Source organism: Pseudomonas sp. GW821-FHT01C01 (assembly GCF_059422645.1).
Genome location: NZ_JBWKXF010000008.1, coordinates 114,258 through 171,928, shown reverse-complemented (window position 1 = coordinate 171,928; position 57,671 = coordinate 114,258). Strand labels below are relative to the sequence as shown.

General features: G+C 60.5%; 48 protein-coding genes and 1 pseudogene (1 of these 49 only partly in view). 25 read left to right on the top strand and 24 right to left on the bottom strand.

Features of this window, described 5'->3' with window-relative positions:
• Positions 1-137 precede the first annotated feature (137 nt).
• Complete coding sequence (locus AC07XF_RS08440; protein ID WP_007990750.1) at positions 138-623, bottom strand: YajQ family cyclic di-GMP-binding protein; 486 nt, start codon at positions 621-623, stop codon at positions 138-140.
• A gap of 135 nt (positions 624-758) precedes the next feature.
• Here AC07XF_RS08440 and AC07XF_RS08435 point away from each other — a divergent pair, with 135 nt between their 5' ends.
• From AC07XF_RS08435 to AC07XF_RS08425, 3 genes are read left to right on the top strand one after another with little or no spacing between them, the layout of a single operon-like run.
• A complete protein-coding gene (locus tag AC07XF_RS08435; protein ID WP_495026137.1) occupies positions 759-1,676 on the top strand; it encodes a putative 2-dehydropantoate 2-reductase in 918 nt (305 codons plus the stop codon).
• Positions 1,677-1,721: 45 nt separating this feature from the next.
• A complete protein-coding gene (locus AC07XF_RS08430) occupies positions 1,722-3,758 on the top strand; it encodes a sensor histidine kinase (protein ID WP_495026136.1) in 2,037 nt (678 codons plus the stop codon).
• Positions 3,759-3,760: 2 nt separating this feature from the next.
• On the top strand, positions 3,761-4,342 hold the full coding sequence (locus tag AC07XF_RS08425) for a cob(I)yrinic acid a,c-diamide adenosyltransferase (RefSeq protein ID WP_495026135.1): 582 nt from the start codon (positions 3,761-3,763) through the stop codon (positions 4,340-4,342).
• 128 nt (positions 4,343-4,470) lie between these two features.
• On the opposite strand, the gene AC07XF_RS08420 is transcribed toward AC07XF_RS08425, so the two are convergent.
• The 4 genes from AC07XF_RS08420 to secA form a co-directional block, all read right to left on the bottom strand.
• On the bottom strand, positions 4,471-5,415 hold the full coding sequence (locus AC07XF_RS08420; RefSeq protein ID WP_495026134.1) for a Nudix family hydrolase: 945 nt from the start codon (positions 5,413-5,415) through the stop codon (positions 4,471-4,473).
• Positions 5,412-6,044, bottom strand: coding sequence for a glutathione S-transferase family protein (locus tag AC07XF_RS08415; RefSeq protein ID WP_495026133.1), 633 nt, complete (start codon positions 6,042-6,044; stop codon positions 5,412-5,414). The genes AC07XF_RS08420 and AC07XF_RS08415 overlap by 4 nt, the downstream gene beginning before the upstream one ends.
• A 137-nt stretch (positions 6,045-6,181) precedes the next feature.
• Positions 6,182-7,399: a bifunctional glutamate N-acetyltransferase/amino-acid acetyltransferase ArgJ gene (gene argJ / locus AC07XF_RS08410; RefSeq protein ID WP_495026132.1), complete on the bottom strand. Its 1,218-nt coding sequence runs from the start codon at positions 7,397-7,399 to the stop codon at positions 6,182-6,184.
• Positions 7,400-7,520: 121 nt separating this feature from the next.
• The gene (secA, locus tag AC07XF_RS08405; protein ID WP_495026131.1) at positions 7,521-10,256 is read right to left on the bottom strand and encodes a preprotein translocase subunit SecA; all 2,736 of its coding nucleotides are present in this window, start codon (positions 10,254-10,256) and stop codon (positions 7,521-7,523) included.
• A gap of 307 nt (positions 10,257-10,563) precedes the next feature.
• Between secA and AC07XF_RS08400 the strand changes: the two genes are divergently transcribed.
• Positions 10,564-11,019 (top strand): DUF721 domain-containing protein, encoded by a 456-nt coding sequence (locus tag AC07XF_RS08400; RefSeq protein ID WP_495026130.1) that lies wholly within the window; start codon positions 10,564-10,566, stop codon positions 11,017-11,019.
• Positions 11,020-11,138: 119 nt separating this feature from the next.
• Here AC07XF_RS08400 and AC07XF_RS08395 read toward each other — a convergent pair whose 3' ends face one another.
• Complete coding sequence (locus AC07XF_RS08395) at positions 11,139-12,626, bottom strand: helicase HerA-like domain-containing protein (RefSeq protein ID WP_495026129.1); 1,488 nt, start codon at positions 12,624-12,626, stop codon at positions 11,139-11,141.
• A gap of 188 nt (positions 12,627-12,814) precedes the next feature.
• Here AC07XF_RS08395 and AC07XF_RS08390 point away from each other — a divergent pair.
• The 5 genes and pseudogenes from AC07XF_RS08390 to gpgF form a co-directional block, all read left to right on the top strand.
• A pseudogene (locus AC07XF_RS08390) lies at positions 12,815-13,846 on the top strand (HAMP domain-containing protein); the annotation flags it as partial.
• A gap of 93 nt (positions 13,847-13,939) precedes the next feature.
• Entirely contained in the window at positions 13,940-14,704 is a 765-nt protein-coding gene (locus tag AC07XF_RS08385; RefSeq protein ID WP_495026152.1) for a methyl-accepting chemotaxis protein, read from the top strand.
• Positions 14,705-14,908: 204 nt separating this feature from the next.
• Entirely contained in the window at positions 14,909-16,030 is a 1,122-nt protein-coding gene (gpgS, locus tag AC07XF_RS08380; protein WP_495026128.1) for an N-acetylglucosaminyl phosphatidylglycerol synthase, read from the top strand.
• Positions 16,023-16,799 (top strand): N-acetylglucosaminyl phosphatidylglycerol deacetylase, encoded by a 777-nt coding sequence (gene gpgD, locus AC07XF_RS08375; RefSeq protein ID WP_495026127.1) that lies wholly within the window; start codon positions 16,023-16,025, stop codon positions 16,797-16,799. The genes gpgS and gpgD overlap by 8 nt, the downstream gene beginning before the upstream one ends.
• Positions 16,796-17,791 carry a glucosaminyl phosphatidylglycerol flippase gene (gene gpgF / locus AC07XF_RS08370; protein ID WP_495026126.1) on the top strand — a complete coding sequence of 332 codons (996 nt, stop codon included), beginning with the start codon at positions 16,796-16,798 and terminating at the stop codon, positions 17,789-17,791. Before gpgD ends, gpgF begins: the two co-directional genes overlap by 4 nt.
• A 521-nt stretch (positions 17,792-18,312) precedes the next feature.
• Here the strand turns inward: gpgF and purU are convergent.
• Positions 18,313-19,161, bottom strand: a complete 849-nt coding sequence (purU, locus tag AC07XF_RS08365; protein ID WP_007986152.1) for a formyltetrahydrofolate deformylase — start codon at positions 19,159-19,161, stop codon at positions 18,313-18,315.
• Positions 19,162-19,497: 336 nt separating this feature from the next.
• On the opposite strand from purU, the gene mvaT reads away from it, so the two are divergent.
• The gene (mvaT, locus tag AC07XF_RS08360) at positions 19,498-19,875 is read left to right on the top strand and encodes a histone-like nucleoid-structuring protein MvaT (protein ID WP_495026125.1); all 378 of its coding nucleotides are present in this window, start codon (positions 19,498-19,500) and stop codon (positions 19,873-19,875) included.
• Positions 19,876-19,973: 98 nt separating this feature from the next.
• Here mvaT and sbcB read toward each other — a convergent pair whose 3' ends face one another.
• A complete protein-coding gene (sbcB, locus tag AC07XF_RS08355) occupies positions 19,974-21,404 on the bottom strand; it encodes an exodeoxyribonuclease I (RefSeq protein ID WP_495026124.1) in 1,431 nt (476 codons plus the stop codon).
• 200 nt (positions 21,405-21,604) lie between these two features.
• Between sbcB and AC07XF_RS08350 the strand changes: the two genes are divergently transcribed.
• The 4 genes from AC07XF_RS08350 to AC07XF_RS08335 are packed head-to-tail and all read left to right on the top strand — an operon-like array spanning position 21,605 to position 25,995.
• Positions 21,605-22,330, top strand: coding sequence for an RDD family protein (locus AC07XF_RS08350; RefSeq protein ID WP_495026123.1), 726 nt, complete (start codon positions 21,605-21,607; stop codon positions 22,328-22,330).
• A complete protein-coding gene (locus tag AC07XF_RS08345) occupies positions 22,327-23,304 on the top strand; it encodes a stage II sporulation protein M (RefSeq protein ID WP_495026122.1) in 978 nt (325 codons plus the stop codon). Before AC07XF_RS08350 ends, AC07XF_RS08345 begins: the two co-directional genes overlap by 4 nt.
• Positions 23,291-24,835: a DUF4129 domain-containing protein gene (locus AC07XF_RS08340; RefSeq protein ID WP_495026121.1), complete on the top strand. Its 1,545-nt coding sequence runs from the start codon at positions 23,291-23,293 to the stop codon at positions 24,833-24,835. Before AC07XF_RS08345 ends, AC07XF_RS08340 begins: the two co-directional genes overlap by 14 nt.
• Positions 24,832-25,995, top strand: coding sequence for a DUF4350 domain-containing protein (locus AC07XF_RS08335; RefSeq protein ID WP_495026120.1), 1,164 nt, complete (start codon positions 24,832-24,834; stop codon positions 25,993-25,995). The genes AC07XF_RS08340 and AC07XF_RS08335 overlap by 4 nt, the downstream gene beginning before the upstream one ends.
• Before the next feature lie 231 nt (positions 25,996-26,226).
• Here AC07XF_RS08335 and AC07XF_RS08330 read toward each other — a convergent pair whose 3' ends face one another.
• On the bottom strand, positions 26,227-28,737 hold the full coding sequence (locus AC07XF_RS08330) for a putative bifunctional diguanylate cyclase/phosphodiesterase (protein WP_495026119.1): 2,511 nt from the start codon (positions 28,735-28,737) through the stop codon (positions 26,227-26,229).
• Positions 28,738-29,681: 944 nt separating this feature from the next.
• On the opposite strand from AC07XF_RS08330, the gene AC07XF_RS08325 reads away from it, so the two are divergent.
• Both AC07XF_RS08325 and AC07XF_RS08320 read left to right on the top strand, forming a co-directional pair.
• Positions 29,682-30,683 carry an AAA family ATPase gene (locus tag AC07XF_RS08325; RefSeq protein WP_495026151.1) on the top strand — a complete coding sequence of 334 codons (1,002 nt, stop codon included), beginning with the start codon at positions 29,682-29,684 and terminating at the stop codon, positions 30,681-30,683.
• A gap of 172 nt (positions 30,684-30,855) precedes the next feature.
• A complete protein-coding gene (locus AC07XF_RS08320; RefSeq protein ID WP_495026118.1) occupies positions 30,856-32,184 on the top strand; it encodes a DUF58 domain-containing protein in 1,329 nt (442 codons plus the stop codon).
• 37 nt (positions 32,185-32,221) lie between these two features.
• Here the strand turns inward: AC07XF_RS08320 and AC07XF_RS08315 are convergent, their stop codons facing one another.
• Entirely contained in the window at positions 32,222-32,581 is a 360-nt protein-coding gene (locus AC07XF_RS08315; protein ID WP_495026117.1) for a PilZ domain-containing protein, read from the bottom strand.
• 233 nt (positions 32,582-32,814) lie between these two features.
• Complete coding sequence (locus AC07XF_RS08310) at positions 32,815-33,198, bottom strand: tetratricopeptide repeat protein (RefSeq protein ID WP_495026116.1); 384 nt, start codon at positions 33,196-33,198, stop codon at positions 32,815-32,817.
• A gap of 188 nt (positions 33,199-33,386) precedes the next feature.
• Here AC07XF_RS08310 and pyk point away from each other — a divergent pair, with 188 nt between their 5' ends.
• Positions 33,387-34,838, top strand: coding sequence for a pyruvate kinase (gene pyk / locus AC07XF_RS08305; RefSeq protein WP_007986125.1), 1,452 nt, complete (start codon positions 33,387-33,389; stop codon positions 34,836-34,838).
• A gap of 181 nt (positions 34,839-35,019) precedes the next feature.
• Here the strand turns inward: pyk and AC07XF_RS08300 are convergent, their stop codons facing one another.
• The 3 genes from AC07XF_RS08300 to AC07XF_RS08290 form a co-directional block, all read right to left on the bottom strand.
• Positions 35,020-35,769 (bottom strand): enoyl-CoA hydratase-related protein, encoded by a 750-nt coding sequence (locus AC07XF_RS08300; RefSeq protein ID WP_495026115.1) that lies wholly within the window; start codon positions 35,767-35,769, stop codon positions 35,020-35,022.
• A gap of 146 nt (positions 35,770-35,915) precedes the next feature.
• Positions 35,916-36,851, bottom strand: a complete 936-nt coding sequence (locus tag AC07XF_RS08295; protein WP_495026114.1) for an iron-sulfur-binding ferredoxin reductase — start codon at positions 36,849-36,851, stop codon at positions 35,916-35,918.
• Positions 36,844-37,950 carry a GGDEF domain-containing protein gene (locus AC07XF_RS08290; RefSeq protein WP_495026113.1) on the bottom strand — a complete coding sequence of 369 codons (1,107 nt, stop codon included), beginning with the start codon at positions 37,948-37,950 and terminating at the stop codon, positions 36,844-36,846. The genes AC07XF_RS08295 and AC07XF_RS08290 overlap by 8 nt, the downstream gene beginning before the upstream one ends.
• Before the next feature lie 419 nt (positions 37,951-38,369).
• Between AC07XF_RS08290 and AC07XF_RS08285 the strand changes: the two genes are divergently transcribed.
• The 6 genes from AC07XF_RS08285 (at position 38,370) to AC07XF_RS08260 (ending at position 46,022) form a co-directional block, all read left to right on the top strand.
• Positions 38,370-39,893 (top strand): fumarate hydratase, encoded by a 1,524-nt coding sequence (locus AC07XF_RS08285; RefSeq protein ID WP_007993671.1) that lies wholly within the window; start codon positions 38,370-38,372, stop codon positions 39,891-39,893.
• A gap of 144 nt (positions 39,894-40,037) precedes the next feature.
• Positions 40,038-41,804, top strand: coding sequence for a sensor histidine kinase (locus tag AC07XF_RS08280; protein WP_495026112.1), 1,767 nt, complete (start codon positions 40,038-40,040; stop codon positions 41,802-41,804).
• Positions 41,798-43,123: a sigma-54-dependent transcriptional regulator gene (locus tag AC07XF_RS08275; RefSeq protein ID WP_495026111.1), complete on the top strand. Its 1,326-nt coding sequence runs from the start codon at positions 41,798-41,800 to the stop codon at positions 43,121-43,123. Before AC07XF_RS08280 ends, AC07XF_RS08275 begins: the two co-directional genes overlap by 7 nt.
• A 289-nt stretch (positions 43,124-43,412) precedes the next feature.
• On the top strand, positions 43,413-44,732 hold the full coding sequence (locus AC07XF_RS08270; protein WP_007986116.1) for an MFS transporter: 1,320 nt from the start codon (positions 43,413-43,415) through the stop codon (positions 44,730-44,732).
• Positions 44,733-44,956: 224 nt separating this feature from the next.
• The gene (locus tag AC07XF_RS08265) at positions 44,957-45,148 is read left to right on the top strand and encodes a hypothetical protein (RefSeq protein WP_495026110.1); all 192 of its coding nucleotides are present in this window, start codon (positions 44,957-44,959) and stop codon (positions 45,146-45,148) included.
• Positions 45,149-45,398: 250 nt separating this feature from the next.
• A complete protein-coding gene (locus tag AC07XF_RS08260) occupies positions 45,399-46,022 on the top strand; it encodes a flavin reductase family protein (protein WP_495026109.1) in 624 nt (207 codons plus the stop codon).
• A 5-nt stretch (positions 46,023-46,027) separates the two neighbouring features.
• Here AC07XF_RS08260 and AC07XF_RS08255 read toward each other — a convergent pair whose 3' ends face one another.
• Positions 46,028-46,258 carry a hypothetical protein gene (locus tag AC07XF_RS08255; RefSeq protein ID WP_495026108.1) on the bottom strand — a complete coding sequence of 77 codons (231 nt, stop codon included), beginning with the start codon at positions 46,256-46,258 and terminating at the stop codon, positions 46,028-46,030.
• Between the two features lie 41 nt (positions 46,259-46,299).
• Positions 46,300-46,653, bottom strand: a complete 354-nt coding sequence (locus AC07XF_RS08250; RefSeq protein ID WP_495026107.1) for a putative quinol monooxygenase — start codon at positions 46,651-46,653, stop codon at positions 46,300-46,302.
• 338 nt (positions 46,654-46,991) lie between these two features.
• On the opposite strand from AC07XF_RS08250, the gene AC07XF_RS08245 reads away from it, so the two are divergent.
• On the top strand, positions 46,992-47,921 hold the full coding sequence (locus tag AC07XF_RS08245; protein ID WP_495026106.1) for an AraC family transcriptional regulator: 930 nt from the start codon (positions 46,992-46,994) through the stop codon (positions 47,919-47,921).
• A 133-nt stretch (positions 47,922-48,054) separates the two neighbouring features.
• Here AC07XF_RS08245 and AC07XF_RS08240 read toward each other — a convergent pair whose 3' ends face one another.
• The 6 genes from AC07XF_RS08240 to AC07XF_RS08215 all read right to left on the bottom strand — a co-directional run bounded on the left by AC07XF_RS08240 (position 48,055) and on the right by AC07XF_RS08215 (position 55,584).
• On the bottom strand, positions 48,055-49,110 hold the full coding sequence (locus tag AC07XF_RS08240; protein ID WP_495026105.1) for an ABC transporter ATP-binding protein: 1,056 nt from the start codon (positions 49,108-49,110) through the stop codon (positions 48,055-48,057).
• An 18-nt stretch (positions 49,111-49,128) separates the two neighbouring features.
• Entirely contained in the window at positions 49,129-49,977 is an 849-nt protein-coding gene (locus AC07XF_RS08235) for an ABC transporter permease (protein ID WP_495026104.1), read from the bottom strand.
• Positions 49,974-50,882: an ABC transporter permease gene (locus AC07XF_RS08230; RefSeq protein WP_007986102.1), complete on the bottom strand. Its 909-nt coding sequence runs from the start codon at positions 50,880-50,882 to the stop codon at positions 49,974-49,976. The genes AC07XF_RS08235 and AC07XF_RS08230 overlap by 4 nt, the downstream gene beginning before the upstream one ends.
• Positions 50,883-51,077: 195 nt before the next feature.
• Positions 51,078-52,181 carry an ABC transporter substrate-binding protein gene (locus AC07XF_RS08225; protein WP_007986100.1) on the bottom strand — a complete coding sequence of 368 codons (1,104 nt, stop codon included), beginning with the start codon at positions 52,179-52,181 and terminating at the stop codon, positions 51,078-51,080.
• Positions 52,182-52,501: 320 nt separating this feature from the next.
• The gene (locus AC07XF_RS08220; protein WP_495026103.1) at positions 52,502-53,950 is read right to left on the bottom strand and encodes an aldehyde dehydrogenase family protein; all 1,449 of its coding nucleotides are present in this window, start codon (positions 53,948-53,950) and stop codon (positions 52,502-52,504) included.
• The gene (locus AC07XF_RS08215; RefSeq protein WP_495026102.1) at positions 53,947-55,584 is read right to left on the bottom strand and encodes a 5-guanidino-2-oxopentanoate decarboxylase; all 1,638 of its coding nucleotides are present in this window, start codon (positions 55,582-55,584) and stop codon (positions 53,947-53,949) included. Before AC07XF_RS08215 ends, AC07XF_RS08220 begins: the two co-directional genes overlap by 4 nt.
• Positions 55,585-55,743: 159 nt before the next feature.
• Between AC07XF_RS08215 and AC07XF_RS08210 the strand changes: the two genes are divergently transcribed.
• Positions 55,744-56,625: a LysR substrate-binding domain-containing protein gene (locus tag AC07XF_RS08210; protein ID WP_007986091.1), complete on the top strand. Its 882-nt coding sequence runs from the start codon at positions 55,744-55,746 to the stop codon at positions 56,623-56,625.
• A gap of 96 nt (positions 56,626-56,721) precedes the next feature.
• Here the strand turns inward: AC07XF_RS08210 and AC07XF_RS08205 are convergent, their stop codons facing one another.
• Together AC07XF_RS08205 and AC07XF_RS08200 are read right to left on the bottom strand one after the other, a co-directional pair.
• Entirely contained in the window at positions 56,722-57,336 is a 615-nt protein-coding gene (locus AC07XF_RS08205; RefSeq protein ID WP_495026101.1) for an NAD(P)-dependent oxidoreductase, read from the bottom strand.
• Between the two features lie 189 nt (positions 57,337-57,525).
• Positions 57,526-57,671: the 3' end of an MBL fold metallo-hydrolase gene (locus AC07XF_RS08200; protein ID WP_495026100.1), read on the bottom strand. The gene runs 739 nt beyond the window's last position; only the last 146 of its 885 coding nucleotides appear in the window; the start codon falls outside the window, past its right edge; its stop codon occupies positions 57,526-57,528.

Genomic DNA, 57,671 nt, shown 5'->3' with positions numbered 1-57,671 from the left:
CTACTTGCTCCTGTTTTCCGGCTATCCGGCACGCGTAAAAAAAGCGGCAGAAAGATCGAACCGCGACGGGCTCAATCGTTTCTGCCGATGCTTGGGCCTCCGACGTCGCAAATGCCAAGAGGTTCCCGCTTTCGAGGTCAGTCGCGGAAGTTATTGAACTGCAGTGGCATACCGAATTCCTTGGCCCGCAGCACTGCAATGGCTTCTTGCAGGTCATCACGCTTCTTGCCGGTGATGCGCACTTGCTCACCCTGGATGGCGGCCTGAACCTTGAGCTTGGCGTCTTTGACGTGAGCGACGATCTTCTTCGCCAGCTCCTTGTCGATGCCTTCCTTGAGGACGGCGTCCTGTTTCATCAGCTTGCCCGATGCAAAAGCATCCTTGACCTCAAGGCACTGCACGTCGATTTTGCGCTTGACCAGCGCCAGCTTGAGGATCTCAATCATCGCTTCGAGCTGGAAATCCGCTTCCGCGGTCAGGTTGACGGTCAGGTCTTTTTCCTTGAACTCGAAGCTGCCTTTGCCTTTCAGGTCATAACGACGATCGAGTTCCTTGACGGCGTTCTCGACCGCGTTGGTGACTTCGTGTTTGTCCAGTTCGGATACCACGTCGAACGACGGCATGTAATCTCTCCAAATATAAAGGCGCACCGATGGAGCACGCCTGGCTTGCGGTTAAAATCCGCGCTGATTATAACGGGTCTTTCCCATCATTCACTGCGAGCTGCCGATGCACGCCTTAAACAGAGCAAAAAGCTGATGTCCACCACCTGGCATATTCTAGGCGCCGGCAGCCTCGGTACTTTATGGGCGACACGCCTGGCACGGGCCGGCGCGCCGGTCAGGCTGATCCTGCGGGACACCGCGAGGCTGCAAGCGTATGAGGCGGCCGGTGGCTTGACGCTGGTAGAACACGGCGAGGCGCAACACTATGCCGTACCCGCAGAGACAGCCGACAGCACGCAACCGATCAACCGCCTGCTGGTGGCCTGCAAAGCCTACGATACCGAAAGTGCGGTGGCCCGACTGGCGCCCCGCCTGGCCCCCGGCGCCGAACTGATCCTGCTGCAAAATGGCCTGGGCAGTCAGGACGCGGTGGCGGCACAGGTTCCGCAGGCGCGCTGCATTTATGCGTCGAGCACCGAAGGCGCCTTTCGCGATGGCGATTGGCGCGTGGTGTTTGCCGGACATGGTTTCACCTGGCTGGGGGATGCGAGCCATCCGGTCGCGCCAATCTGGCTCGATGACCTGAGCGCTGCCGGCATCCCTCACGAGTGGAGCACGGAGATTTTGACCAGGCTGTGGCGCAAGCTCGCCCTCAACTGTGCGATCAATCCGCTGACGGTGCTGCACGACTGCCGCAACGGCGGCTTACAGCAACATCACTGCGAAGTCGCCACCCTGTGTGGCGAACTGGTGGAGTTGCTTGAGCGTTGCGGCCAGCCGGCAGCCGCCGAAAACCTGCAACAGGAAGTCGAACGGGTGATTCACGCCACCGCAGCCAATTACTCCTCGATGCATCAGGACGTCACGAGCCAGCGCCGCACGGAAATCAGCTACCTGTTGGGTTACGCCTGCAAAGTGGCCGGGCGCCATCAACTGAACCTGCCTCACCTCAATCAGCTTGAGTCGAGGTTGATTGCTCGCCTGCAAAGCCTTGGATTGCCCAGCGACTGAGCAGCGGCTACGCTGGCCACTTGTTCCTTTTCAGCGATGAACCCGATGCCATTGCGCCAGCGCCTTGAAAACCTGCCTGTCGGCCAGAAACTGCTGGCCGCCCTGCTGGTCCTGTTGATCACTGTCCTGCTGGTCGCCAACCTGACCTTTATCAGCGCCGCCTACTACATCTCCCAGGAAAGCATGGCGCCTCAGGCCCTGCAGACCATTGGCCGACTGGTGTCGAACCCGAGCCTGGTGTCCGAAGCCATGGAATCGCCGCAAAGCGCCGAGCGCCTACTCAACGAACTCAACAGTTATTCACCGCTGCGCGCGGCAGTCCTGTATGACGGAAAGGGCGAACAGCTGGCGCAACTGCAGCGCGGCGACAAACTGGAGCTGCCGAAACGGTTCAGGCACATCGAAGACTGGCAGGTTACCGAGTTTCGCAGCAACCAGGTCATTACCCTGCCCCGCCCCGGAACCGCACCGGGGCATTTGCTGTTGGTTGCCAGCAGTGAACTGCCGGTGGCGTTCTACACCGGAACCCTGACGGCCAGCCTGGGGATTCTGATTTTCAGTGTGCTGCTCTGGCTGGTCATTGCCCGTCAGATCAAGCGCCTGATTACCCGGCCGATCCATCAGCTCGAAGAGCTGTCCCGGCAGGTAACCCGCGAAGAGAACTATGCCCTGCGCGCCTCGCGCGGCAACCATGATGAAATCGGCAGCCTCGCCGAGGCGTTCAACACCATGCTTTCGCGGATCGAGGCCCGGGAGCAGCAACTCAAGCGGGCCAGGGACGATTCCCAGGCCGCCTACGACCAGGCTCAGGGGCTGGCCGAAGAAACCCGGCACACCAACCGTAAACTGGAGCTCGAAGTCCAGGTGCGCAGCAAGATCGAGAAAAAGCTCACCGGTTTTCAGAACTACCTCAACAGCATCATTGACTCCATGCCTTCGGCGCTGATCGCCCTCGACGAACAGCTCTACGTGACGCAATGGAACCAGGAGGCCAGCGCCCTCTCCGGCACACGCCTCGACGAAGCCCTGAACCAGCCGATCTTCCTTGCCTTTGAACCGCTCAAGCCGTTTTTGCCGCAACTCAAGCAAACGGTCGAGCAGCATACGGTGGCCAAAATCGAACGTGTCACCTGGCTCAAGGACGACGACCCACGCCACTACGCCCTGACTTTCTATCCGTTAATGGGCGGTGCCGGGCGTGGCGTGGTGATCCGGATCGACGACATCACCCAGCGCCTGTCCCTGGAAGAGATGATGGTGCAGTCGGAAAAAATGCTTTCGGTTGGTGGACTTGCCGCCGGCATGGCTCACGAGATCAACAACCCGCTGGGTGCGATCCTGCATAACGTGCAAAACATTCGTCGACGCCTGTCCCCCGACCTGCCAAAGAACCTTGAAGTGGCTGAACACGCCGGAATCGAGCTGGCGACGGTCAACCAGTACCTGCAAATCCGCGAGGTGCCACAGTTGCTGGACGGCATCCAGCAGGCCGGCGCCCGGGCCGCCAAAATTGTCACCCACATGCTCAGTTTCAGCCGGCGCAGCACCCGCCAGATGGCCCCGTGCGATTTGCCCGCGCTGATCGACCAGGCGGTGGAGATCGCCAGCAACGATTTTGACCTGGCCATCGGCTTCGACTTCAAGGGCCAGGCCATCATTCGTCAGTTCGATCCGGCGCTGGGTCCGGTACCCGGCACTGCCAACGAACTGGAGCAGGTGCTGCTCAACCTGTTGAAAAACGCCGCGCAAGCCATTCACCAACGTGAAGACGACAGCGAGCCAGGGCGGATCATCCTGCGCACCAGGCTCAATCCGCCGTGGGCGGAAATTCAGGTCGAGGACAACGGCATCGGCATGAGCGAAAGCGTGCGCAAAAGGACTTTCGAGCCGTTCTTCACCACCAAGGAAATCGGCCAGGGCACCGGTCTTGGGCTGTCGGTGTCGTATTTCATCATCACCAACAACCACAAGGGGCAGATGGAAGTGCAATCGACCCTGGGCCAAGGCACTTGCTTCACCTTGCGCCTGCCCCTGGCAAGCACGTCGCCTGTCTCACAAGAACTCAATCTGCTATCGAGGTAACCATGGGCTTTCGTTTGTCGAAGATTTACACCCGCACCGGCGACAAAGGCGAGACCGGGTTAGGCGACGGACGCCGCGTACCAAAAGATCACCCGCGCATTGAAGCAATCGGCGAGGTCGATACGCTGAACAGTCAGGTCGGAATGCTGCTGGCCGGGCTGGCGGCGCAAGCGGGCCAGTTTCCAGGCCTGAACGAAGTGATCGAGGTATTGGCTCCCTGCCAGCATCGGTTGTTTGATCTGGGGGGTGAGCTGGCAATGCCGGCCTATCAGGCGCTCAATGCAGCAGAAATCGAGCGCCTGGAAGCGGCGATTGATGTGTGGAATGAAGAATTGGGGCCGTTGGAAAATTTCATCTTGCCCGGCGGTTCAGCGTTGATTGCCCAGGCTCATGTCTGCCGTAGCGTCGCTCGCGGCGCCGAGCGGCGATGCCAGCAACTGAATGCGATTGAACCGTTAGCCGGGGTTGGACTGGCGTATATCAATCGGTTATCGGATTTGTTGTTTGTGGTGGCGCGGCTGATTGCCAGGCGTCAGGGAGTAGCGGAGATTCTTTGGCAGCCGGCTGCGAAACCTGAGGTTTAGTCAGCGCCTGTCAGGGCCCCTTCGCGGGCAAGCCCGCTCCCACATTTTGATCGAATTCCTTCAGGAAGAACTCGACCAACTGTGGGAGCGGGCTTGCTCGCGAAGACGCCAGCAGGAGCGCTACAAAATCAGGCCTCAGGCCAAAACGCCCGAATCCCCGCCACCCCTTGCGCGCCCGCAGCCCAAGCCTTCTCAACCTCCGCCGGGCCAACACCTCCGAGCAGGAACACCGGTTTGCTGAACCCTTCGATCAAGCTCGACGCTTGCTCCCAACCCAACGGCTCGGCGCCCGGGTGAGTCAGGGTCGGTTGAACCGGCGACAGGGTCACGAAATCCACCCCCATCTGTTCGGCCAGCGCCAGCTCTTCAGCGTTATGGCACGACGCCGCCAGCCAGCGCGATGCCGGTAGCGGTCGACCAGCCGCTGCGTATTTGCGTAGCTGCGCCGAAGTAATGTGCCAACCCGCGGACGGGAAATCGCCGAGCCATTCGAATGGCCCCTTGATCATCAATTGCGCCTTGCCGGCGCACAAACCCACCGCATCGACAGCCAGGTCCCGATACTTCGGATCGTAGCCGTTCGGTGCGCGCAACTGGATCAGCTTGATGCCGCCGGCAATAGCTTTCTGAATACCACGCAGCAACGCTGGCGATTCCAGATCTTCCGGTGTGATCAGGTACTGAGCGGGCAACTTCGCGGCCGCGACGATCGGCTGATTGGCCGCCGGGAACTCGTAACCCGAGAGGTCGCGGGGCGCCACCCAGGCCAGCGGTTGCCCCTCGGCGCCGTGGGGTTCGCCGGTAAACGACGAGACTTCCCAGACATCCAGCAACACCTGCTTGTCCGGGTAGTCATGCCTGATCTTGATCAGCGGGCGCGCCGCGCCCACCACGATACCTAACTCTTCATGAAGCTCGCGGGCCAGCGCAGTCTGGACCGACTCGTCGGCCTCGACCTTGCCGCCTGGAAACTCCCACAGGCCACCCTGGTGCTGTGAGTCGGCACGACGGGCAATCAGGATTTGGCCACTGCCATCGCGGATGACGGCGGCGGCGACATGGACACGTTTCACTTTTCCAACTCCTCCAGTCCGGCCTTCTGCCAGGCCTTGAAAGCCGGCCATTGGTAGAGGGTTTCAACGTAAGCTTCGTCAGTTGCAGACAACTTCACCTGATAGGTGCGCAAGCGCACGGCAATCGGTGCGAAAAACACGTCAGCCAGGGTTGCACGGCCAAACAGGTACGGCCCGGTTTCGGTCGCGGCAGCACGGCATTCGGCCCACAGCGCCGACATGCGTTCGATGTCGGCCTGAACGTCAGCCGGAACTGGCGACAACGGGGCGTCATGGCTCAGGTCAAACGGCATATTGCCGCGCATGGCAAAGAATCCGCTGTGCATCTGCGCGCACGCCGAGCGCGCCTGGGCGCGGCTGGCGATGTCTTGCGGCCAGAGGCCGGCGGCCGGGAACCGTTCTGCCAGGTATTCGGCAATCGCCAGGGAGTCGGCGATGGTGCCGTGCTCGGTTTTCAGCAGCGGGACCTTACCGGTGGGCGAATGCTTGAGCAGACGCTCGCGGGTGTCCGGCTGATTCAGTTTGATCAGCTCTTCGGTGTAGGCAGCGCCGGTCAGATCGAGAGCCAGGGCGCCGCGCAGGGACCAGGAAGAAAGCAGTTTGTCGCCGATGATCAGGTGCAGGCTCATATTCAAGCATCCTCAAGCAAGAAAGATCACAACTCTGTAGGAGCTGGCTTGCCAGCGAAGGCGAGATCAGCCTCGATAAATCCATCGCGGCTGATGACGCCTTCGCCAGCAAGCTGGCTCCTACAGGTCATGCGCTATTACGTGCGGTACTCGGCGTTGATCTTCACGTACTCGTGGGACAGGTCGGTGGTCCAGATGGTTTCGCTGCAATTGCCACGACCCAACTCGATACGGATGGTGATTTCTTCCTGCTGCATCACCGCCGCGCCCTGGGCTTCCGTGTAGGTCGCCGCGCGCGCGCCACGACTGGCAATGCACACGCCGCCGAGGAACACGTCGATCTTGCTCACGTCCAGGTTCGGCACACCGGCACGGCCAACAGCGGCCAGGATACGGCCCCAGTTCGGGTCGGATGCAAACAATGCGGTCTTGATCAGCGGCGAGTGGGCCACGGTGTAACCGACGTCCAGGCATTCCTGGTGATTACCGCCGCCGTTGACTTCAACGGTCACGAATTTGGTCGCGCCTTCGCCGTCGCGAACGATGGCCTGGGCCACATCCATGCACACTTCGAACACCGCTTGCTTCAACTTGGCGAACAACTCGCCCTCGGCGCGGGTGATTTCCGGCAGCGCAGCCTGACCGGTGGCGATCAGCATGCAGCAGTCGTTGGTCGACGTATCACCATCGATGGTGATGCGGTTGAACGACTTGTTGGCGCCATCGAGCATCAGGTTTTGCAACACGTCGCGGGAAACCTTGGCGTCGGTGGCGATGTAGCCGAGCATGGTCGCCATGTTCGGGCGAATCATGCCGGCGCCTTTGCTGATGCCGGTAACGGTGATGGTCACACCGTCGTGCTGGAACTGGCGGCTGGCGCCTTTGGGCAACGTATCGGTGGTCATGATGCCGGTGGCGGCAGCTTCCCAGTTGTGGATCGACAGATCATCGAGGGCCGCCTGTAGGGCGCCTTCGATTTTCTCAACGGGTAGCGGCTCACCAATCACACCGGTGGAGTACGGCAGCACCTGGCTGGCATCGACACCGGTCAGTTCCGCCAACCTGGCGCAGGTGCGCTCGGCGGCGGCCAGGCCAGGTTCGCCCGTGCCGGCGTTGGCATTGCCGGTATTGGTCAGCAGGTAACGCACAGGGCCTTGTACGCGCTGCTTGGCCAGGATCACCGGTGCGGCGCAAAAGGCGTTCAAGGTGAACACGCCGGCAACCGTGGAGCCTTCAACACAGCGCATGACCACAACATCCTTGCGCCCCGGGCGCTTGATGCCGGCCGAGGCGATACCGAGTTCAAAACCGGCAACCGGGTGCAACGTTGGCAAAGGACCAAGACCAACAGCCATGAATGCGCTCCTTTATAGGTGATGTCAGCACCGTTTCAGGAAAAACGGTGGTTCGAATGGTAAAACGCCGCGACGGCAGAAGCCGGTCGCGGCGCGGGTATTTCAGCGTTTGAAACGGGTTTTACTGAATCTGCCCGTGGCAATGCTTGAACTTCTTGCCCGAACCGCAATAGCACAGCTCGTTACGACCCAGCTTCTGCTCGTTGCGAACCGGCGCAGCAGCGAGGGCAACATCGACTTCTTCGCCCAACACTTCCGGATGCTCCAGGCCTGGGGCTTCTTCATGCAGGAACTGCATGCGAGCGGCCAATGCCTCGGCTTCCTGACGCAGGCGCTGCTCTTCTTCGATCGGGTCTTCGCGGCGAACCTGAACGTGGGACAGCACACGGATCGAGTCGCGCTTGATCGAATCCAGCAATTCGGAGAACAGGGTGAACGACTCGCGCTTGTATTCCTGCTTCGGGTTCTTCTGGGCATAACCACGCAGGTGGATGCCGTGACGCAGGTGGTCCATGGTCGACAGGTGGTCTTTCCACAGGTCGTCCAGTACGCGCAGGACGATTTGTTTCTCGAAGGTGCGCAGCGCTTCGGCGCCCGCCTGGTCTTCTTTCTCGTTGTACGCCGCGACGAGCTCGTTCATGAGCTTCTCGCGCAGGGTTTCTTCGTACAGGTGATCGTCTTCATCGAGCCATTGCTGGATCGGCAGCGTCACACCGAAGTCGCTCTGCAACGCCGCTTCCAGACCGGCCACGTCCCACTGCTCAGGCAGCGATTGCGGAGGAATGTGTGCGCTGACGGTGGCGCTGAGCACGTCCTGACGGAAGTCGGCGATGGTCTCACCGATGTTGTCGGCGGCCAGCAACGTGTTACGCATGTGATAGATCACTTTACGCTGTTCGTTGTTGACGTCGTCGAACTCGAGCAGTTGCTTGCGAATGTCGAAGTTGCGGCCTTCAACCTTGCGCTGGGCCTTTTCGATGGCGTTGGTCACCATGCGGTGCTCGATCGCTTCGCCAGGCTGCATGCCCAGGGCCTTCATGAAGTTCTTCACCCGGTCAGAGGCGAAGATGCGCATCAGGCTGTCTTCCAGCGACAGGTAGAAACGGCTGGAACCGGCGTCGCCCTGACGACCGGCACGACCACGCAGCTGGTTGTCGATACGGCGCGATTCGTGACGCTCGGACGCAATCACCTGCAAACCGCCCGATTCGAGCACTTGCTGGTGACGCTTCTGCCAGTCGGCCTTGATCTGGGCAATCTGCTCAGGGGTCGGGTTTTCCAGCGAGGCCACTTCCACTTCCCAGTTACCGCCCAACAGGATGTCGGTACCACGACCGGCCATGTTGGTGGCGATGGTCAGTGCGCCTGGGCGACCGGCCTGGGCAATGATCTCGGCTTCCTTTTCGTGGAACTTGGCGTTCAGAACCTTGTGTTCGATGCCTTCCTTCACGAGCAGGCTGGACATGTGCTCGGAGGTTTCGATGGTGGCTGTACCGACCAGGACCGGACGGCCTGCGGCCATGCTTTCCTTGATGTCGGCCACGATTGCCGCGTATTTCTCGTCGGCAGTCAGGAACACCAGGTCGTTGTAGTCTTTACGGGCCAGCGGCTTGTTCGGTGGAATCACCATGACCTGCAGGCCATAGATCTGGTGGAACTCGAACGCTTCGGTGTCGGCCGTACCGGTCATGCCGGACAGCTTGTTGTACAGACGGAAGTAGTTCTGGAAGGTGGTCGACGCCAGGGTCTGGCTTTCGGCCTGGATGTTCAGGTTTTCCTTGGCTTCGATGGCCTGGTGCAGGCCTTCGGACAAGCGACGGCCCGGCATGGTACGGCCGGTGTGCTCGTCGACCAGTACGACCTGACCGTCCTGCACGATGTATTCGACGTTGCGATGGAACAGCTTGTGCGCGCGCAGGCCGGCGTAGACGTGAGTCAGCAGGCTCAGGTTGTGCGCCGAGTACAGGCTCTCGCCTTCAGCCAGCAGGCCGATGCGGGTCAGCGTTTCTTCGACGTACTGGTGACCGGCTTCGTTGAGTTCGACCTGACGGGTCTTCTCGTCGATGGTGTAGTGACCGGCCTGGGTCACTTCGCCTTCGACTTCTTCAACGTGCAGCTTCAGCTGCGGGATCAGCTTGTTGACCTCGATGTACAGCTTGGAGCTGTCCTCGGCCTGACCGGAGATGATCAGCGGCGTACGGGCTTCGTCGATGAGGATGGAGTCGACTTCGTCGATCACGGCAAAGTTGAGTTCGCGCTGGAATTTTTCTTCCATGCTGAACGCCATGTTGTCGCGCAGGTAGTCGAAACCGAATTCGTTGTTGGTGCCGTAGGTGATGTCGGCGGCGTAGGCAGCGCGCTTCTCTTCCGGTGGCTGGAACGGCGTGACAACGCCGACCGTCAGACCGAGGAATTCATACAGCGGACGCATCCAGTTGGCGTCACGGCGGGCCAGGTAGTCGTTCACCGTCACAACGTGCACGCCGTTGCCGGACAGCGCGTTGAGGTAAACGCCCAGTGTTGCCACCAGGGTCTTGCCTTCACCGGTACGCATTTCCGCGATCATGCCTTCATGCAAGGTCATGCCGCCGATCAGCTGGACATCGAAGTGGCGCATGCCCATGACACGCTTGCCGGCTTCACGGGCGACCGCAAAGGCTTCTGGCAGCAGTTTGTCGAGGGATTCCCCTTTGGCGATGCGGGCCTTGAACTCGCTTGTCTTGGCACGCAATTGATCGTCCGAAAGGGCCACCATTTGCTCTTCGAAGGCATTGACGAGTTGCACCGTCTTGAGCATGCGTTTGACTTCACGCTCGTTCTTGCTTCCAAAAAGTTTCTTTAACAAAGGCGCAAACATATCGGCAGGATCTTCCACACTAAAGGGATGGAGGGCGGCCCCGTGAGTCGCCCGTGCAGCCCTCATGGCCGCATGCGAACGAGCATTCTACCCGGAAACGATGGAGAGGAAAGTGGCGATATTCCACGATGCTGGCACAGCGCTTTGACGGGGCTCACTTAAAATAAGGGCGTTTTGCTCAACTTCAAGCCGTTCAAGGCAGAAGTTAGTTGTTGATTTAATGGGTAAAGCGCCCACAAAAGCAATGGGCGGGTGCATCCGGTGCTTTCTGCTACCATGGCGGCTCTGTTACTTCAGGTGTCTGATCATGGCATTTCGCCCACTTACGGCCAAAGTACCTGCCGTTCTACTACGCGAAGCCAAGCCGCTGAAAGCCATTCTCGGCCACGCTCAACGCCTGGGTCATTTGCAACGTTTGCTCGAAAGCCAATTGCAACCCGCCGCTCGCGAGCATTGCCACGTGGCTTCATGGCGCGAAGGAAGTTTGTTGCTGATTGTCACCGACGGTCATTGGGCAACCCGCCTGCGCTACCAGCAGAAGCGCCTGCAACGGCAACTGCAAATGTTCGACGAGTTTGCCAACCTGACACGAATCCTGTTCAAGGTGCAGCCGCCTACCGTTCAGCGGGGCGCGGCCGGGCATACCATGGATCTGTCGGACGATGCGGCCGCAACCATTCAGGCCACGGCCGACGGGATCAGCGACCCGAATCTGCGGGCAGCGCTGGAGCGACTGGCGGCGCACGCCAAAAGCAAAACCTGACACAGCACTAATGTGGGAGCGGGCTTGCTCGCGAATGCGGTGTGTCAAACAACATAACGTTGACTGACATGCCCTCTTCGCGAGCAAGCCCGCTCCCACATTGACTGTGTTCGCTCAAGCTAGCGGCGTTTGCTGCCACCGAGCAACGACCCCATCAATCCGCGCACCAACTGTCGCCCAAGTTGATTGGCCGCCTGGCGCATCGCCGATTTCAACGCCTGACCGGCCGCCGTACCGAGGAACTCCCCGGCCTGCTCGGTGAAGCTCGGCTCCTCGGGTGCCGGTTTACCCGGTGCCGCTTCGTCTTGCGGCGCCAGACCTTTGCGCCCCATCAGCACCTCATAGGCCGATTCACGGTCAATCGGCTTGTCATAACGCCCCTGCAACGGCGAACCGGCAATCAGCGCCGTGCGCTCGGCGTCGGTCAACGGCCCGATCCGCGATTGCGGCGGCGCCACCAGAACCCGCTGGACCATTTCCGGCGTGCCTTTTTCCTGCAGGGTGCCGACCAGCGCCTCACCGATCCCGAGCTCGGTCAATACCGACAACGCATCGAACGCCGGATTCGGCCGGAAGCCTTCGGCCACTGCGCGCAGGGACTTCTGCTCTTTGGCGGTGAATGCACGCAAGCCATGCTGGATACGCAAGCCCAACTGCGCCAGCACATCATCCGGTAAGTCACCCGGCGATTGCGTGACGAAATACACGCCCACACCTTTCGAACGAATCAGCCTCACGACTTGTTCCAGACGATCACGCAATGCCTGGGGCGTGCCGTTGAACAACAAGTGGGCCTCGTCGAAGAACAGCGCCAGCAATGGTTTGTCGGCATCGCCACGCTCCGGCAATTGCTCGAACAGCTCGGCCAGCAGCCACAGCAGGAACGTTGCGTAGACTTTCGGTGCTTCATGCACCAGACGGCTGGCATCCAGCAAATGGATGCGCCCACGCCCCTCTGCAGTGGGCTGGAGAATATCTTCGAGTTGCAGCGCCGGCTCGCCGAACAAGGCTTCGGCGCCCTGTTGCTCCAGGGTCGCCAGACGCCGCAGCAATGCCTGGCTGGAACCGGTGGTCATCAATGCCGCATCGTCGCCCAGCAACTCGGGGTTGTCCCGCAGGTGATTGAGCAACGCCTTCAGATCCTTGAGATCGAGCAACAACAGGCCTTCGCGGTCCGCCACCTTGAACGCGGCGTACAGTGCCGACTGCTGACTGTCGGTCAATTCCAGCAGACTGCCCAGCAGCAACGGCCCCATTTCACTCAAGGTCGTGCGTAAAGGATGACCTGACTGACCGTGTACGTCCCACAACGTCACCGGATAGGCCTGAGGCTTGTGGTTGAGCCACGGCATCCCGGCAATCCGCTCGGCGATCTTGCCCTGGGGGTTGCCGGCGGCACCGAGACCGCACAGGTCACCCTTGATGTCGGCGGCGAACACCGCCACGCCGGCATCGCTGAAGGCTTCGGCCATTCGTTGCAAAGTGACGGTTTTGCCGGTGCCGGTCGCGCCCGCGATCAAACCGTGGCGGTTTGCCAGGCGCATGGCCTGGGCAATCGGTTGCCCTTTGAGATCGGCGCCGATAACGAGTTGCAATGAGTCAGGCATTTGGTCACCCATGATTAATCTTTAGTCCTGCACGGCCGATAGAGATAACGACAAAGCAGTCAGACACGATCTGGTCGGAAATTTCCCTAAGGAGAGTCGGAAAATTCACTTGCTTTCAACCTTGCCCGTTGTGCGTCCCTTTATAAAAGCACGCGCAGGACATTAAGACCTTAGCGGAACCTCAAGCCATGAACAAAAATCTGCGTTTCAGCCATAAAATCCTGCTTGCCGCCGCCCTCATTGTTATTGCCGCCTTCGCCTCATTCACGCTGTACAACGACTATTTGCAGCGCAACGCCATCCGCGAAGACCTGGAAAACTATCTGCAGGAAATGGGCGGAGTGACCGCCAACAATATCCAGACCTGGTTGAACGGGCGCAGCCTGCTGGTTGAAAACCTGGCACAAACTGTCGCGCTCAATCCCGATGCTGACAACGTTTCCAGGCTGCTTGTACAAAAAGCCGTGACCTCGACCTTCATGGGCGCCTACCTCGGTAGCAAGGATGGCTCTTTCATCATTCGCCCGGACAGCAAGATGCCCGATGGCTATGACCCGCGCGCACGCCCTTGGTACAAGAGCGCGCAAGGCAGCAGCGGTTCGGCTTTAACCGAGCCTTACATCGATCTGGCCTCCGGCCAACTGGTGATTTCCATTGTCGACAGCGTTATCAAGGACGGCCAGAACATCGGCGTGGTCGGCGGCGACCTGAGTTTGCAGGTGATCGCCGACAGCCTTGGCACGCTGGATTTCGATGGCAAGGGTTATGCCTTCCTGGTCAGCTCCGACGGCAAGATCCTGGTACATCCCGACAAAGCGCTGGCGATGAAGACGCTCAAGGATGTCTACCCGCAAGACACGCCGGCCATCAGCAGCGCACTGAGCGAAATCCAGGTCGACGGCAAAACCCGCATCGTGACCTTCACCCCGATCAAAGGTTTGTCGTCGGTCAACTGGTACATCGGTCTGTCGGTCGACAAAGAAAAAGCCTACTCAATGCTCAGCGAATTCCGCACCTCCGCGGTGATTGCGACGATCATTGCCGTGGCCATCATCATCGCCCTGCTCGGCATGTTGATTCGCCTCCTGATCCAGCCTTTGCACGTCATGACCCGCGCCATGGCTGACATCGCCGACGGCGAAGGCGATCTGACCAAGCGCCTGACCATCCAGAACAACGACGAATTCGGCACCCTGGGCACCGCGTTCAACCGCTTCGTCGAGCGCATTCACGGCTCGATCCGCGAAGTGTCCTCCGCGACCGGGCAAGTCAACGAAGTGGCGTTGCGCGTGGTGGCCGCCTCAAACTCGTCGATGTTCAACTCCGACCAGCAAGCCTCGCGCACCAGCAGCGTTGCGGCCGCGATCAATCAGCTCGGCGCCGCCGCCCAGGAAATCGCCCGCAATGCGGCACAGGCCTCGAACCAGGCCAGCGATGCCCGCAGCCTGGCCGAAGACGGCCAGCAAGTGGTGGATCGCAGTATCGTGGCGATGAATCAACTGTCGAGCATGCTGAGCGCATCGAGTTCCAATATCGAATCGCTGAACAGCAAAACCGTGAACATCGGGCAGATTCTCGAAGTGATCACCAGCATTTCCCAGCAAACCAACCTGCTGGCGCTCAACGCCGCGATTGAAGCCGCCCGCGCCGGTGAGGCCGGTCGCGGTTTTGCCGTGGTGGCGGACGAGGTGCGCAACCTGGCACACCGCACGCAGGAGTCGGCGCAACAGGTGCAAACCATGATTGAGGAGCTGCAAGTCGGCGCCCGGGAATCGGTCAGCACCATGAGCGACAGCCAGCGCCATAGCCAGGACAGCGTGGAAATCGCCAACCTTGCGGGCGAACGCCTGAACAGCGTGACACTACGAATCGGTGAAATCGACGGCATGAACCAGTCGGTGGCCACTGCGACCGAGGAACAGACTGCGGTGGTGGAGTCGATCAACGTCGACATCACCGAGATCAACACGCTGAACCAGGAAGGTGTGGAAAACCTGCAATCGACGTTGCGCGCGTGCTCGGACCTTGAGCAGCAGGCGGCGCGGTTGAAGCAGTTGGTGGGTAGCTTCAGGATCTGAGGCGCGCTCACCGACCCCTTCGCGAGCAAGCCCGCTCCCACATTTGATCTTCGTGTACGACCGAGATCCACTGTGGGAGTGGGCTTGCCCGCGAAGGCGGCCTGTCAAACGATACATATCCCCGCTGACACCCCCACCCGCACAACCCCAACCGAACATCTATCCTTCATATAGGTCAACCAAGGGAGTATCGGGACCGGAGGATTGTTCATCGTGCATATCGCTGACATCACCATGTTCTACGCCCCTGCCAGCGGTGGCGTGCGCACTTACCTGGATGCGAAGCACCGTCGTTTGGGAATCAAACCGGGCATTCGCCACAGTTTGTTGATTCCCGGATCCTCTTTCAGCGAGCAGGATGGCATCTACACGGTTCCGGCACCCGCCCTGCCCTTCGGCAAGGGCTATCGTTTCCCTCTGCGCCTCGCGCCCTGGCGCAATGTCCTGCAAGACTTGCAACCCGATCTGATCGAAGTCGGCGACCCCTATCTCACCGCATGGGCAGCGCTGGATGCGCGGCGCCAACTCGATGTACCGGTCATCGGCTTTTATCACTCGGACTTGCCGCTGCTGGTCCGCAACCGCATGGGCAATTGGGTGACCAACAACGTCGAGGCTTATGTCAGCAAGCTCTACGGCAACTTCGACCGGGTCCTGGCGCCCAGTCGGGTCATGGCCGACAAGCTCACCGGGCTTGGGGTCAGGAATGTGTTTGTGCAACCGCTCGGCGTCGACCTGCAAACCTTCAATCCCGATGCCAGAGATCCCGGGCTGCGAGCCGAGTTGGGCCTGGATGAAAACATCCACCTCTTGATCTTCGCCGGACGCGGCGCCAAGGAAAAAAACCTGCCGGTGCTGCTCGACTGCATGAAACGCCTGGGTCGCCGCTATCACCTGCTGCTGGTTGGCTCGTCGATGCCCACGTCCGTGCCGTCCAACGTGACGGTGATCGACCAGTTCTGCCCGGCCGCACAAGTTGCCCGCCTGATGGCCAGTGCCGATGCACTGCTGCACGCCGGCGATCAGGAAACCTTCGGCCTGGTGTTACTCGAAGCCATGGCCAGCGGCATTCCGGTGGTGGCTGTGGCGGCCGGGGCCTTCGAGGAAATCGTCAACGATGACTGCGGCGTGCTCTGCGCACCGAACAACCCCGCCGCGATGGCCAGCGCCGTTCGGGAACTGTTCGGGTCGGGCAGCGCAGGGCTGGGCAAACACGCTCGTTTGCATGTCGAACGGCATTACGCCTGGGACACGGTGGTCAACAGCTTGCTGCGCCACTACCACGCCGTGCTCGGCAGCCAATGGCCGCTGACCGCCAATGGTTGAGTCCATGAACAAGCCCGGTTTGATACTGGTACTGCACGACGTGGCACCGCCAACGTGGGGCGATTACCGCCCGTTTGTGCAAGCCGTCGACGCCTTGGGTGACGTGCCGATCACCTGGCTGGTGGTGCCGGACTTTCACCGACACAACGACCTGGACGCCCATCCGGAATTTCGCCGCCAGCTCTCTGCACGGGTCGCCCGGGGAGACGAACTGGCACTGCACGGTTACTTCCATTGCGACGACGGTCCGATGACCGGCAATCCACGAGACTGGTTCATGCGTCGGGTCTACACCCACGAAGGCGAGTTTTACCGTTTGTCGCAAGAAGCCGCACTCGCCCGCCTGCGTTCGGGCATCGAGATGTTCCACCGTCATGACTGGCCGCTGGAAGGGTTCGTCGCCCCGGCCTGGCTGATGAGCCCGGGCACTCGCCAGGCATTGCGCCAATTACCGTTGCGCTATACCAGCGACTCGCAGCACTTATACCGCTTGCCGGATTTCACCGCGATCGAAGCGCCGGGGCTGGTCTGGAGTGCACGCAGTGCCTTGCGCCGAGGTGTATCGAAGCTCGTCAGCGACCGCCGTGAACAACGCTGGCAGCACGCCCCGGTGATTCGCCTGGGCCTGCACCCGGTGGACATGCGCCATGAGTTTTCGCGCCGATACTGGCTACAAACCCTCGAACGTCTGCTCGACAACGGGCGAGTTCCGATGACCAAGGCCCACTGGCTGGCGCTGCAAGACGACCGCATGGGTCGTGCCGCGTGAGTCGCGGACTGCTGTTGCTCATTGGCCTGCTCGCGGCGGTGCTGATTCCGGCACTGCTGGGCGGCAGCGAGACCTGGTCACGACTGGACGGTTTTCCAATGCCGTGGCTGCTGGTCATGTTCAGCATGATCCTGCTGTGCTGGGTAGTGAATACCCTGCGTTTGCGCCTGTTGCTGGGGGATCAATGCGACCAGGTCAGCCGGCTCAGGAGCCTCGGTGTGGTGATGGCCGCCGAATTTGCCTACTGCGCCACCCCCGGCGGCAGTGGCGGGCCTCTGACGATCATGGCCTTGCTGGCGCGTCACGGCGTGCGTCCGGCCAGGGGCAGCGCAGTGTTTGCCATGGACCAACTGAGCGACCTGCTGTTTTTCCTCTGCGCCCTGAGCGGGATTCTGATTTACGCACTGTTCCAGCACCTCAGCCAGCGCATGGAATGGATGCTGATGGTCAGCACCGTCTCGCTGTTCGGCGGCCTGATCAGTTGCGTCATGGTGGCCCGGTATCACCGTTTACTGATTCGCCTGAGCGGCCGTTGGCTCGCCCGGCTCAATGTCAAAGCGGCCACGCGAATGCGCTGGGCGCGCAAGCTCCTGCATTTTCTGGCGGCGTTTACCGACACCTTGAAGTTGCCCGTTAGGACCTTGATCAAGGTATTCGCCCTGACCTGTGTGCATTGGGTCCTGCGCTACAGCGTGCTGTACCTGGCGTTGCGCGGGCTTGGCGCGGATTTGCAGTGGGCCTGGTGTTTTCTGATCCAGATGCTTGCACTGAGCGCCGGACAATTCAGTCTTTTGCCTGGCGGAGCCGGGGCGGCTGAACTGACGTCCGCTGCGTTGCTGGCGCCCATGGTCGGAAAATCCACGGCGGCAGCAGCGATTCTGATTTGGCGGGCGGTGACGTATTACTTCTATTTGCTGGTCGGCGGCCCGGTGTTCTTGCTGATGCTGGGCCGGCCGCTGCTGAAGAAATTGATCAAGAATGTCTATCCGTAGGAGCTGGCTTGCCAGCGATAGGGCCCTGGAAATCACTGCAAGCTTGGGACTCTATCGCCGGCAAGCCGGCTCCTACGTTCAATTCCTCCCACAATTGGGCGGCATCCGGAAACTCCGTACCCGTTTCCGGCCCCATGTCATCCGGGTCGTAGCGGCTCAGGCAGCCCTCGCCCAGCGTGGCGGGAGCCTTGGATGTGGCTTTGTCCAGTGGATCGGCCATGGTCATGTCCTCAGTGCAGAAACGGCGAAGGACCTGAAGCGATTGAACGCCCAGGCCCTAATGCCGATCAGTCAAGCCACAACGCAATCTGTAGCAGCTGGCGTAGCCTGCGTCCGGCTGCGCAGCAGTCGTAAAATCAGAACTCGCGGTACGTCAGAGAGATCCTGCAAGCCGGATTTACGACTGCTGCGCAGCCGGACGCAGGCTACGCCAGCTGCTACAGGAAGGCGTAGCGTCTGGGTTCGCCTAACTGATCGGCATTAGCCCAGGCCCTTCGAATTTCAACGGTGTCGCCGGTCTGTCAGAAGACGACGGTTTTGTTGCCGTGCACCAGCACCCGGTCTTCCAGGTGATAACGCAGGCCACGGGCCAGCACCATTTTCTCGACATCACGGCCGAAACGCACCATGTCTTCGATGCTGTCGCTGTGGCTGACACGTACCACGTCCTGCTCGATGATCGGGCCGGCATCCAGCTCTTCGGTCACATAGTGGCAGGTCGCGCCGATCAGCTTCACGCCACGCAGGGACGCCTGGTGATACGGCTTGGCACCGACGAACGACGGCAGGAAGCTGTGGTGAATGTTGATGACCTTGTGCGCGTATTCGCTGCACAACTCGGGCGGCAGGATTTGCATGTAGCGGGCAAGTACCACCACTTCGGCATCGTGCTGCTTGACCAGGCGCGAAACCTCGGCGAAGGCCGGCTGCTTGTCCTGCGGATTGACCGGGACGTGGTAGTACGGAATGCCATGCCACTCCACCATGCTGCGCAAGTCATCATGGTTGGAAATCACACAGGAAATTTCGCAGTCCAGCTCATCGCTGTGCCAGCGGTGCAGCAAGTCGGCCAGGCAGTGCGACTCGCGGCTGGCCATCAGGACGACGCGCTTCTTTTGTGCGGTATCGGTGATGCGCCAGTCCATCGAGAACTCTTCGGCAATCGGGGCAAAAGCTTCGCGAAACGCTTCGATACCAAATGGCAGGGAGTCGGCACGAATTTCGTGACGCATGAAGAACCAGCCACTGAGATTGTCCGAGTGATGGCTCGCTTCAGTGATCCAGCCGTTGTGTGATGCCAGAAAGTTACTGACTTTGGCAACGATGCCAACACGGTCCGGGCAAGAAATCACCAGACGAAAAGTGCGCATGAGGGGGAAACTCCAGAACTTCGCAAAGGCCGCCATTCTAGCGATTGCGCAGCAAAACTGCAGTATTGTTGACGTTTCGCCCTGCCGGAAGGTCGGTGCGGCAGGTCGGACAGCGCCAGTGCCTGTTCGCACAGATGCTCTAGCGCTGTCGGTAAATTGTTAATTTATGTATATCTGACAGACCCGGACCACACTAACAATTGCATTACCAATGTGCGCCAAAACCACAGAAACCAAATTAAATAAACTTGGCTTAAATGTTTACTTGATGAAACACCGTGACTATTATTGCCGCACTGTCACCTGCCATCCAGCGCACAACATAAGGTAGTCCACATGTCATTGATCAACGAATATCGCGCCACCGAAGAAGCTATCAAAGAGCTGCAAGCCCGTTTGAAGAACCTGTCCCAAGACGACAAACTGCAAACCGAGCTGGAATTCGAAGGCAAACTGCGCACCCTGATGGGCGAGTACTCCAAATCCCTGCGTGACATCATCGCGCTGTTGGATCCAGAATCCAAAACCAAAGCACCTCGCGGCGCCGCAGTAAAAACTGCCGGCACCAAGCGTGCTCGCAAAGTTAAACAATACAAAAACCCGCACAACGGTGAAGTCATCGAAACCAAAGGTGGCAACCACAAGACTCTGAAAGAGTGGAAAGCCAAGTGGGGCGGTGACGTGGTGGAAGGCTGGGCTACCCTGCTGGGCTAAGCCTCAGAGCTTGTCGCAGACGGATCCGTGACAAAAAATAACGCCAGCAAATGCTGGCGTTTTTTATGCTCGGTGTTTAAGCCCTGGCATGTTCGATTTCAAAGATTCATACGTTGGCGCAATCCCTGGACATAATCCTGCCACTCATTGAGCACCCCCTGCTGAAACGGAGTAGCACTAACGCTCAATTGGGCCGCGGCCTCTACAAAACTTTCAAGGGTATTTGGCGCGCCCCACTCGGGTTCTGACAAACGTTTCTGACAGAATATTTGCCAGCGATCTTGCTCTTCGGAATTCAACGTTTCGGGAAAGTTGCGTGCGCGATATCGAAACAGCAATTCAGGCAAACGTTCGTCATCGAAAGGCCACTGCTCTTGTGCCAATTGCATCGGATCAACGGTTCTGACTTGTTCACACAATCGCCGATCCCGATCACCGATAAAGCCATCGTATAACTGTTGCTCCGGATCCTGGCTCTGGGAAAAATCCTCGCGGGCATAAATCGCCAGAATTTTATCCTGCCAAACTTTCTGCGCGTCATTTAGCCGCAACACCCGCTGCTGATACAGCTCCATATCCAGATCCAGGCGTTGCTGATCTTCTTTGCGAAGTACCGACAATGGTGCCACCACCGGGCACTTGTTGATGTGAATCAGCTTCAACGGCACCGGCAACTCACCTTCGGCCAGTTCCTCGCGGCGGGTATACAAGCGCTGGCGCAAACTTTCGGCATCCAGGTCGAGCAGGCCCTGTGGATCGAGGTGCAGGTCACAGACAATCAGGGCGTTCTTGTTGCGTGGGTGCCAGGCCAGTGGCAACACCACACCCACATAGCTGCGCGCGGCCGAAAAACGCCCGGAAACATGCACCAGCGGTTGCAGCAGGCGTATCTGGTCCATGACTTTTTGTTTGCTGCGCAACTGAAACAGCCAGTCGTACAGTTTTGGCTGTTTTTCCCGTATCAGACGCGCCAGGGCGATCGTCGCGCGAACGTCCGACAGCGCTTCGTGAGCATTGCCATGATCGATACCATTGGCAGCGGTCAAGCGTTCGAGCTTGAGCGTAACCCGCCCCTCGTCGTCCGTCGGCCACGCGATGCCATCGGGGCGCAAGGCATAAGCGGCGCGCACCACATCGATCAGGTCCCAGCGGCTGTTGCCGCCCTGCCACTCCCGCGCATAAGGGTCGAAAAAGTTGCGATACAGGCTGTAGCGGGTCATCTCGTCGTCGAAACGCAAGGTGTTATACCCCGCGCCACAGGTGCCCGGCGCTGCGAGCTGGGCATGCACCCGGGTCATGAAATCGGCTTCGCTCAAGCCTTGTGCCTGCAGTTGCCCGGGGGTGATTCCCGTAATCGCGCAGGCGGCCGGATGCGGCAGGATGTCCTCACTGGGCTGGCAGTAAAGATTGACCGGTTCGTCGATTTCATTGAGATCGAAGTCAGTGCGCAGGCCGGCCATTTGCAACGGACGGTCGCAACGGGGATTGATGCCAGTGGTTTCGTAGTCGTACCAGAAGATGGAGGTCACGGGCGATTCCTGAACTGAAGATCGGCAAAGTCTAGGCGTTCAGCTCCCGTCCCGGCCAGTAGTCTTGTCATTCAAGCGCCTTGCGCGACTCACCATGCAATACATAGTTATGTCGTTTCCCCCCGCCCCCGCCCTTCGAATAGGCTGCTAGCATCGAATGGATACACAATCCCGAATAAGGCCACATCATCAGGTTGCCCATGCTCGAGACCACAGCACTGCCTGGGAATGCGCCGCTGTCACCGCCACTGGATACGCGGTATCACGTCGAAACGCCGGAGGGCATCGACCTGCCACTGCGCCCGGCCGGGTTGATGGTCCGTGCGCTGGCGTTCTCCATCGATCTTGGTTTGCGCGGCCTGGTCCTGGGCGTGCTGATCATTGCTCTGGCGATGCTCGGCAAACTGGGCGCCGGACTCGGGTCAATCCTGCTGTTCGTGGTGAGCTGGTGGTACATGGTGCTGTTCGAGGTCCTCAACCACGGCCGCTCGCCGGGCAAGCAATGGATGGGACTGCGGGTGGTACACGACGATGGCACCCCGGTCGGCTGGTCCGCGTCGCTGCTGCGCAACCTGCTGCGCGTTGTCGACCTGTTACCGTTCGGCTACTTCCTCGGGGCCATCAGTTGCCTGCAACACCCTCACCTCAAGCGCCTCGGCGATATCGCCGCCGGGACCCTGGTGATCTACCGCGAACAATCGCACACCCGCCCCGAACTCCCCGAGGCCCGGCCCCGCCGCCCGGCCTTTGCCCTGACACTCACCGAGCAACGGGCCATTCTCGGTTTTGCCGAGCGCCAGGGCGAACTCTCCCAGGCCCGGGTCGATGAACTCGCTGCGATCCTCGCCCAACCATTGCAAGTCCCGGCCCCGCAAGCGGTGGCCGAGCTCAACGGCATCGCCCGCGGCTTGTTGGGGCCGACATGAAACAAAGCCTTTTTGAAAACCGGCACAAGACCGAATGGGAACAGTTCGCTCGCCTGCTCGAGCAATTGGAGCACGACAGGAAAGCCAACGGGGCCGGCAATTTCCCGAGGGACTACCGACGTCTCTGCCAACACCTGGCACTGGCCAGGGAGCGTGGCTACAGCAGTTTTCTGATTGACTCCTTGCAGCAACAAGTGCTGCGCGGGCATCAACAGCTTTACCGTCATCGCAGCCGTTTGGGGGGCAATGTGCTGGCATTCATCCTGGCCGACTTCCCGCGGCTGGTGCGCGAACAGTGGCGTTTCGTACTCGCCGCCAGCCTGCTGTTTTTTGCCAGCCTGGCCGGTTTCGCGCTGCTGGTGTACCTGTACCCGGACCTGATTTACAACCTGATCCCCGCCGAGCAGGTCAGTGAAATGCAAAGCATGTACGACCCCGTTGCCGGTCACCTCGGGCGCACGGCGGAACGGGCAGCCAGTGAGGACTGGGCGATGTTCGGCTACTACATCATGCACAACATCGGCATTGCCTTTCAGACCTTCGCCAGCGGTTTGCTGTTTGGTTTGGGCAGTGTGTTTTTCCTGATCTTCAACGGCCTGATGATCGGTGCGGTGGCAGGGCACCTGACCTACGTTGGCTACGGGCAAACCTTTTGGTCTTTCGTGATCGGCCACGGCGCTTTCGAACTCAGCGCCATCGCCCTGGCCGGTGCCGCCGGCCTGAAGCTGGGCTGGGCGTTGATCGCCCCGGGGCGCCTGCCACGCGCCGAGGCCTTGCGATTGGCAGCGCGCAAGAGTGTGCTGCTGATTTGCGGAGTCATGCTGTTTCTGTTGATCGCGGCATTTATCGAAGCCTACTGGTCGTCAATGACTCACCCTTCGCACCAGACCAAGTACCTGGTCGGCGCGGCGCTCTGGTTGCTGGTGGTGGTTTATCTCGTGTTTGCCGGACGTCACCGCCATGCGCCTGAGTGACGCCACGGTGGTGATTCGCCCACGCCCGACCTGGGAAGCCATGGACCTCGGGGTACTCCTGAGCCAGCGCCACCGACTCCTGTTGATGACCAGTTGGGCCATTGTCACCTTGCCGGTTTTCGCGCTGCTCAGTTGGGGATTCCGGGATTCGCCCTCTCTCGCCGTGTTCATTTTCTGGTGGCTGAAGCCGGCGTTCGAGCGCCTGCCCTTGTACATCCTGTCCAAAGCCTTGTTCGGTGAAACACCCACACTGAAACAAGCGCTCTATCAATGGCTACGGTTGCTCAAACCGCAATTGCTGGCCAGCCTGACCTGGCGCCGCCTGAGCCTGCCCCGCAGTTTCCTGATGCCGGTGATGCAACTGGAAGGCCTCGACGGACACGCGCGACAACAGCGTTTGCACGTATTGCTGCAGCGAGACGGCGGCGCGGCGCGATGGCTGACGATCATCGGCGCGCATCTCGAAGGCGCGTTGTGGATCGGTTTGATGGTGCTGTTCTATCTGCTCCTGCCACAACAGGTCGCGCTCGACTGGAGCTGGCAGTCGCTGATCTCTGCGGCCAACCAGGACTGGCTCTGGCTGGAGCACCTGACCAACGCGTTTTATGCCTTGGTGCTGGTGCTCTGGGAACCGGTCTATGTCGCCTGCGGTTTCAGCCTTTACCTGAACCGGCGCACCGTTCTGGAGGCCTGGGATATCGAACTGGTGTTCCGCCGAATGCGCCAGCGTCTCGTCAGTGCCGGTGCTGTCCTGTTGATCGCCGTGATTGTGCTGATGCCGACCACACACAGCGCGTGGGCCACCGAACCCGCCATTTCACCCGACAGCCCGCGCCTGCTGGACCAGCCCCTGAGCAGCCAGGCCTCCAGGGACAACATCAAGGCAATCCTCGAACAGCCACCCTTCAAGAACCGGGAAACGGTGACACGCTACCGCTTGGGTGAAGACCAACCGGGTGCTGAGGCCCCGGACGACGGCAAGACACCGCAATGGTTGAAAGCCCTGTTGAAGCTGTTTGAAGGGCAGTACTTCGGGGCATTGGCAACACTGATTGAAATCGTGCTGTGGGGCATGGTCGTCGCAGCCCTCGGCCTGTTGATCTGGCGCTATCGCGACTGGTTGCAGGCGTTCGTCAGCCGACGACCGACACTCAACGTTAAAGCCGCGCGGCCGTTACCGCAGCAGGCGTTCGGCCTGGACCTCAAGCCCGGGTCCCTGCCCGCGGACATTGCCTCCAGCGCTGAAAGCCTCTGGCAGACTCACCCGCGCGAAGCGCTCGGCTTGCTCTATCGCGCCCTGCTCAGTCGCCTGGTGCACGATTTCAACATCGCGCTCAAAGCCGCCGACACCGAAGGGCAGGTACTTCGGCGGGTCGAGCTGTTACAGCAACCGGCCTTGCTGGCCTACAGCAAAAGCCTGACCGGGCACTGGCAAAACATGGCTTATGGTCATCGCCTGCCGCCCGATCAGGTGCAGCAGCAATTGTGTCACGGCTGGCGTGTGTTGTTCGGCCCCGGGACCGCCCGTTGAGCCGGCGCTGGGGAGCGATAGCCGCCGCGTTGATCACCGTGTCGGTGGTTGCGCTGAGCGTTTATCTGTACCTCAAGGCGACCCCTTACCAGACCGAAATCGACCACGGCCCCTCCCCCGAAGCCAGGGCCAACCCTTATCTGGCGGCGGAGCTGTTCCTGCGCAAGCAAGGCCTGAGCGTCGACCACGTCAACGGCCTCGACATCCTGCCCAGCCTCGACCCGCGTCAACGCAGCCTGCTGTTGCTCGGGGACCGCTACAACATGACCCCACGGCAGATCGACCAGGTGATGAACTGGACCCGGGCCGGCGGGCGGCTCCTGTTCGTCGCCGAGTCGCTGTGGGATGAAAAGCTCGGCCATAGCAATGACCTGCTGCTCGATCGAGTGCAACTGCACCAGTCCCTGAGCAAAGACCTCAAGGAACCGCCGCCCAATGTCGGCGATGATCCGTACCCGCAACTGACCAAGCTTTATCTGGAAAACGAAGACGCCCCGGCCTACGCCGGTTTCGATACGGCGTTCCATCTCGAAGACCCGAAAAACCTCGCCCAGGCCTGGGCCAACAGTGCCAGGGCCACGCACATGATGCAGCTCGACCACGGGCTCGGCTCGATCATCGTGGTCACCGATGCCGACTTGTGGAAAACCCCGTCCATCGACCAGTACGACAATGCCTGGCTGCTCTGGTACCTGACCGCCGACACCCGCGTGACGCTGATCTTCAATACCGATCACGACAGCCTGCCGACCTTGCTGTTGCGCTATTTTCCCCAGGCGCTGGTCGCGTTGTTCGCGTTGATCGGCCTGGGTTTCTGGCACGTTGGCATGCGGCAGGGGCCGCTGCTGGAACCGGCACCGAGAGCACGCCGGCAATTGCAGGAGCACCTGCGCGCCAGTGCCGACTTCCTGTTGCGCCGCAACGGTCAGGCCGGCCTGCTGCAAGCTTTGCAGCAAGACATCCAGCGCCGCGTGCGGCGTCGCCATCCCGGTTTTGAACAACTCGGCGTTGCCGAACAATGGCTGGTGCTCGCGCGCCTGACCGGCCAACCCACACGCGTTATCAGCCAGGCCATGAGCCCGCGACCGAAGCAACGGCTTTCCAGCGTTGAATTCAGCCGTCAGGTCGCCCACCTGCAATCCTTGAGGAACGCCCTATGACCTGACACCTTGCAAGCGTTAGATTCCCATTGTGTTAGAAGACAGCCCCTTACGAGCTCATAGCCTGAGATGTTGTTTATCGTCAACGCCATGCGAGAAGGCTCGCTCCTACTAGCTGTTCGAGGCTACCTCCGGCAGTTGCGGGTGCGAGCCACATTTGAGTCGACCTCTCATCGTCCGCATTGGGTTGAATCCACAGCCGAAAGCGGACGCTCCCAGGCTCCTGCGAAGTTATGGCGATTTAGTCTTGGTCCGTGGGAAATCAGTGCTCGCCATTAATCTTTCGTGAACATACTGCTCAAATTGTTCGGCTGGCAGTGGCGGGGAAAACAGGAAGCCCTGGTAGGTCTGGCAGCCATGCTTGACCAGAAAGGTGCGCTGAGCTTCTGTCTCCACACCTTCTGCAATCACCGAAAGCCCCAATATCTGGCTCAGGCTCACAATCGCGCAGGCAATGGCGGCGTCGTTGGGATCAACCAGCACATCTCTGATGAAGGACTGGTCGATCTTGAGTTGATCCAGCGGAAGGCTCTTCAGGTATGACAGTGACGAGTAGCCGGTTCCGAAATCATCCAGCGAAAGGCCTATGCCGATCTCTTTCAACTCGATCATTTTGGCGACAGTACCTTCCATATCCTCTATCAGCAGGCCTTCGGTCAGTTCCAGTTTCAATTTCTTCGGATCGGCCCCCGTGTATCTCAGTACTTGCAGTACCTCCTCGACGAAGTCCGGATGGTGAAACTGGCGGGCGCTGACATTCACAGCCATACCCAGTCGGGCGGTTTCCGAATGCTTTGCCCAGGCAACCAGCTGAGTGCAGGCTGCCTGCAGCGCCCAACGGCCTAACGGCAGAATCAACCCCGTTTCCTCTGCCAATGGAATGAACTCGCCTGGAAACACGACTCCGCGCTCAGGATTCTGCCATCTCATCAGTGCCTCTGCGCCAATGATACGGCCCTCACTATTCACCTGCGGCTGGTAATGAAGAAGGAATTCGTTGTCCTGCAAGCCTTGGCGCAAGTCTACTTCCAGTCTGGCGCGTGCCGTGGCAACCGCCTGCATTTCCGGATCGAAGAAGCGCATGGTATTGCGGCCCGCCGCCTTGGCGCGATACATCGCCAGGTCAGCGCGCTTCATAATATCGTCCACTGTGCTCAGCTGCCCCTGGAACAGCGCAATGCCGAGGCTGGGGGTGCTGTGGTGATCATATCCATCCAACTGGTAGGAAATGTTCAGAGCGTTGAGAATCTTTTCGCCAATAGCCTTGGCCTGGATAGCGGCTTCTGGAGGGTTCTCATTAAGGCCATCCATCAGGACGACGAATTCGTCTCCGCCCAGGCGAGCCACGGTGTCGCCCTCACGTATGCAGCCGCAAAGGCGCAGAGCAACTTGCTGCAACAACATGTCGCCTCTGTCATGCCCCAGCGTGTCGTTCAGTGCCTTGAAGTTATCCAGGTCAATGAGAATTATCGCGCTCGTATGCAGGCTACGGGAGCTGCCCGCCAGCAGATGCTGTAACCGGTCCAACATGAGCCGCCTGTTGGCCAGCCCGGTCAACTGATCGTAGAAGGCCAAACGCTGGACCTCTTGCTCAGCGGTCTTACGGTGGGTGATGTCAGTATTGATCGACAGAACGGATTGCGGCTGGCCATCATCGTCTCGCACCAGGGTTCGATGACTTTCGAGCGTGATGGTGCAGCCATCCCGGCGTCGAAGTGTAACTTCGTCCGCCCAGTCACCCGTTTCTATCAGGCTGTTAGTGGCCGCATTGAAAGCGGCGCTACCCTGGTAGATCAACTCCTGTGCCGATTTGCCGAGAGCCTCTTCCTTTGACAAACCGTAGAGACGCTCGGCACTTTTGTTCCAGTACAGGATGCGGTTATCCATCCCGTGAACGACAATGGCGTCCTGGGCCTTGTCCAGCAGCGATGCTTGCTGGCGGGCCTGCTTCTCGCTTTCGCGCAGCACTGCCAGATAACCTTCCCTTTCAGCTGCTTGCGACTCCATTTCGCGCCTGATCTTGCCCCCGTAGATAACGGCCGCACTGACCATCAGTAGCACGAACAGCATGATCGCGTATTCGACCCGGCGCAGTTCTTCGACCGACTCAAGCTCCTCCTCCAGGAGCTTGCTTTGAATCAGGCCAACGCGATCCCGCACGGTACTGAGTGAGGCGAGCAACAGGGCAAACTTCCTGTCCATCGTTGCCATGCGCTTGCCGGCATTATCCGACTGCCCCTCCCTGAAGTAGGAAAAGATCAGCAAGGCCTCGTTCACCATTTCGACCATCGCGACATCAATTGCACCCACCTCATCCTTCAATGCAAGGGTAAAGGCTTGTATATCTGCACTGTGTTCAGCCTCATTGGCGATCCGTACTTCCAACTGTTTTTTGGCCATTGCCAAATGCTCGTTGAAGGCGCGCAAGGCTTCATCCATGTTCCGCGATTCGGCTTCAACATTATGCGTATCGAACACATTATTGCCCGGCGCATTGACTGTGGAAGCCAGGCTGCCCAGCGTTGAATAGCTCGACAGCTGTTGGACCCACGACTGGTTTGCCTTGATGGAGCGGTGATAGGTATCGACGATCAGGTGATTCAATAGCACGCTCAGCACAACAACCAGCACGTCGAACCCCGCAAGAAAAAAGTACATGCGGTGCCATTTGGTCGAGCGCGGCTTATTTGAACTGGTGGGTATGGCTTGCTTTGCGGCGCTTTTATTCCTGAAAAAATCCATTTCACAATCTCCATCCCGAGACAAGCAATAGCTACCGAAGCTATACGTCTTAAGTGTCACGCCAACCGACTATTCGACACTAAGCAATGCGTTTGGCGATGCTAATTTCATGGTGAAATTTTTTACTCTCGGAAGCAGTCTCTTAACATTTCGGCGATAAAACGAAATCATTTTCATTTATTGCGTTTGATACGCATCGTTTCAGGTAACGATTCTCCTCGCTCTCCATTGTAGAACTGAACGTCGGCAATCACTTTTGCCAGATGTTCTGTTCCTTTCAATGTCCTCAGCCTCGTTCTGCGCCTCTGGCGAGCGTGCAGACCTTGGCCAGCATGTCTGGGGTGAGCATATCCCCGTTTTCGCAGTGCCCAGCCGCACCGTAGCGAAAGTCGATTCGATCCTGAGTGATCCCGACAGATCTAGTCCAAACCCTGCGCCTGCAGATGCAGGGTTTGCTCCATGTCTTCCCGAGTGTCGTTGCGGATTTGCGCCCCTGAACTGGATGCTTCACGCACAATAGTCGGGTGACATAGGGCACGTTGCGGGTCATTTCCGCGCAGCCTGCCGGACTGCCTGATCAGCTTCGACAGCAGACCAAGCATAGCTACTAATTTGCCATTATTCTCTTCGCCGACTGCTCCAGGTCGGTAGCAGCCCTTGATGGTCGGCAGCTTTCGGCTGTCGTTCGCTGGCACCAGCTTTTTTACAGCGGACTGGTCGCTCGGCCTCCAAAGGCAGGTAATGTCGGCAGTTGACCGTCATAGACTAACCTCCACCTCTGACGAACGCTCAAATGAAGGGTTGCCATGGGATTGCAATGAGGCAGATTGGCAGTCACTCACTCGTTCCACGCGTAAAAAAATACGTGAAAAAAGTTAGATTCGATAAGTGGCTGATTTATGGAAGATAAAACAAATGTAACTGTTAACAAGGCTCCGGAAACGCTGAGTGAACCCATCGAGCCCGACGTATCGGACCATGCCGCCCAACAACGTCAGCGTGCCAGCTATCTGGCCCAGGCCGTACGCCATGAGTTGCAAAAAGCGTTGATCGGCCAGGACAGCGTGATCGACGATGTCCTGACGGCGTTGATCGCCGGCGGTCATGTACTGCTCGAAGGCGTGCCGGGGCTGGGCAAGACCCTGCTGGTGCGCGCCCTCGCCCGTTGCTTCGGCGGTGAATTCGCGCGCATCCAGTTCACCCCGGACCTGATGCCCAGCGACGTTACCGGTCACGCGGTGTACGACTTGCAGACCGAGCAATTCAAGCTGCGCAAAGGCCCGCTGTTCACCAATCTGTTGCTGGCCGACGAGATCAACCGCGCCCCGGCGAAAACTCAGGCGGCGCTGCTCGAAGCCATGCAGGAACGGCAAGTCACCCTCGAAGGCCGGCCATTGCCGATTGCGCAACCGTTCATGGTGCTCGCCACGCAAAATCCCATCGAGCAGGAAGGCACTTATCCGTTGCCGGAAGCCGAGCTGGACCGCTTCATGCTCAAGGTGCGCATGGATTATCCCGACGCCGAACAAGAGCTGAACATGGTGCGCCAGGTCAGCCGCTCGACCCGGGCCGACATGCTTGATGTCCAACCCATGCGCACGTTATTGCAGGCCAGGGATGTGCTGGCCCTGCAACGCATTGCCAGTGACCTGGCGCTGGACGATCAGGTGCTCGATTACGCCGTGCGTCTGGCCCGCACTACACGCAGCTGGCCGGGCCTGATCCTCGGCGCCGGGCCGCGAGCGTCCATCGCACTGGTGCGCTGCGGTCGGGCTCGGGCGCTGCTGCGCGGTGGCGGGTTCGTGATCCCGGATGACATCAAGGGCTGCGCCCTGGCCGTGCTGCGCCATCGGGTGCGCATCGCACCGGAGCTGGACATCGAAGGGCTGGATGTCGATCAGGTACTCCAGCAAATGCTCGACCAAGTGCCAGCGCCACGTTTGTGAACATCCTTATGTCGAACGCAAACCCTGTGGCGAGGGAGCTTGCTCCCGCTGGGTTGCGAAGCAGCCCCAAAACCAGCCGACGCGTTACCCCAGGCAAACCGCGCCCAGCTGTTTTGCGACTGCTGCGCAGCCGAGCGGGAGCAAGCTCCCTCGCCACAAAGGGAATGCGCCGATGAAACCATCGCGCCTGTTGTTGATCTGGCTCGCAGTTCTGCTGGCCATCGGCATCGTGCTGGGCGCGTTGCGGGCGCTGGACATCACAGTTCCATCGAGCCTGCCGGCCATCAACTGGGGCTTGCTGCTGGCACTCCTGGCCTTGGCGCTACTCGACGCGATCCGTCTCAAACGCCAGCCCTCCCCTCGCATTCAACGCCAGGTGCCCGGCAGCCTGGCGCTGGGTCGATGGAGCGAAGTGCAACTGACTGTCGAACACGATTTTACTCAAGCGCTGAACATACAAGTCTTCGACCACTTACCGCCGGGCCTGAGCTTCGAAAACCTGCCGCTGACGGTCGAACTGCAACCCGGTCAGCACAGCCGGATCGACTATCGGCTGCGCCCGCTCCAACGCGGTCACTTGCGCTTCGAACACTGCGAAATCAGCCTGCCCAGCCCCATGGGATTGTGGTCCGGCAAGCGCTTGCTCGACCTTCCCGACACCACCCGCGTCTACCCCGACTTCGCCCGCCTCTATGAAGGACAATTACTGGCGGTGGATAACTGGCTCAGCCAGCTCGGCGTACGCCAGAAGCAACGACGGGGCCTGGGGCTGGAATTCCATCAATTGCGCGAATTCCGTGAAGGCGACAGCCTGCGCCAGATCGACTGGAAAGCCACCGCCCGCCAACGCACGCCGATTGCCCGGGAGTATCAGGACGAACGCGACCAGCAGATCATCTTCATGCTCGACTGCGGTCGGCACATGCGCAGCCAGGATGATGAGCTATCGCACTTCGATCATGCCCTCAATGCCTGTTTGCTGCTCAGTTACGTGGCACTACGTCAGGGCGACGCGGTGGGCCTGACTACCTTTGCCAGCGAACAGCCGCGCTACCTTGCGCCGGTAAAAGGCACCAGCCATCTCAACACCCTGCTCAACAGCGTTTATGACTTGAACAGCACCCAACGCAGTGCCGACTATCAAGCCGCCGCAACGCAACTGCTGACACGGCAAAAACGCCGGGCACTGGTGGTGCTGGTGACCAACCTGCGCGATGAAGACGACGATGAATTGCTTTCGGCCGTCAAGCGCCTGAGCCAGAAGCATCAGGTGTTGGTCGCGAGCCTGCACGAAGACGTGCTCGACACTTTACGTCAGTCACCTGTGCAGACCTTACCCGAGGCGCTGGCGTATTGCGGGACGGTGGATTTCTTGAATGCACGGGCCGAACTCCATGAGCGCTTGAATGCTCATGGAGTGTCAGTGATGGATGTGCGGCCCGGGGAGTTGGGGGCAGAATTGGTGACTCGGTACCTGGGCTGGAAGAGAACTGGAGTTTGAGCCTGAGCAATCACTCACAGCCGGTTTCCCAGTGATCTCAGGCTGACGCAGGTAACGGCAGAAAACTGAAATATTGCTTCAGCGCCTCCACCAACTGCTTATATTCCGGAGGAGCCCGTTGCAGGCTGAACCCGGCGTCGTAATGTTGTGGGGTCGCGTCTTCGTGGCACCACAGGCAACAGGCCTGCAGATCGATGATCCGCTGGCCACCTTCGCTGGCGGGAATTTTCAGGCGCAGGTTGAAGTCCGCGCCGATCATCATCGGCAGCAGGCTGATCAGCATCAGCCCGTCTTCGGAGACATTGCCCAGATAGCCGATGGGTTTGCCGGTGATGCCGTTGAACACTTTCAGGAAGTACGGCAGTTGATGCCGCTCGATTCGGCGGTCGGTGAACATGTGCAATTTCACTATGCAGGGCCCTTAAGCAGAGCCGCACTACTGCTTCGGAACGGGTACGCATTGTGTCGTTGCCCGCTCTCCCCGCTCCCGGTGCGCCAGTCCTTGTAGCGCAGAGTCTTGCTTGTGCCGGTCACAGGTGTTGCCCCGGTCCAGAGGCAAGGCTCTAAAACCGGTTCATTGGACTATAGCTCACCACCGCCGGTGAGCCAGCGATCAGAGGGTTACTGCCATCAGAACTGCGTCGGTTTTACGGCGGCTGCGCTGCGCATCGGGTAGTGGCCAAGGCTCTGCAAGGTTTCCAGGCGGGCGTGGGCGCGGTAGGCGTATTCGCTTTGCGGATACTCGGCGATGATGAACTGGTAGGTCTGGGCCGCGTCGATGAACATCTTCTGTCGCTCCAGGCACAGGCCGCGCATCATCGACACTTCCGGCCACACGTAAGGCCGCGCGCGACTGTCGCGTTCGACCTTGGACAGTTCAAGCATCACCTGCTCGCAATTGCCCCGGTCATAGGCGCTGTAGGCATTGTTCAAATGATGGTTCATCGACCAACGGGTGCAACCCGTGACGCTGAGGGCACTGAGGGCAAGGGCGGCAATGAGCACGAATCGCATGGGGGATCTCCTGTCTTGAACCCTGTATCGACCCGTGGTCGGAAATCTTCAGGCGCCAGATGCAAAGTCGCTACGTTCAATAAAGAAGGCAATAACAAAGTTCTTCGAAAAAAGTAGTGCATACGAACAATGACTACACCTCGAGAGCATAGTAGCCTCACTCAGCGCTTGAACTCAGGAGTCTTTGCATGTCCGTCCGTCGTACCAAAATCGTCGCCACCCTTGGCCCGGCCAGTAACTCGCCGGAAGTTCTCGAACAGCTGATTCTGGCTGGCCTGGACGTCGCCCGCCTGAACTTCTCCCACGGCACCCCCGACGAGCACAAGGCTCGCGCGAAGCTGGTGCGTGACCTCGCTGCCAAGCACGGCCGCTTCGTCGCCCTGCTGGGTGACCTGCAAGGCCCGAAAATCCGTATCGCCAAATTCGCCAACAAGAAGATCGAGCTGAAGATCGGTGATCAATTCACCTTCTCCACCAGCCATCCTCTGACCGAAGGCAACCAGCAAGTGGTCGGCATCGACTACCCGGACCTGGTCAAGGACTGCGGCGTGGGCGACGAGCTGCTGCTCGACGACGGTCGCGTAGTGATGCGCGTCGATACCGCCACGGCCACCGAACTGAACTGCACCGTGACCATCGGCGGCCCGCTGTCCGACCACAAAGGCATCAACCGTCGCGGTGGCGGCCTGACCGCTCCGGCCCTGACTGAAAAAGACAAGGCTGACATCAAGCTCGCTGCGGAAATGGAAGTCGACTACCTCGCGGTATCCTTCCCGCGTGACGCCGCCGACATGGAATACGCCCGTCAACTGCGCGACGAAGCCGGCGGCACTGCTTGGCTGGTGGCGAAGATCGAACGCGCCGAAGCCGTGGCCGATGACGAAACCCTCGACGGCCTGATCAAGGCGTCCGACGCGGTGATGGTTGCCCGTGGTGACCTGGGTGTGGAAATCGGCGACGCCGAACTGGTGGGCATCCAGAAGAAGATCATTCTGCATGCACGCCGCCACAACAAGGCGGTGATCGTCGCGACCCAGATGATGGAGTCGATGATCCAGAACCCGATGCCGACCCGCGCCGAAGTGTCCGACGTAGCCAACGCCGTGCTCGACTACACCGATGCCGTGATGCTCTCGGCTGAAAGTGCCGCTGGCCTGTACCCGCTGGAAGCCGTTCAGGCCATGGCGCGCATCTGCATCGGTGCCGAAAAGCACCCGACCAGCAAGACCTCCAGCCACCGCATCGGCAAAGAGTTCGAGCGCTGCGACGAAAGCATTGCACTGGCGACCATGTACACCGCCAACCACTTCCCGGGCGTGAAGGCGATCATCGCCTTGACCGAAAGTGGCTACACCCCGCTGATCATGTCGCGCATCCGTTCTTCGGTGCCGATCTACGCGTTCACCCCGCACCGCGAAGCCCAGGCTCGCGCGGCGATGTTCCGTGGCGTGTACACCATCCCGTTCGACCCGGCTTCGCTGGCGCCGAACGAAGTCAGCCAGAAAGCAATCGACGAGCTGGTCAAGCGCGGCGTGGTCGAGAAAGGCGACTGGGTCATCCTGACCAAGGGCGACAGCTACCACACCACCGGCGGCACCAACGGCATGAAGATCCTGCACGTTGGCGATCCGATGGTCTGAGTGACCGGTCGCTGAAAAACAAAAGCCCCGCCATGTGAATGGCGGGGCTTTTTGCTTTCTGATCCATTTTTTGTTTTGCCTGATCCGGCCCCTTCGCGAGCAAGCCCGCTCCTACAAGGACCGCGTTACTCCTGTAGGAGCTGGCTTGCCAGCGAAGAGGTCAGAAAGGCCACGACAAAACTCAATGCCGCTTGATAAACCCGGTCAACGCCGCCAACGCTTCCGGCGAACGCAGCCGCTGGGTGAACAACGCACCCTCTTCTTCAATCACCTTGCGCAACAGCTCCCGATCCGGCGCTTTCATCAGTTGCTTGCTGATCCGCACCGCTTCCGGCGGTAGCGACTCAAAGCGCAAGGCCATCTCCCGCCCCTTGGCCAGGGTCTCTTCGCCACTGCCCAAGGCTTCATTGGCAATGCCCCACGCAGCCGCCTGTTCACCGCTGAAACTTTCACCCAGCAGCAACAACTCCGCCGCCTTGGCTTGCCCGAGCAAACGCGGCAGGATCAGGCTGGAACCGAACTCAGGGCACAAACCAAGGTTGACGAACGGCATGCGCAAGCGTGCATCGCGACTGACATAGACCAGGTCGCAATGCAGCAACAGCGTCGTGCCAATGCCCACCGCCGCTCCGGCCACGGCGGCGACCACCGGTTTACGGCATTCGAGCAAGTTGAGCATGAAGTGGAACACCGGGCTGTCGAGACTGTTCGGCGGTTGCTGGATGAAATCGGCGATGTCGTTGCCGGCGGTGAAGCATTCGGCAGAGCCGGTGATCAGCACTGCATTGATCTCGGGGTCGCTGTCGGCCTGTTTCAACGCCTCGGCCAAGTGGCTGTACATGGCGCGAGTCAGGGCGTTTTTCTTGTCCGGGCGATTCAGGCGCAGGGTCAACAGGCCGCGTTCGCGTTCAACTTGGATGGCATCGGTCATGGCAGGGCTCAGCGGTGCGAGGTCAGAAGATTTCATTGTGGTGAGCGAGCTTGCTCGCGCCGGGCTGCGCAGCGGCCCAAAAAACCTGTGAGCGCTGCGCACTCAAGCGCGAGCAAGCTCGCTCGCCACAACAGCGAAGTCAGCGCTCAACCACGGGGCAGGAACACATCGGCCAGCAGTTGATTGCGCGGCAATCCCGCCAGGTACAGGCGCCTGGCGAAGGCGTCGACACTGTCGGGGGCTCCGCAGAGTAAGGCCAGGGTTTGCCGGGAAACAAGCCGCAGTTGCGCCAAAGCCGCTGGCAACTCGGCCGGGGTCCACAGCTCGACGGTCAGGTTCGGACGGCTGGCGGCCATGGCTTGCAGAGGTTTGGCCAGATAGTGTTCATCGGCATCATGGGCCAGGTGAATGATGCGAATGGCGCCCTGGTGATCCTGGCGCAGTGCTTCGCGCAGCACACCAAACAATGGCCCCAACCCGGTACCGGCCGCCATCAACCACAACGGCCGGGCGTGCCAGTCCGGATCGTAATGCAAGGCGCCGCCGCGCAATTCACCGAGACGGATCGGATCGCCGATCTGCATTTGCCTGGCCGCATCGCTGAATTCCCCGGGCTGGCGGCAATCGAGATGGAACTCCAGAAAACGGTCTTCCTGCGGCAGGCTGGCGAGGGAATACGGCCGCGCCACATTGCCCGCCCACAACACCAGGTGCTGGCCGGCGCCATAGCGCAATGAACGCTGCGGGGTGACCCGCAAGCGCAGCACCGTGGTACTCAGCCAATCGACCGCGGCGACCTCGGCCGGCTGGCCATCGAGTTGCGGATCGAAGGCGTGCACTTGCAAATCCTCGACCACCTGGCACTGGCACGCCAGGCGCCAGCCCTGTTCACGCTGCCGTGCACTCAGGGCATCGGGGCGGCTGTCGCTCGGCAGGCCGCGCACACATTGCACCAGGCACGCATGGCAACTGCCGGCGCGACAACTGTAAGGCACCGCCACGCCGTTCTGATTCAATGCGTCGAGCAGATTGCTGCCCGCTGCCACCGACCAGTGGCGCTCGCCAACCCGCAGCTCAGGCATCGACGTTCTCCCACGCTGCCGCACATCGGTTGCGGCCGTCACGCTTGGCGCGATAGAGCGCCTGATCGGCCTGTTGCAGGGCGTCATCGAGGTCGTCGCCCAGCTCCAGCAGGGTCATGCCGGCGGACAGGCTGAGGTTACGCACATTCAGACCGATCAACTCGACATCGGTGAACGCGATGCGCAGCCGCTCGCAGCACGAAGTCAAACTGTCGGCATTGCAATCGGGTAGCAGCACCACGAACTCTTCGCCGCCGTAGCGGGCCAGAACGTCACCGTCGCGCAGGCACGCGGTGGCAACGCCGGCAAAGGCTTGCAGGACCTGATCACCTGCGGCATGACCGTGCAGGTCGTTGATGCGTTTGAAATGGTCGAGGTCGATCAGTGCCAGGCCATGCACGACACCTGCCTCCATGGCCTTCAGCTCGCGGGACGCCAGACGCAGGAAATGCCGGCGATTGAACAGGCCTGTGAGCTCGTCGGTGGCCACCAGGCCTTCAAGCTGGCGCATCATTCCCCGCAGAGTGTCCTGGTGCGCCTGCAACGCAAAACGCCGCTGGCGCATACGCTTTCGCGAGGCCTGGACATGGCGGGCATACAGCACCAGCCACACCAGCACGATGAACAGCACGCAGACCTGCAACACCGCCATGGCCGGGTCGGGCAGCTGGAAGTGGTAGCCCTCCCACAGCGTGATCGCACTGAAACTGAAGAACACCAGCAACGCGCAACGCACAAAGGATCGGCGTGACAGATGGAACAGGCCAAACAGCAGGATCAGGACGTAAAACACCAGAAACGCACCCCGGGCTTCGTCCAGGTGGGCGATCAGCCAGGTTTGCCATCCCAGTCCCAGCAACACTTGTGCCTCGGTCAGGCTGGGATCGGCGAAACGCAGGTTGCAGCCGCTGTAAAACACCGCGAACAGGGTGGCCTGGCTGATCACCACCAGCGCGCTGCCGATGGCGACACTGGAAAGCGGCGCGTCGAAGTGACCGGTAAAAAACGCCAGCCAAAGCAAGAGCAAGGCCAGGGCATAGGTGCCGGCCGCGAGGGCGAAACGTTTGAGCAACAGGCGCTGGATGGCGTTTTGGGTCAATCGTTGACTCACCAAATGAAAGAAGACTGACAGAGCGTCCTACTCTACAGACCGTATGTCACTTTAGTGGCGTGTCTGATAAATGACCATTCAATTTTCGTCAGGTCTAAAACAGCTGCCACGCCATGTCCCCTGTAGGAGCTGGCTTGCCAGCGAAGGCGTACTCGCAGTCGATACGGGTGGCGGCTGGTCCACCGCTTTCGCTGGCAAGCCAGCTCCTACAGGGTTTTATGCATCTTATAAGACCAACGATTGACTACCGGCGCGTGTGCCCTTGGGCGAGGCGCGCTATACTGCCGCGCCTTTTTAGCGTCGCGCCAGCATGCCCGGCGTGCCTTGAAAGGTGCTTGCAACCGACCGATGCACCCAAGCTGCAAGCACCTTATTGAATGTTCCCGTCTTTTAGAGGAGCGCGACTCATGACCGTGATCAAGCAAGACGACCTGATTCAGAGCGTTGCCGACGCCCTGCAATTCATTTCCTACTACCACCCCGTGGATTTCATCCAGGCGATGCACGAGGCCTACCTGCGCGAAGAATCGCCAGCAGCCCGTGACTCCATGGCGCAAATCCTGATCAACTCGCGCATGTGCGCCACCGGCCACCGCCCGATCTGCCAGGACACCGGTATCGTCACCGTGTTCGTCCGCGTGGGTATGGACGTACGCTGGGATGGCGCCACCATGGGCCTGGACGACATGATCAACGAGGGCGTACGTCGCGCCTACAACCTGCCGGAAAACGTCCTGCGCGCTTCGATCCTCGCCGACCCGGCGGGTGCTCGCAAAAACACCAAGGACAACACCCCGGCAGTCATCCACTACTCCATCGTTCCGGGTAACACCGTGGAAGTGGACGTGGCAGCCAAGGGCGGCGGCTCCGAGAACAAGTCGAAGATGGCCATGCTCAACCCGTCCGACTCGATCGTCGACTGGGTGCTGAAAACCGTCCCGGAAATGGGCGCCGGCTGGTGCCCACCGGGCATGCTCGGCATCGGCATCGGCGGCACCGCCGAGAAAGCCGCTGTGATGGCCAAGGAAGTGTTGATGGAATCCATCGACATTCACGAGCTCAAAGCACGCGGCCCGCAGAACCGCATTGAAGAAATGCGTCTGGAGCTGTTCGAAAAGGTCAACCAGCTGGGCATCGGCGCCCAGGGCCTCGGTGGCCTGACCACCGTACTCGACGTGAAGATCATGGATTACCCGACCCACGCCGCGTCCCTGCCGGTGTGCATGATCCCGAACTGCGCCGCCACCCGTCACGCGCACTTCGTGCTCGACGGTTCCGGCCCGGCCTCGCTGGAAGCGCCACCGCTGGACGCCTACCCGGAAATCGTTTGGGAAGCCGGCCCGTCGGCCCGTCGCGTCAACCTCGACACCCTGACCCCGGAAGACGTGCAGAGCTGGAAGCCGGGCGAAACCGTCCTGCTCAACGGCAAAATGCTCACCGGTCGCGACGCGGCGCACAAGCGCATGGTCGAAATGCTGAACAAGGGCGAAACCCTGCCGGTGGACCTCAAGGGTCGCTTCATCTACTACGTCGGCCCGGTCGATCCGGTCGGTGACGAAGTGGTTGGCCCGGCTGGCCCGACCACCGCCACGCGAATGGACAAGTTCACCCGCCAGATCCTCGAGCAGACCGGTTTGCTGGGCATGATCGGCAAGTCCGAGCGTGGCCCGACCGCGATCGAAGCGATCAAGGACAGCAAGGCCGTGTACCTGATGGCCGTCGGCGGCGCCGCTTACCTGGTCGCCCAGGCGATCAAGAAGTCCAAGGTGCTGGCGTTTGCCGAACTGGGCATGGAAGCGATCTACGAGTTCGAGGTCAAGGACATGCCGGTGACCGTTGCGGTCGACAGCAAGGGCGAGTCCGTACACATCACCGGTCCTGCCATCTGGCAGAAAAAGATCAGTGAAAGCCTGGCGGTAGAAGTGCAATAAACGGCACACAGGTCCGCTGAAAAAACCGGTTTGTCGGCAACGACAGACCGGTTTTTTTTCGGCTGGATAACGGTACTCCGGCGAGAGAAGACTGCCCTTCGCATGCTATGGTGCCTTCCCCCATTTTGGCCTGTTGTTCACTGCATGTTGCCGACCTCCCGAACCCTGCGCCTGGCGCTCTACAGCTTATTGATCATCGCCGGTGCCGCCATCGCCGCCACCCTGGCCATGCGCCACACCGTGCGCCAGTCAATGGTCGAAGACGCCGCCCGCGCCAATCAGCAATTGGCGCTGTATGCCACGTCCCTGCATACCCTGATCGAACGTTACCGTGCCCTGCCCGCCGTGCTCGCGCTGGACCCGGAACTGCGCTCGGCGCTCAAGGGGCCGGTGAGCCCCGAGCAGCAGGATGCGCTGAACCGCAAACTGGAAAGGATCAACGGCGCCGCCGACTCCTCGACCCTGGAATTGCTCGACCGCAATGGCCTGGCCATCGCGGCCAGCAACTGGCGCCTGCCCAGCAGTTACGTCGGCCACAACTACGCTTTTCGCCCCTACTTCAGCCAGACCCGCACCCAGGGCACCGGGCGCTTTTACGCCGTGGGCGTGACCAGCGGGATTCCCGGCTACTTCCTTTCCAGTGCAGTCAGCGATGACGACAACCAGTTCCTCGGCGCCATGGTGGTGAAACTGGAGTTTCCCGAACTGGAACGCGAGTGGCGTCAGGGCAGCGACACGCTGTTGGTCAGCGATGCGCGCGGGATCATCTTCATCGCCAACCAGCCGGGCTGGCGCTATCGCCTGCTCAAGCCGCTGAGTGACAGCGATCATGCCGAACTCAAGGCCACCCGCCAGTACGACAAACAGCCCCTGACCCCGCTGGTGTTTCAGTCGTTGCGGCGTTTCGACGACAACAGCGACCTGGCTCGGGTCGATGGCCCGGACGGCAAGGCGGATTACCTGTGGGAATCCCTGCCGCTGAGCGCCGAAGGCTGGACCCTGCACCTGCTGCGGCGCCCGCAGGTCGCCTTCGAAGACAGCCGCAATGCCGCACTCGCCGCGGCCGGGCTGTGGCTGACCCTGGTATTCCTGCTGCTGTTTCTCAACCAGCGCTGGCGCCTGGCCAAACTGCGCCAGCGCAGTCGCGAAGAACTCGAACAGCTTGTACAAGAGCGTACGCGCGATCTGCGCACCGCCCAGGAAGGCCTGGTGCAATCGGCCAAACTCGCGGCGCTGGGGCAGATGTCCGCCGCCCTGGCCCATGAGATCAACCAGCCGCTCACCGCCCAGCGCATGCAGTTGGCGACCTTGCGCCTGCTGCTCGACCACGGCCGGGTCGATGACGCCTACAAGGCGCTCAAACCGGTGGATGAAATGCTCACGCGCATGGCCGCCCTCACCGGCCACCTGAAAACCTTCGCCCGCAAAAGCCCCAGCGGTTTGCGCGAACGCCTGGACCTGGCGGCGGTGGTCGACCAGTCGCTGCAACTGCTCGACACTCGGCTACGCGACGAACAGGTCAGCACAGTGCTGCACCTGACGCGCCCGGCCTGGGTGCGTGGCGATGCGATTCGTCTGGAACAGGTGCTGATCAACCTGCTGCGCAACGCCCTGGATGCGATGCAGGATAAACCCTGCAAACGCCTGGAAATCCGCCTCGAAGCCGACGAACAATTGTGGCGCTTGAGTGTCATCGACAACGGTGGTGGCATTGCCGAGGAAAATCTGTCGAAAGTCTTCGATCCGTTCTTCACCACCAAACCGGTGGGCGAAGGACTGGGCATCGGGCTGGCCGTATCCTTTGCCATCGTTCACGAATCCGGCGGGCGCCTGAGTGCCGGCAATCATGACAAAGGTGCCGTGTTTACCCTGACCTTGCCCATCGACCAGGAGGTGCATGAACCATGCTGAACTCAGTGATGGTGGTCGACGACGAAAGCAGCATCCGCAGTGCCGTCGAGCAATGGTTGAGCCTGTCGGGTTTCGAGGTGCAGCTGTTCAGCCGCGCCGACGAGTGCCTGGTGCAGTTGCCGAAGCATTTTGCCGGGGTGATTCTCAGCGATGTGCGCATGCCCGGCATGACTGGCCTGGAACTGTTGGCGGAAGTACAACGCCGGGATGCCGATTTGCCGGTGATCCTGCTGACCGGGCACGGCGATGTACCGATGGCCGTCGAGGCCATGCGCGACGGTGCCTACGATTTCCTCGAAAAGCCCTTCAGCCCGGAAACCCTGCTCGGCAGCCTGCGCCGCGCCCTCGACAAGCGCCGGCTGGTCCTGGAAAACCGCGCGCTGCACGAGCAGGCGGACAACCGCGCCAAACTGGATGCCACACTGCTCGGCGTGTCCCGTGGCCTGCAAACCCTGCGCCGGCAGGTGCTGGACTTGGCAGCCCTGCCGGTCAACGTATTGATTCGCGGGGAAACCGGTAGCGGCAAGGAGCTGGTTGCGCGTTGCTTGCATGACTTCGGGCCGCGGGCCGACAAGCCCTTTGTCGCACTCAACTGCGCGGCCATCCCCGAGCAACTCTTTGAGGCCGAGCTGTTCGGCCACGAGAGCGGCGCGTTCACCGGAGCGTCCGGCAAGCGCATTGGCAAACTGGAGTACGCCGACGGTGGCACGCTGTTTCTCGATGAAATCGAAAGCATGCCCCTGGCCCAGCAAGTGAAATTGCTGCGGGTATTGCAAGAGCAAAAGCTTGAGCGACTGGGTTCGAACCAGAGCATCCGCGTGGATTTGCGCATCATCGCCGCGACCAAACCGGACCTGCTCGATGAGGCTCGGGCCGGGCGTTTTCGTGAAGACCTGGCCTATCGTCTGAACGTCGCCGAGTTGCGTTTGCCGCCGTTGCGTGACCGGCGCGAGGACATCCCGTTGCTCTACGAGTCGTTTGCCCGCAATGCTGCCGAACGTCTGGGCCGGACCTTGGCGCCGTTGAGCGGTCCGCAGTTGAGCCATCTATTGAGCCACGACTGGCCGGGCAATGTGCGCGAACTGGCGAACGTTGCCGAGCGTCAGGTATTGGGGCTCGGTGAGCCGGAACCCTTGGGCATCGAGCCCGGCCAGTCGCTGGCGGCGCAGCAGGAAGCGTTCGAGGCGCAATGCCTGCGTGCCGCGTTGACCCGGCATAAGGGCGATGTGAAAGCGGTGCTTGAAGAACTGCAACTGCCGCGCCGGACCTTCAATGAAAAGATGCAGCGGCATGGGTTGAGCCGGGAGATGTTCGTGTAGCGCCTGGACTGGCCTCTTCGCGGGCAAGCCCGCTCCTACAATGTGCGCAGTACACAGATCCACTGTAGGAGCTGGCTTGCCAGCGAAGAGGCCGGCACAGCCAACACTCCCCGCAAGCAAATAGGCAATTTTTCGCTCACCACTTACTTCCAATAAGCGGATTTCCGCTTACCAAAACACCCTCACCCCTCTAAACCGGCCCTCTCCCCTTTGGCACAGCTCCTGCTATATCCCCCGCAGGCTGCGTTTAAACGCGCTCCACAAAAACAATTAAACGAAGGATCCTTCAATGGATAACTCCAACTCCCTGCCGCTTGGGTCGGCTGCCGTGCCGGCCAAAGAAAGAACCACGTCCAGCCGCATCAAATCGATCTTCAGCGGCTCCGTTGGCAACATGGTCGAGTGGTATGACTGGTACGTCTACGCCGCTTTCTCCCTGTACTTCGCCAAGACCTTCTTCCCCAAAGGCGACACCACCGCCCAACTGCTCAACACCGCCGCTATCTTCGCCGTGGGCTTCCTGATGCGCCCGATCGGTGGCTGGCTGATGGGGCTGTATGCCGACAAAGTCGGACGCAAAAAGGCCCTGATGGCCTCGGTGTACCTGATGTGCTTCGGCTCGCTGCTGATCGCCCTGAGCCCGAGTTATGAAGTCATCGGCATCGGCGCGCCGATCCTGCTGGTGTTCGCGCGTTTGCTGCAAGGCCTGTCGGTGGGTGGCGAATACGGCACCTCCGCCACGTACCTCAGCGAGATGGCGACCAAGGAACGTCGCGGCTTCTACTCCAGCTTCCAGTACGTGACCCTGATCTCCGGCCAGCTCATCGCCCTGGCGGTACTGATCGTGCTGCAACAATTGCTGACCACCGAAGAGCTCTACGCCTGGGGCTGGCGCATCCCGTTCGCCATCGGCGCGCTGTGTGCAGTGGTTGCGTTGTACCTGCGTCGCGGCATGGAAGAGACCGAGTCGTTCACCAAGAAAGAAAAAGCCAAGGAAAGCGCGATGCGCACCTTGATGCGTCATCCGAAGGAACTGATGACTGTGGTCGGCCTGACCATGGGCGGTACCCTGGCGTTCTACACCTACACCACCTACATGCAGAAATACCTGGTGAACACCGTCGGCATGAGCATTTCCGACTCCACCACTATTTCCGCCGCCACGCTGTTCCTGTTCATGTGCCTGCAACCGGTCATCGGCGGGCTGTCGGATAAAATCGGTCGCCGACCGATCCTGATTGCCTTCGGCATTCTGGGTACGCTGTTCACCGTGCCGATCCTGACTACCTTGCACACCATCCAGACCTGGTGGGGCGCGTTCTTCCTGATCATGGCGGCGCTGATCATCGTCAGCGGCTACACCTCGATCAACGCCGTGGTGAAAGCCGAACTGTTCCCGACCGAAATCCGTGCACTGGGTGTTGGCCTGCCGTACGCACTGACCGTATCGATCTTCGGCGGCACCGCTGAATACATCGCGCTGTGGTTCAAGAGCATCGGCATGGAGACGGGTTACTACTGGTACGTCACGGCGTGTATTGCCGTGTCGTTGCTGGTGTACGTCACCATGAAAGACACCCGCAAGCATTCGCGGATTGTGACGGACTGACCGTCAGCCGGCACTCACTGCAACGGTGAGTGCCATGGCCCTTCGCGAACGACCTCGCGAAGGGCACCATTCATCTCCCCCGCCAGCAAGATAATCATCGGTTAATTCACCGGCCGCACCCTGCAGCCGAGTGCATCCATTTCAACAGGACGCACGTATATCCGTTACAGGCCTCGAAAGAGCGTCTGAACGCCCCCATTGCGAACGTACCTGGAGTACCCGTCATGAAAACCCGACTGATCCTTGCCCTGGCCCTTTCCGTGCTGGCTGCCAATGCCTTTGCAGCCGACGGTTACGACAAAACCGGCTCGGCCTCCTACGGCGCCGGTACCAGCGCTGCCATCGAACAAGCCCATTCGGGCACCTATGCCGCCGACGGCTTCGATAAAACCGGCAGCGCAGAAGCTATCGGCTGAATGTGGAGGGAAGTTCACAGCCCGGCTTCGGCCGGGCTTAATCATTTTTGGGGGGAACACAAAGTCTGGCAATCACATAAAACCTGTGGGAGCGGGCTTGCTCGCGAAGACGGCGGCACATCCAACATCAATGTGACTGGCACACCGCTTTCGCGAGCAAGCTCGCTCCTACAGTGATCGTCATCCGACTGGAAATCCGCGGCGCGTGCTTGCACCATGAGCGTCTCCCGCAAGTTACGGATCTCACTCCATGCCCGACGACATCCATTTCTACGAACCCGCCAACGGCCACGGCCTGCCCCACGATCCGTTCAACGCCATCGTCGGCCCACGCCCCATTGGCTGGATCTCTTCACAGGATGCCAAGGGCCGCTTGAACCTGGCGCCCTACAGTTTCTTCAACGCCTTCAACTACATTCCGCCGATCATTGGTTTTTCCAGCATCGGTCGCAAAGACAGCCTGAACAACATCGAACAAACGGGCGAGTTCGCCTGGAACCTGGCCACTCGGCCGTTGGCTGAACAGATGAACCAGAGCTGCGCCAATGTCGGACCGGAAATCAATGAATTCGAATTGAGCGGACTGACCACCGCTGCTTCAAAAATAATCCAGGTGCCACGCGTTGCCGAAAGCCCGGTGTCCTTCGAGTGCAAGGTCACGCAGATCATTCAGTTGCAACGGGCGGACGGCAATGTGGTGCCAACCTGGCTGATCCTCGGCGAAGTGGTCGCCGTGCATATCGCCAAATGGCTATTAAAGGATGGGGTATACGACACCGCCGCGGCAGAACCGATTCTGCGCGGCGGCGGGCCAGCGGATTATTTCCAGCTGGGGCCTGAGGCCTTGTTCAAGATGTACCGCCCGGGGCGGTGAAGTCATTACCAGAGCAGATCGGTGTTTTCTTTGACGTCCTTGAGATGGTGCAGCTCTTTGGCGGCGGCCAGATCGGCATCATGGGCGGTTTTAAAGACCTGGCCTTCCAGCACTTTGTGAAAACGCGGGGCGCCGGAACCATCCAGCGCTTTGACGGCGATAGCGGCGTGGTAACCACCCTCGCCCGGTACTACAGCGGAAACAGCTTCGAAGTGATCAAAGGCTTTACGTGCCATGTCGCGAATCCTGGCTGGTTGAGAATGCTGTCATTAAACCCTCAACCGGCCAGTTTGTGTACCTCTGCCCCGGACTGACCGAGGGCCTGCGCCGCAGAGACATCCTTGAAGGTGTGGAAATCCAGGCTGTTGACCACCAGTTCCTGCACCAGCTCGGCAAAAATCTCCATCGCCGGCGTGCTGAAGTACGCGGTCATGGCCTGTTGATTGCTCCAGAAACCGGATACCAGCCACAACTCGGGATCGCACTGCGAATGCTGCAAGGCAAAGCTCAGGCAGCCCGGTGCTGCGCGGGACGGTTCGATCAGGGCGCTGAGGCGCACACCGAGTTCCGCCGAACGCCCGGCACGCGCTCGAACGAAGGCCATATGACTGACGGGGATCTGCTTGGACATGTTCAACCCTCCCGGGGAGTCGTGTGGCAGCCGGGGGACGGGCTGCGACAGGATCCAAGGTTAAGGGCCGCGACGCCTGTCTCGTTAGTCGATTTCTGCCGGCGTGTTGCACAATCCTGCGAAACTGCTTGGACAGCCTGTAACAGGCGGTAAAACCCTGTCACGGTTCTGTCATACGAGTTTCAAGCAAGTTTTTCAGGCTCAAGGCTCTAGTGGCAACACCACCGGTCGACCCCAGGCAGAATCAGGCAAGCATCTGGCAGGATGTGTCTACCACTGCCACTTGCACAAACTTATGCTCTGCCCATTCCCTCCATGCCTTGCCGAGGATGCCGCGCATGCCGTCGCTCGATCACTTTCAAGCCCCGCTGGACACCGACATGGAAAAGCAGCGCGCGGAACTGGCGGCGATCATCCGCCGTAACACCGCCGAAGATGGCAGTTATGCCACGGCCATCGGCTCGCTGTTCATGTCACGCCACAGCCAGTCCCATGAGTTCGCCCCCGGGCTGGCGCAACCGGCGCTGTGCATCATGGCCCAGGGGCGCAAGGAAGTTCGGCTGGCCGATGAATACTTCAATTACGACCCGTTGAACTACCTGGTGGTCTCGGTTTCGATGCCGCTGAGTGGACGGGTGGTGGATGTCTCGGCCGAGGAACCGATCCTGGCCTTGCGCCTGGACATCGACCCGGCGGAAATCACCGCACTGATCGCCGACGCCGGTCCCCTCGGCGTGCCCACCCGGCCGACCGGGCGCGGTCTGTATGTCGAGCGGCTCGACACCGCCATGCTCGACGCCGTGCTGCGCCTGGCGCGCTTGCTGGACACGCCGAAAGACATCGCCATGCTCGCGCCGCTGATTCGCCGGGAGATCCTTTATCGACTGCTGCGCAGCAAGCAAGGGCATCGTCTGTACGAAATCGCCATCACCAACAGTCAGAGCCATCGCATCAGCCAGGCGATCAAATGGCTCAACGGCAATTTTGAACAGCCGTTGCGCATCGATGATTTGGCCAAAGAAGTGAACCTGAGCGTGTCGACGCTGCATCACCGCTTCAAGGCGATGACGGCGATGAGTCCGTTGCAGTATCAGAAGCAATTGCGCCTGCAGGAAGCGCGGCGGTTGATGCTGGCCGAAGGGTTGGAAGCTTCGGCGGCGGGGTATCGCGTCGGGTATGAAAGCCCCTCACAGTTCAGCCGCGAATACAGCCGGTTGTTCGGGGCGCCGCCGTTGCGGGATCTGGCGCGGTTGCGCTTGAGCGTCTGATCCGGAGTCGCGGGTGACGCCTTCGCTGGCAAGCCAGCTCCTACAGGGGAATATTGGTGTTCACCCAATTGTGTGATCATGTAGGAGCTGGCTTGCCAGCGAAGAGGCCAGGAAGGCCAACATCAATTTCCGATCAGGCGCCCAGTACCCGGCAAGCCTCCACCGGCAAGGTCACCGACACCGGATGCCCAACGCTCAGGCCAAAGCCCTGACACGGCGTGCTCAGCGCGGTAAACGACACCCCGGAACACTCCACCGTAGTCTCGATGGTCGCGCCGATATCGCGCACGAACGTCACCTTGCCCAGCAAGCGGTTGCCCGCGGTCGCCTGCGGCGCCGACAGTTGCAGGTCTTCCGGACGAATCAGCATCTTCACCTTTTCCCCTGCCGCAATGCTCGTGCAGATTGGCACTTGCAGCGCATCGCCGCCCGGCAGGCTGACCTTGCCGTTGCCCAGCGCCGTGGCCGGGAAGATGTTGCCCGAGCCGATGAAGTCCGCAACGAACTCGTTGGCCGGGTGCCGGTAGATTTCAATCGGCGTGCCCACCTGCTGCACCTTGTGCTCACCCAGCACAACCACGATATCGGCCATGGTCATGGCCTCGCGCTGGTCATGGGTCACCATGATGGTGGTGATGTTCAGGCGTTGTTGCAGTTGACGAATTTCCACCTGCATCGACTCACGCAGCTTGGCGTCCAGCGCCGACAACGGTTCATCCAGCAGGAGGATTTTCGGGTGATTGGCAATTGCCCGGGCAATCGCCACACGCTGGCGTTGCCCGCCGGACAGCTTGGCCACCGGACGATCGATCATTTGCTGCAACTGGATCAGTTCCAGCAACTCCACCACCCGCGCCTGCTGATCAGCCTTGCTGACCCCGCGCAGCTTCAACGGATAGGCGATGTTCTCTCCCACGGTCATGTGCGGGAACAGTGCCAGGGACTGGAACACCATGCCAAAGTTGCGCAGGTGCGCCGGGGTGTTGCCGATGTCTTCGCCGTCCAGGCGGATCTCGCCGCCGCTCAAGGTTTCAAGGCCGGCAATCATACGCAGCAAGGTGGTTTTGCCGCAGCCCGAAGGGCCGAGGAAACACACCAGTTTGCCCTCGGGCAAATGCAGGTTCACATCCGTTACCGCACAGGCCGAGCCGTAAAGTTTCTCGACGTTTTCCAGAATCAGACCAGTCATGTGAATCACCTCAAGAAATCAGAACGAAACGCCACCTTCACCAACCAGCTTCTCCAGCGCCCAGATCAGGACGAAGTCGATCAGCACGATCAGCACGGCAAACGAAAATACGGTTGGGTCGAGCGAAGACACGGTGCGGCTGTACATCCAGATCGGCACGGTCATGACGTCGATGGTGTAGAGGAAATAGGTCACGGTGAATTCGTTGAACGAGACGATGAACGCCAGCAGCATGCCCGCCAGGATCCCCGACTTCATCAACGGCACCACCACATCGACAATCGCCCGCAGCGGTGAGGCACCGAGCATTTGCGCGGCCTCTTCGACTTCGCTACCGATGGAGAGCATTGCCGCTGTGCAGTTCTTCACCACGAACGGCAACGCGAGGATCACGTGGGCAATCACCAGGCGCGAGGTGGTCATCTGGAACGGCAGGCTGTCGAACACCAGCAGCAACGCCAGCCCTAATACCACCATCGGGAACACCAGGGGCAGCGACATCAGTTGCAGGGCCACGGCCTTGCCGCGGAACTCGCAACGGGTCAGGGCATACGCCGCCGGCACTGCGATGATGGTCGCGAAGACCATGGTCAGGCAGGACACCATCAGGCTGGTGGTCATGGCTTTGCCCAGGCTCAGCACATCGCTGGCGTCCGGCGACACAAAGGTGTGCCAGGCGGCTTTGTACCATTGCAGGCTGTAACTGCTCGGCGGGAAGTCGAGGTTTGACGCGCCGCTGAAGGACATGACGATCATGGTCAGGATCGGCAGTACCGCCAGCAGCAGGATGAAGCCCGAAAGGATGCCGGCAAACTTGCCGGTCTCGCCGGGCAACAGCCCATAACGCTTCTTGGTCAGGGTGTTCATTGGGAAGCCTCCAGCATGCGCCGACGACGGCCAGTGATGTATTCGGACAAGGTCATGATCGCGAGCGTGGTGACGATCAACACCACACCGGCGGCGGACGCGGCGGGCCAGTTCATCAGCGGGGCGATCTGGTCATGCACCATCACCGCCAGCATCGGTACGCGCCGGCCACCGAGCAGCAACGGCACCACGAAACTGCTGGCGTTGTAGGCGAACACCAGGGTCGCACCGGTAATGATCCCCGGCAGACTCATCGGCAATACCACTTGGCGGAACACCTGGAAACGACTCGCGCCCAAGGTGGCGGCAGCTTCTTCGTAACTGCGGGCGACGCCGCGCATGGCGCTGGCAATCGGCAACACGGCCAGTGGGAAGGCGGTTTGCACCAGGCCCATCAACACGCCGTTCTGGTTGTACAACAGCATGATCGGACGCTTGATCAGGCCCAGGCCCATCAGGGTCTGGTTGAGCATGCCACCGGGGCCGAGGATCACCAGCCAGCCGTAGCTTTGCAGCAGCAGGTTGACCAGCAATGGCAGCAACACCGCCGCGAGGAAGATCCGTCGCACGAACGGCGAGGTCAGGCGCGACATGGTGTAGGCCACCGGGATCGCCAGAATCACTGCGATCACTGCGCTGATCAGCGCCAGGCGCAGGGTCAGCATCAGGGATTTGAGGTAATAGGGTTCCAGCAACTGGGCGTAACTGGCCAGGCTGAACCCGGACCATTCCGCGCCTTTGGTGCCCACGCTCATGCGCAGTACCAGCAGGCTGGCGGCAATCAGCACGCCCAGAAACAGCATCGACGGCGAGAGGAAAAGCCAGGCGCGCGTCGTCGGCGAAACACCCCGATCGGCGCGCACGGGGGCGGCACTCAACGGATGAGTCAGAGGTTGGTGTTCCATAGCAAGGGTCTCGTCAATGGAAAGCAGCTGACAAACACAAGACCTGAAAGCACAGCGTTTCTAATGTGGGAGCGGGCTTGCTCGCGAAGGGGCCGTGTCAATCGACATCAATGTTGAATGTCACACCGCATTCGCGAGCAAGCCCGCTCCCACATTTGATTTGTGGTGCTTCAAGGGCTTGCGAGCGTCACTCGATCAGGAAGAAAAGATTTCCGTGTAACGACGAATCCATTGGTCATGCACGGTCGCCAGGAAGGCGTTGTCGTGCATGATCGCCTTCTCGGCAATCTGCTCCGGCGTAAGGATGTACGGGCTCTTGCGTGCTTCGGCGGAGATGATCGCCTTGGCGTTGACCGGGCCGTTGTAGATGTCTTCAGCCATCTTGCCCTGCACCAGCGGGTCCAGAGAGTGGTTGATGAAGGCGTAGGCCATGTCGGTATCGCCCGGACGATTCTTCGGCATCACCGACAGCATCAGGTCGGTGTAGAAACCTTCCTTCATGCCGAAGGTCGCGCCCAGACCGTAGTTCGGATCGCGGATCTGTTTCGGGAAGAAGGCCGGCGCGTACAGGCCGCCCATGTCCAGGGAACCGGTGCGGAACAGCTCGGCGATCTGGTTCGGGTTTTCGCCCAGGGTCACCACACGATCTTTCAGCTCGGCGAGTTTCTTGAAGCCAGGCTCGATGTTGTGCTCGTCACCACCGGCCAGTTTGGCGGCGATGATGATCAGGTCCATGGCCTCGGTCCAGTTTGGCGGCGGCAGGAAGATGTTCGGGGCCAGCTCCGGGTCCCACAGGGCCGCATAGCTGTCCGGCGCTTGTTTCTGGGTGCGGGTGCTGTAGACCAGGCTGTTGCACCACAGCAGATAACCGATGCCGTGGCCGTTGGCGCCGGTGCGGTATTTCTCCGGTACGTCGACGAGGTTGGGAATGCGGTTGAGGTCGGGTTTTTCCAGCAGGTTGGCGGCGGCCAGACCTTCGGCGCCGACGCCGGCCAGGGTGATGATGTCGTATTGCGGACGATCACCGCCGGCCTTGAGTTTGGCGACCATTTCCGAGGTACTGCCGGTGCGGTCAGCGATGACCTTGCAGCCGTACTTGTCTTCGAAAGTCGCGGCGATGTTGCGCAGTGCAGCCAGGCCGGTGTCGTCGGACCAGGTCAGCAAACGCAGGGTCTTGCCGGCAAAACGTGTGTCGCTGGCATTGGCCTTGATGAACGGCATGCTCATGGCCGCTGCTGCAACCGAGGCTACGCCCACGGTCTTGATAAATTGACGTCTGTTCAGATCATGCTCGCCCATTACGGACTCCCTTTGTTTTTGTAGGTATGAGGCAGGTCGAAACTGTTGCATCCGCGCGACTGGAGCAGCGTTATCCCTCGTATTTTCGGGGGCTTGGCTGAACCAGCAAGTTCATCCTGAGGTCGTGTAAAACACCTGACTATCGATAAAAACTCATTGAAGCCATGACGCCAGCGCATGCCTACTTTCGGGGCATGCGGATGGATTTTCTGTAGGAGCGAGCTTGCTCGCGATGGGTGCACGGGCGCCGCGTACATTCAGGCGCCCCACGTCATCGTTGACGTCCATCGCGAGCAAGCTCGCTCCTACAGTGATCGGCGTCAGACAGCCCGAATCACGTGTTTGATTTCCTGGAAAGCCTGCAAGCCCCACGGCCCCAATTCGCGGCCGATGCTGCTCTGCTTGTAGCCGCCCCAGGCGGTCTGCGGGAAGATCACCTGCGGTGCGTTGATCCACACAAGCCCCGCCTGCAAAGCGTTGGCGACGCGGTCAGCGGTCTCTGCATTGCGTGTCACCACACTGGCGACCAGGCCGAACTGGCTGTCGTTGGCCAGGGCAATCGCCTCGGCTTCAGAGGCAAAACTGCGTACGCAGATCACCGGGCCGAAAATCTCTTCACACCACAACGCACTGTCGAGGGGCACTTCAGTGAAAACCGTCGGCTGCAAAAAATATCCGCGCGGCAGGTCAGCCGGGCGATTGCCACCGCAAACCAGTTTGGCGCCGGCACTCAAACCGCGATCGATGTGACCGAGCACGCGCTGGTATTGCGCCTGATTGACCAGCGCACCCATCTCCACGTTCGGGTCGAACGGGTCGGCCACACGAATGGCTTCGGCACGAGCCTTCACACGGGTCAGGAATTCGTCAGCCAGCTCATCGGCCACCAGCACGCGACTGGTGGCGGAACACATCTGCCCGGCGTTGAAGAAACCACCGCCGCAGGCCACTTCCACCGCCAGGTCGAGATCGGCATCGGCCAGCACCAGCAGCGATGATTTGCCGCCCAGTTCCAGGCTCACGCCTTTGACGGTTTCCGCCGCCCGCTGCATGACCTGCACACCAACGGCGTTGCTGCCGGTGAAGGAAATTTTTGCGATACGCGGATCCGCCGACAATGGCGCGCCAACAGCCAGGCCGGTGCCACACACCAGGTTGAACACGCCCGCAGGCAAACCGGCTTGAGCAATGATCGTTGCCAGTTCCAGCTCTGGCAGCGGCGTGACTTCCGAAGGCTTGAGCACCACGCAGCACCCGGCAGCCAGGGCCGGTGCGAGCTTCCACGCGGTGGTAACCATCGGGAAGTTCCACGGCACGATCAGGCCGACTACACCGCAAGGTTCGCGGCGCAGGCGAGCGCTGAAATCATCGCTCGGCAGTTCGATGGAGCTGTCCTGCTTCGCGTCCAGCCCTTCGGCCAGACCGGCGTAATACTCGAACGTGGCGATCACGTCATCGACGTCGATCGCCGCTTCGAATTGCGGCTTGCCATTGTTGCTCGATTGCAAGTGCATCAATTTTTCACGATTGGCCTGCACGCCCACGGCGATTTTGCGCAGGATGGCACCGCGTTCGGCGCCCGTGGTTTTCGACCAGTCGGCGAACGCCTGGGTCGCCGCGCTCACGGCTTGAGCAACCGCGCGCTCATCGCCGCCATTCACCGTGGTCAACAGGGCTTCGGTCGCCGGGTTGATCACGCGCAGGTGTTCGTTACCGGCCGACCATTGGCCGTTGATGTACAGGCCATCCAGAGTCGTAGGAAGCGTCATTTCGACACCGCCTGCATCCACTTGGCCTGGTCGATTTCAATCAGGGTCGGGCCCTGGCGATCGGTGGCCATACGCAATGCACCACGCAGTTGCTCGACACTGCTGACCGCTTCGGCCGCACAACCCAAGGCCTTGGCCACACCGATGAAGTCCGGGGTGTAGATGTCAACGCCAACCGGCTCGATGGCGCGGTTGACCATGTATTTCTTGATCTCTTCGTAGCCCTGGTTATTCCACAGCAGCACGATCACCGGGGTACGCGCTTCGACGGCGCTGGCCAGTTCCGGCAGGGTGAATTGCAGGCCACCGTCGCCGATCAGGCACACCACCGGCGGGCGGGTACCGTTTGCAGCGCTGCCGCCGAGCCAGGCGCCAATCGCGGCCGGCAAGGCGTAACCGAGGGTGCCGTAACCGGTGGACGAGTTGAACCAGCGACGCGGGCGCTCAGGGTTGAACGTCAGGTTGCCGGTGTACACCGGCTGGGTCGAATCGCCGACGAACACGGCGTCCGGCAGTTCGTGCAGCACGGTTTCGAGGAAACGGGTCTGGGCCAGGGTCGGTGCGTCCCAGGTCGCGGCCAGGTCTTCACGCAGGCGAGCGGCACGCACCTGGCCCCAATCGTTGCGGCGTTCGGCCAGGGATTTGTGCGACAAGGCGCTGAGCAAAGCCTGGGCGGCGTTGCGCGAGTCGGCCACCAGCGCCACGTGCGGCGGGTAGTTGCGCACGGTCTGGTCCGGGTCGATGTCCACGCGCAGCAATTGGCCAGGAATCTCGAAGCCACCGGCGAAAGTTACGTCGTAGTCGGTCTCGGCCAGTTCGGTGCCGATGGCCAACACCACGTCGGCCTCGGCGACCAGCGCACGGGTGGCGACCAGGCTCTGGGTCGAACCGATCAGCAGCGGGTGGCCGGAGGCGAGCATGCCCTTGGCATTGATGGTCAGGGCGACCGGTGCGTCCAGCATCTCGGCCAGTTCAGTCAGCTCGGCTGCCGCGTCGATGGCACCGCCACCGGCGAGAATCAGCGGACGCTTGGCGCCGGCCAGCAGGTCGGTCATGCGCGACACGGCGCTCGGCGAGGCACCGGCGCGGTCGATGTTGACCGGCAGGCTGCTGAGCAGCTCGTCAGCTTCTTCGACCAACACGTCCAATGGAATTTCAATGTGCACCGGACGCGGACGGCCCGCCTGGAACAATGCAAAGGCGCGAGCCAGCACACCCGGCAATTCCGACGCCGACATCAGGGTGTGGGAGAACGCCGCCACACCGGCACACAGTGCGCCCTGGTTCGGCAGCTCATGCAGCTTGCCGCGACCGCCGCCCAACTGGCTGCGCGATTGCACGCTGGAGATCACCAGCATCGGGATCGAATCGGCGTAGGCCTGGCCCATGGCGGTGGTGATGTTGGTCATGCCAGGACCGGTGATGATGAAGCACACACCCGGTTTGCCGCTGGTGCGAGCGTAGCCGTCGGCCATGAAGCCGGCGCCCTGTTCATGGCGCGGCGTGACGTGGTTGATGCTCGAACGGGCCAGCCCGCGATACAGCTCCACGGTATGAACCCCTGGAATGCCGAACACCTGCTCGACTCCGTAGTTTTCGAGTAACTTGACCAATACTTCGCCGCACGTCGCCATGTCTTTGCCCTTTTTGTTCGTTTGAGACGCCGGGCATGCGCTGTGTTTATGATGGATTCGCAGGCCCGGGAATGGCCTCATTGGAACGGGCGACAGGTAGTCGCAACAATGGATAAAAAGTCATACTAGCCATGTCCTCACGTCATACCTTGGATCCCAATGAAACGACTGCCTCCCCTGCCGGCGCTGCACACTTTTCTGATTACCGCGCAGTGCTGCAATTTCACCCGGGCCGCCGAACAGCTGCACATCACCCAGGGCGCGGTGAGTCGGCAGATCGCCGGGCTGGAAGACCATCTGGGTTATGAGTTGTTCATCCGCCAGGCCCGAGGCCTGGATCTCACCGCCGAGGGACGGGAATGGCTGCCACGGGTCCAGCAGATTTTCGGCCTGATCGACGAAGCGGTTGAGCAGATCGGCGAGAAGCGCGAAACCCTGCAACTCAAGGCACCGACCTGCGTCATGCGCTGGTTGCTGCCGCGTCTGTTGCAATGGCAAAAGGAACGCCCGGACGTGCCGGTGGAACTGACCACCACGGTCAAGCACGGCGTGGATTTTCATCTCGAGCAGTTCGATGCGGCGGTGATGTACGGCGCACCGCCGGACAATTCATTGATGTCGCAAAAACTCTTCGACGAACAACTCACGCCGGTGTGTTCCAGGCCGATGCTCGAAGGCCCCATGCCCCTGCAGATACCGGCCGATCTGCAACAACACCTGCTGCTGCACCCGACCCGCGACGAGCGCGACTGGAAAGCCTGGTTGAAGGCCGCGGATGTGCATTTGACCAATGTCGGCAAGGGCCAGCATTTCGAAACCCTGGACCTGGCGATGTCGATGGCGTCCCAGGGAACGGGGGTCGCGATTGGTGATTGGTCGCTGATCGGCGATGACCTGAATGCCGGGCGGCTGGTCATGCCATTCGAATTGAAGGTGACAACGGGACTGGCGTATTACCTGGTGTTCCCCGAAAAACCAGGACCTTCGCCGAAGTTGCGCGAATTGATGGGCTGGTTGGTGGAGCAGGCGCAGAGCCGCTGAAAAGCCCCTGTAGGAGCCGGCTTGCCGGCGAATCAGGCGATGCGGTCTGTCAGGCAGGCCGCCTTCGCTGGCAAGCCAGCTCCTACAGGGGGGTGATCAGTAACCGACGGTAAAGCGCAGTTTTGAATGCTTCGGCGCTTCCACTTCATCGAGCATCGCAATCGCATAATCGGCAAACGTGATCCAGCTGCGCCCTTCACTGCTCACCAGCAAATCATCCTGGCCGATACGGAATGTCCCGGTGCGCTCGCCTTCGACAAATTCGGCCGATGGCGACAGGAAGGTCCAGTCCAGTTCCTTTTCCTGACGCAGGCTCCCCAGGAACTCGGCACCGGCACTGGCTTCGGCCTTGTACGCCTCCGGAAATCCTTTGCTGTCGATCACCCGCGTTCCGTCAGGCAACAACAGCGAACCGGCACCACCCACTACCAGCAGGCGTTTTACCCCGGCCCCTTTCACCGGCCCGACGACCGCGCTGGCAGGTAGCGTGGAGAAATGCGCCGCGCTGATCACCACGTCATGCCCCTTGACGGCTGCTTGCAGCGCAGCGGCATCGAGGGCGTCGACGTTCTTGCTGACCACACCGGCACGCTGGCCGATTTTCGCCGTATTGCGGGCGATCGCAGTAACGCTGTGACCGCGACGCAGGGCTTCTTCCAGCAGTTGGCTACCGGCGCGACCGGTGGCACCGATGATTGCGATTTTGCTCATGACGTTCTCCAGTGGATGACAAATTTGAAAAGCAGCGCAGCCTTTTGTGGCGAGGGAGCTTGCTCCCGCTCGGCTGCGAAGCAGTCGTAAATCCGGTTCATGCGATATAGCTGAAAAATGCAGGGGAGCGCTTCGCACTCCAGCGGGAGCAAGCTCCCTCGCCACAGGAATCCCCATTACCCCTTAAATTCATTCACCCCACTTCATCTCGCCCTTGGCGACTTTGGCGCTCAGCTCCAGGGAGCTTTCGTCACCCAGGGTCGGGAAGCGTTTTTTCATTGCCGTAATCAGTTCAGCAGAGTCCTTGGCCTTGGCGGTTTCCTCGTCGAAAGCCT

What these genes read in the sequence shown, in the direction of transcription:
- AC07XF_RS08440 (WP_007990750.1), bottom strand. Translation starts at nt 623, where the DNA reads ATGCCGTCGTTCGACGTGGTATCCGAACTGGACAAACACGAAGTCACC.
- AC07XF_RS08435 (WP_495026137.1), top strand. Translation starts at nt 759, where the DNA reads ATGTCCACCACCTGGCATATTCTAGGCGCCGGCAGCCTCGGTACTTTA.
- AC07XF_RS08430 (WP_495026136.1), top strand. Translation starts at nt 1,722, where the DNA reads ATGCCATTGCGCCAGCGCCTTGAAAACCTGCCTGTCGGCCAGAAACTG.
- AC07XF_RS08425 (WP_495026135.1), top strand. Translation starts at nt 3,761, where the DNA reads ATGGGCTTTCGTTTGTCGAAGATTTACACCCGCACCGGCGACAAAGGC.
- AC07XF_RS08415 (WP_495026133.1), bottom strand. Translation starts at nt 6,044, where the DNA reads ATGAGCCTGCACCTGATCATCGGCGACAAACTGCTTTCTTCCTGGTCC.
- argJ (WP_495026132.1), bottom strand. Translation starts at nt 7,399, where the DNA reads ATGGCTGTTGGTCTTGGTCCTTTGCCAACGTTGCACCCGGTTGCCGGT.
- secA (WP_495026131.1), bottom strand. Translation starts at nt 10,256, where the DNA reads ATGTTTGCGCCTTTGTTAAAGAAACTTTTTGGAAGCAAGAACGAGCGT.
- AC07XF_RS08400 (WP_495026130.1), top strand. Translation starts at nt 10,564, where the DNA reads ATGGCATTTCGCCCACTTACGGCCAAAGTACCTGCCGTTCTACTACGC.
- AC07XF_RS08395 (WP_495026129.1), bottom strand. Translation starts at nt 12,626, where the DNA reads ATGCCTGACTCATTGCAACTCGTTATCGGCGCCGATCTCAAAGGGCAA.
- AC07XF_RS08385 (WP_495026152.1), top strand. Translation starts at nt 13,940, where the DNA reads ATGTTCAACTCCGACCAGCAAGCCTCGCGCACCAGCAGCGTTGCGGCC.
- gpgD (WP_495026127.1), top strand. Translation starts at nt 16,023, where the DNA reads ATGGTTGAGTCCATGAACAAGCCCGGTTTGATACTGGTACTGCACGAC.
- purU (WP_007986152.1), bottom strand. Translation starts at nt 19,161, where the DNA reads ATGCGCACTTTTCGTCTGGTGATTTCTTGCCCGGACCGTGTTGGCATC.
- mvaT (WP_495026125.1), top strand. Translation starts at nt 19,498, where the DNA reads ATGTCATTGATCAACGAATATCGCGCCACCGAAGAAGCTATCAAAGAG.
- AC07XF_RS08350 (WP_495026123.1), top strand. Translation starts at nt 21,605, where the DNA reads ATGCTCGAGACCACAGCACTGCCTGGGAATGCGCCGCTGTCACCGCCA.
- AC07XF_RS08345 (WP_495026122.1), top strand. Translation starts at nt 22,327, where the DNA reads ATGAAACAAAGCCTTTTTGAAAACCGGCACAAGACCGAATGGGAACAG.
- AC07XF_RS08340 (WP_495026121.1), top strand. Translation starts at nt 23,291, where the DNA reads ATGCGCCTGAGTGACGCCACGGTGGTGATTCGCCCACGCCCGACCTGG.
- AC07XF_RS08330 (WP_495026119.1), bottom strand. Translation starts at nt 28,737, where the DNA reads ATGGATTTTTTCAGGAATAAAAGCGCCGCAAAGCAAGCCATACCCACC.
- AC07XF_RS08320 (WP_495026118.1), top strand. Translation starts at nt 30,856, where the DNA reads ATGAAACCATCGCGCCTGTTGTTGATCTGGCTCGCAGTTCTGCTGGCC.
- AC07XF_RS08315 (WP_495026117.1), bottom strand. Translation starts at nt 32,581, where the DNA reads ATGTTCACCGACCGCCGAATCGAGCGGCATCAACTGCCGTACTTCCTG.
- AC07XF_RS08310 (WP_495026116.1), bottom strand. Translation starts at nt 33,198, where the DNA reads ATGCGATTCGTGCTCATTGCCGCCCTTGCCCTCAGTGCCCTCAGCGTC.
- pyk (WP_007986125.1), top strand. Translation starts at nt 33,387, where the DNA reads ATGTCCGTCCGTCGTACCAAAATCGTCGCCACCCTTGGCCCGGCCAGT.
- AC07XF_RS08300 (WP_495026115.1), bottom strand. Translation starts at nt 35,769, where the DNA reads ATGACCGATGCCATCCAAGTTGAACGCGAACGCGGCCTGTTGACCCTG.
- AC07XF_RS08295 (WP_495026114.1), bottom strand. Translation starts at nt 36,851, where the DNA reads ATGCCTGAGCTGCGGGTTGGCGAGCGCCACTGGTCGGTGGCAGCGGGC.
- AC07XF_RS08285 (WP_007993671.1), top strand. Translation starts at nt 38,370, where the DNA reads ATGACCGTGATCAAGCAAGACGACCTGATTCAGAGCGTTGCCGACGCC.
- AC07XF_RS08280 (WP_495026112.1), top strand. Translation starts at nt 40,038, where the DNA reads ATGTTGCCGACCTCCCGAACCCTGCGCCTGGCGCTCTACAGCTTATTG.
- AC07XF_RS08275 (WP_495026111.1), top strand. Translation starts at nt 41,798, where the DNA reads ATGCTGAACTCAGTGATGGTGGTCGACGACGAAAGCAGCATCCGCAGT.
- AC07XF_RS08270 (WP_007986116.1), top strand. Translation starts at nt 43,413, where the DNA reads ATGGATAACTCCAACTCCCTGCCGCTTGGGTCGGCTGCCGTGCCGGCC.
- AC07XF_RS08265 (WP_495026110.1), top strand. Translation starts at nt 44,957, where the DNA reads ATGAAAACCCGACTGATCCTTGCCCTGGCCCTTTCCGTGCTGGCTGCC.
- AC07XF_RS08260 (WP_495026109.1), top strand. Translation starts at nt 45,399, where the DNA reads ATGCCCGACGACATCCATTTCTACGAACCCGCCAACGGCCACGGCCTG.
- AC07XF_RS08255 (WP_495026108.1), bottom strand. Translation starts at nt 46,258, where the DNA reads ATGGCACGTAAAGCCTTTGATCACTTCGAAGCTGTTTCCGCTGTAGTA.
- AC07XF_RS08250 (WP_495026107.1), bottom strand. Translation starts at nt 46,653, where the DNA reads ATGTCCAAGCAGATCCCCGTCAGTCATATGGCCTTCGTTCGAGCGCGT.
- AC07XF_RS08245 (WP_495026106.1), top strand. Translation starts at nt 46,992, where the DNA reads ATGCCGTCGCTCGATCACTTTCAAGCCCCGCTGGACACCGACATGGAA.
- AC07XF_RS08240 (WP_495026105.1), bottom strand. Translation starts at nt 49,110, where the DNA reads ATGACTGGTCTGATTCTGGAAAACGTCGAGAAACTTTACGGCTCGGCC.
- AC07XF_RS08235 (WP_495026104.1), bottom strand. Translation starts at nt 49,977, where the DNA reads ATGAACACCCTGACCAAGAAGCGTTATGGGCTGTTGCCCGGCGAGACC.
- AC07XF_RS08230 (WP_007986102.1), bottom strand. Translation starts at nt 50,882, where the DNA reads ATGGAACACCAACCTCTGACTCATCCGTTGAGTGCCGCCCCCGTGCGC.
- AC07XF_RS08225 (WP_007986100.1), bottom strand. Translation starts at nt 52,181, where the DNA reads ATGGGCGAGCATGATCTGAACAGACGTCAATTTATCAAGACCGTGGGC.
- AC07XF_RS08220 (WP_495026103.1), bottom strand. Translation starts at nt 53,950, where the DNA reads ATGACGCTTCCTACGACTCTGGATGGCCTGTACATCAACGGCCAATGG.
- AC07XF_RS08215 (WP_495026102.1), bottom strand. Translation starts at nt 55,584, where the DNA reads ATGGCGACGTGCGGCGAAGTATTGGTCAAGTTACTCGAAAACTACGGA.
- AC07XF_RS08210 (WP_007986091.1), top strand. Translation starts at nt 55,744, where the DNA reads ATGAAACGACTGCCTCCCCTGCCGGCGCTGCACACTTTTCTGATTACC.
- AC07XF_RS08205 (WP_495026101.1), bottom strand. Translation starts at nt 57,336, where the DNA reads ATGAGCAAAATCGCAATCATCGGTGCCACCGGTCGCGCCGGTAGCCAA.